Annotated in this window: 53 protein-coding genes, 1 rRNA gene and 1 pseudogene; 33 read left to right on the top strand and 22 right to left on the bottom strand. The window is 45.0% G+C overall.

The annotated features are described in order from the left end of the window. From VME0621_RS24655 to VME0621_RS24640, 4 genes are all read right to left on the bottom strand, one after another. Positions 1–117: ribosomal RNA gene (locus VME0621_RS24655) — 16S ribosomal RNA — on the bottom strand; the annotation flags it as partial. Positions 118–598: 481 nt separating this feature from the next. Continuing rightward, a complete protein-coding gene (gene hemG, locus VME0621_RS24650) occupies positions 599–1,126 on the bottom strand; it encodes a menaquinone-dependent protoporphyrinogen IX dehydrogenase (protein WP_038224193.1) in 528 nt (175 codons plus the stop codon). Positions 1,127–1,157: 31 nt separating this feature from the next. After that, a complete protein-coding gene (locus tag VME0621_RS24645) occupies positions 1,158–2,615 on the bottom strand; it encodes a TrkH family potassium uptake protein (protein ID WP_062463395.1) in 1,458 nt (485 codons plus the stop codon). Positions 2,616–2,647: 32 nt separating this feature from the next. Continuing rightward, the gene (locus VME0621_RS24640; protein WP_006075111.1) at positions 2,648–3,271 is read right to left on the bottom strand and encodes a YigZ family protein; all 624 of its coding nucleotides are present in this window, start codon (positions 3,269–3,271) and stop codon (positions 2,648–2,650) included. A gap of 220 nt (positions 3,272–3,491) precedes the next feature. On the opposite strand from VME0621_RS24640, the gene fadB reads away from it, so the two are divergent. From fadB to acuI, 3 genes are all read left to right on the top strand, one after another. Next, positions 3,492–5,660, top strand: coding sequence for a fatty acid oxidation complex subunit alpha FadB (gene fadB / locus VME0621_RS24635; protein WP_062463392.1), 2,169 nt, complete (start codon positions 3,492–3,494; stop codon positions 5,658–5,660). A 26-nt stretch (positions 5,661–5,686) separates the two neighbouring features. Then, positions 5,687–6,850, top strand: coding sequence for an acetyl-CoA C-acyltransferase FadA (gene fadA, locus VME0621_RS24630; protein WP_038224190.1), 1,164 nt, complete (start codon positions 5,687–5,689; stop codon positions 6,848–6,850). 151 nt (positions 6,851–7,001) lie between these two features. Beyond that, positions 7,002–7,982 (top strand): acrylyl-CoA reductase (NADPH), encoded by a 981-nt coding sequence (gene acuI, locus VME0621_RS24625; RefSeq protein ID WP_062463388.1) that lies wholly within the window; start codon positions 7,002–7,004, stop codon positions 7,980–7,982. 53 nt (positions 7,983–8,035) lie between these two features. Here the strand turns inward: acuI and VME0621_RS24620 are convergent, their stop codons facing one another. The 4 genes from VME0621_RS24620 to VME0621_RS24605 form a co-directional block, all read right to left on the bottom strand. Beyond that, positions 8,036–8,962, bottom strand: a complete 927-nt coding sequence (locus VME0621_RS24620; RefSeq protein WP_062463386.1) for a c-type cytochrome — start codon at positions 8,960–8,962, stop codon at positions 8,036–8,038. Further along, positions 8,959–9,570 (bottom strand): c-type cytochrome, encoded by a 612-nt coding sequence (locus VME0621_RS24615; protein WP_062463383.1) that lies wholly within the window; start codon positions 9,568–9,570, stop codon positions 8,959–8,961. Before VME0621_RS24615 ends, VME0621_RS24620 begins: the two co-directional genes overlap by 4 nt. A gap of 84 nt (positions 9,571–9,654) precedes the next feature. Continuing rightward, positions 9,655–10,596: a LysR family transcriptional regulator gene (locus VME0621_RS24610; protein WP_062463380.1), complete on the bottom strand. Its 942-nt coding sequence runs from the start codon at positions 10,594–10,596 to the stop codon at positions 9,655–9,657. 171 nt (positions 10,597–10,767) lie between these two features. Next, entirely contained in the window at positions 10,768–10,953 is a 186-nt protein-coding gene (locus VME0621_RS24605; RefSeq protein WP_006075104.1) for a hypothetical protein, read from the bottom strand. A 133-nt stretch (positions 10,954–11,086) separates the two neighbouring features. Between VME0621_RS24605 and tusA the strand changes: the two genes are divergently transcribed. Then, positions 11,087–11,335, top strand: a complete 249-nt coding sequence (gene tusA, locus VME0621_RS24600; RefSeq protein WP_006075103.1) for a sulfurtransferase TusA — start codon at positions 11,087–11,089, stop codon at positions 11,333–11,335. Positions 11,336–11,369: 34 nt separating this feature from the next. Here the strand turns inward: tusA and VME0621_RS24595 are convergent, their stop codons facing one another. Both VME0621_RS24595 and VME0621_RS24590 read right to left on the bottom strand, forming a co-directional pair. Beyond that, complete coding sequence (locus VME0621_RS24595) at positions 11,370–11,630, bottom strand: hypothetical protein (protein WP_006075102.1); 261 nt, start codon at positions 11,628–11,630, stop codon at positions 11,370–11,372. 141 nt (positions 11,631–11,771) lie between these two features. Continuing rightward, complete coding sequence (locus tag VME0621_RS24590; protein WP_038224185.1) at positions 11,772–12,326, bottom strand: TMEM165/GDT1 family protein; 555 nt, start codon at positions 12,324–12,326, stop codon at positions 11,772–11,774. 403 nt (positions 12,327–12,729) lie between these two features. Between VME0621_RS24590 and glyQ the strand changes: the two genes are divergently transcribed. The 3 genes from glyQ to VME0621_RS24575 all read left to right on the top strand — a co-directional run bounded on the left by glyQ (position 12,730) and on the right by VME0621_RS24575 (position 17,149). After that, the gene (gene glyQ / locus VME0621_RS24585) at positions 12,730–13,638 is read left to right on the top strand and encodes a glycine--tRNA ligase subunit alpha (RefSeq protein WP_038224182.1); all 909 of its coding nucleotides are present in this window, start codon (positions 12,730–12,732) and stop codon (positions 13,636–13,638) included. Between the two features lie 18 nt (positions 13,639–13,656). After that, positions 13,657–15,723, top strand: coding sequence for a glycine--tRNA ligase subunit beta (gene glyS, locus VME0621_RS24580; RefSeq protein WP_062463377.1), 2,067 nt, complete (start codon positions 13,657–13,659; stop codon positions 15,721–15,723). A gap of 175 nt (positions 15,724–15,898) precedes the next feature. Beyond that, a complete protein-coding gene (locus VME0621_RS24575) occupies positions 15,899–17,149 on the top strand; it encodes a valine--pyruvate transaminase (RefSeq protein ID WP_038224180.1) in 1,251 nt (416 codons plus the stop codon). 66 nt (positions 17,150–17,215) lie between these two features. On the opposite strand, the gene VME0621_RS24570 is transcribed toward VME0621_RS24575, so the two are convergent. The 5 genes from VME0621_RS24570 to dnaA form a co-directional block, all read right to left on the bottom strand. Continuing rightward, the gene (locus VME0621_RS24570; RefSeq protein ID WP_006075097.1) at positions 17,216–17,650 is read right to left on the bottom strand and encodes an Hsp20 family protein; all 435 of its coding nucleotides are present in this window, start codon (positions 17,648–17,650) and stop codon (positions 17,216–17,218) included. A gap of 345 nt (positions 17,651–17,995) precedes the next feature. Beyond that, positions 17,996–20,413 carry a DNA topoisomerase (ATP-hydrolyzing) subunit B gene (gene gyrB, locus VME0621_RS24565; RefSeq protein ID WP_062463375.1) on the bottom strand — a complete coding sequence of 806 codons (2,418 nt, stop codon included), beginning with the start codon at positions 20,411–20,413 and terminating at the stop codon, positions 17,996–17,998. A 12-nt stretch (positions 20,414–20,425) separates the two neighbouring features. After that, the gene (gene recF, locus VME0621_RS24560) at positions 20,426–21,508 is read right to left on the bottom strand and encodes a DNA replication/repair protein RecF (protein ID WP_006075095.1); all 1,083 of its coding nucleotides are present in this window, start codon (positions 21,506–21,508) and stop codon (positions 20,426–20,428) included. Positions 21,509–21,523: 15 nt separating this feature from the next. Beyond that, positions 21,524–22,624: a DNA polymerase III subunit beta gene (gene dnaN / locus VME0621_RS24555; RefSeq protein WP_031493149.1), complete on the bottom strand. Its 1,101-nt coding sequence runs from the start codon at positions 22,622–22,624 to the stop codon at positions 21,524–21,526. An 87-nt stretch (positions 22,625–22,711) separates the two neighbouring features. Further along, on the bottom strand, positions 22,712–24,118 hold the full coding sequence (gene dnaA, locus VME0621_RS24550) for a chromosomal replication initiator protein DnaA (protein WP_038224178.1): 1,407 nt from the start codon (positions 24,116–24,118) through the stop codon (positions 22,712–22,714). A gap of 391 nt (positions 24,119–24,509) precedes the next feature. Between dnaA and VME0621_RS24545 the strand changes: the two genes are divergently transcribed. The 23 genes from VME0621_RS24545 to glmU all read left to right on the top strand — a co-directional run bounded on the left by VME0621_RS24545 (position 24,510) and on the right by glmU (position 44,590). Continuing rightward, positions 24,510–25,274 carry an amino acid ABC transporter substrate-binding protein gene (locus tag VME0621_RS24545; protein WP_062463372.1) on the top strand — a complete coding sequence of 255 codons (765 nt, stop codon included), beginning with the start codon at positions 24,510–24,512 and terminating at the stop codon, positions 25,272–25,274. A gap of 69 nt (positions 25,275–25,343) precedes the next feature. Continuing rightward, the gene (locus tag VME0621_RS24540; protein WP_038224176.1) at positions 25,344–26,015 is read left to right on the top strand and encodes an amino acid ABC transporter permease; all 672 of its coding nucleotides are present in this window, start codon (positions 25,344–25,346) and stop codon (positions 26,013–26,015) included. Then, positions 26,012–26,749 (top strand): amino acid ABC transporter ATP-binding protein, encoded by a 738-nt coding sequence (locus VME0621_RS24535; protein ID WP_062463369.1) that lies wholly within the window; start codon positions 26,012–26,014, stop codon positions 26,747–26,749. The genes VME0621_RS24540 and VME0621_RS24535 overlap by 4 nt, the downstream gene beginning before the upstream one ends. Before the next feature lie 207 nt (positions 26,750–26,956). After that, a complete protein-coding gene (gene rpmH, locus VME0621_RS24530) occupies positions 26,957–27,094 on the top strand; it encodes a 50S ribosomal protein L34 (protein WP_004400210.1) in 138 nt (45 codons plus the stop codon). A gap of 9 nt (positions 27,095–27,103) precedes the next feature. Continuing rightward, on the top strand, positions 27,104–27,460 hold the full coding sequence (gene rnpA / locus VME0621_RS24525) for a ribonuclease P protein component (protein WP_081836356.1): 357 nt from the start codon (positions 27,104–27,106) through the stop codon (positions 27,458–27,460). Next, complete coding sequence (yidD, locus tag VME0621_RS26455; protein ID WP_081836355.1) at positions 27,427–27,684, top strand: membrane protein insertion efficiency factor YidD; 258 nt, start codon at positions 27,427–27,429, stop codon at positions 27,682–27,684. The genes rnpA and yidD overlap by 34 nt, the downstream gene beginning before the upstream one ends. Positions 27,685–27,686: 2 nt before the next feature. Beyond that, entirely contained in the window at positions 27,687–29,309 is a 1,623-nt protein-coding gene (yidC, locus tag VME0621_RS24520) for a membrane protein insertase YidC (RefSeq protein ID WP_006073083.1), read from the top strand. 111 nt (positions 29,310–29,420) lie between these two features. After that, positions 29,421–30,782, top strand: a complete 1,362-nt coding sequence (gene mnmE, locus VME0621_RS24515) for a tRNA uridine-5-carboxymethylaminomethyl(34) synthesis GTPase MnmE (RefSeq protein ID WP_038224196.1) — start codon at positions 29,421–29,423, stop codon at positions 30,780–30,782. 9 nt (positions 30,783–30,791) lie between these two features. Next, entirely contained in the window at positions 30,792–31,229 is a 438-nt protein-coding gene (gene mioC, locus VME0621_RS24510) for an FMN-binding protein MioC (RefSeq protein WP_062463366.1), read from the top strand. Positions 31,230–31,700: 471 nt separating this feature from the next. After that, on the top strand, positions 31,701–33,596 hold the full coding sequence (gene mnmG / locus VME0621_RS24505; RefSeq protein ID WP_062463363.1) for a tRNA uridine-5-carboxymethylaminomethyl(34) synthesis enzyme MnmG: 1,896 nt from the start codon (positions 31,701–31,703) through the stop codon (positions 33,594–33,596). Beyond that, the gene (gene rsmG / locus VME0621_RS24500; protein WP_038224167.1) at positions 33,593–34,228 is read left to right on the top strand and encodes a 16S rRNA (guanine(527)-N(7))-methyltransferase RsmG; all 636 of its coding nucleotides are present in this window, start codon (positions 33,593–33,595) and stop codon (positions 34,226–34,228) included. The genes mnmG and rsmG overlap by 4 nt, the downstream gene beginning before the upstream one ends. 13 nt (positions 34,229–34,241) lie before the next feature. Then, positions 34,242–35,015, top strand: coding sequence for a ParA family protein (locus tag VME0621_RS24495; RefSeq protein WP_038224165.1), 774 nt, complete (start codon positions 34,242–34,244; stop codon positions 35,013–35,015). Positions 35,016–35,038: 23 nt separating this feature from the next. Further along, positions 35,039–35,920 (top strand): ParB/RepB/Spo0J family partition protein, encoded by an 882-nt coding sequence (locus tag VME0621_RS24490; RefSeq protein WP_006073071.1) that lies wholly within the window; start codon positions 35,039–35,041, stop codon positions 35,918–35,920. Between the two features lie 191 nt (positions 35,921–36,111). Beyond that, a complete protein-coding gene (locus VME0621_RS24485) occupies positions 36,112–36,501 on the top strand; it encodes a F0F1 ATP synthase subunit I (RefSeq protein WP_006073069.1) in 390 nt (129 codons plus the stop codon). Positions 36,502–36,509: 8 nt separating this feature from the next. Further along, on the top strand, positions 36,510–37,316 hold the full coding sequence (atpB, locus tag VME0621_RS24480) for a F0F1 ATP synthase subunit A (RefSeq protein WP_006073067.1): 807 nt from the start codon (positions 36,510–36,512) through the stop codon (positions 37,314–37,316). A gap of 60 nt (positions 37,317–37,376) precedes the next feature. Next, on the top strand, positions 37,377–37,631 hold the full coding sequence (gene atpE / locus VME0621_RS24475) for a F0F1 ATP synthase subunit C (protein ID WP_006073065.1): 255 nt from the start codon (positions 37,377–37,379) through the stop codon (positions 37,629–37,631). 82 nt (positions 37,632–37,713) lie between these two features. Continuing rightward, positions 37,714–38,184 (top strand): F0F1 ATP synthase subunit B, encoded by a 471-nt coding sequence (atpF, locus tag VME0621_RS24470; protein WP_006073063.1) that lies wholly within the window; start codon positions 37,714–37,716, stop codon positions 38,182–38,184. A gap of 14 nt (positions 38,185–38,198) precedes the next feature. Beyond that, a complete protein-coding gene (atpH, locus tag VME0621_RS24465) occupies positions 38,199–38,732 on the top strand; it encodes a F0F1 ATP synthase subunit delta (protein WP_006073061.1) in 534 nt (177 codons plus the stop codon). Between the two features lie 13 nt (positions 38,733–38,745). Next, positions 38,746–40,287, top strand: coding sequence for a F0F1 ATP synthase subunit alpha (atpA, locus tag VME0621_RS24460; protein WP_006073059.1), 1,542 nt, complete (start codon positions 38,746–38,748; stop codon positions 40,285–40,287). A gap of 41 nt (positions 40,288–40,328) precedes the next feature. Beyond that, positions 40,329–41,195, top strand: a complete 867-nt coding sequence (atpG, locus tag VME0621_RS24455) for a F0F1 ATP synthase subunit gamma (RefSeq protein ID WP_006073057.1) — start codon at positions 40,329–40,331, stop codon at positions 41,193–41,195. Between the two features lie 35 nt (positions 41,196–41,230). Next, entirely contained in the window at positions 41,231–42,634 is a 1,404-nt protein-coding gene (gene atpD, locus VME0621_RS24450) for a F0F1 ATP synthase subunit beta (RefSeq protein WP_006073055.1), read from the top strand. A gap of 18 nt (positions 42,635–42,652) precedes the next feature. After that, positions 42,653–43,075, top strand: a complete 423-nt coding sequence (locus VME0621_RS24445; protein ID WP_062463360.1) for a F0F1 ATP synthase subunit epsilon — start codon at positions 42,653–42,655, stop codon at positions 43,073–43,075. A 153-nt stretch (positions 43,076–43,228) separates the two neighbouring features. Then, positions 43,229–44,590: a bifunctional UDP-N-acetylglucosamine diphosphorylase/glucosamine-1-phosphate N-acetyltransferase GlmU gene (glmU, locus tag VME0621_RS24440; RefSeq protein WP_062463357.1), complete on the top strand. Its 1,362-nt coding sequence runs from the start codon at positions 43,229–43,231 to the stop codon at positions 44,588–44,590. A gap of 57 nt (positions 44,591–44,647) precedes the next feature. Here the strand turns inward: glmU and VME0621_RS24435 are convergent, their stop codons facing one another. Continuing rightward, positions 44,648–45,391, bottom strand: coding sequence for an amino acid ABC transporter permease (locus VME0621_RS24435; RefSeq protein ID WP_062463354.1), 744 nt, complete (start codon positions 45,389–45,391; stop codon positions 44,648–44,650). A gap of 92 nt (positions 45,392–45,483) precedes the next feature. On the opposite strand from VME0621_RS24435, the gene VME0621_RS24430 reads away from it, so the two are divergent. After that, on the top strand, positions 45,484–46,260 hold the full coding sequence (locus VME0621_RS24430; protein WP_038224159.1) for a transporter substrate-binding domain-containing protein: 777 nt from the start codon (positions 45,484–45,486) through the stop codon (positions 46,258–46,260). A 37-nt stretch (positions 46,261–46,297) separates the two neighbouring features. Here VME0621_RS24430 and punC read toward each other — a convergent pair whose 3' ends face one another. Further along, a complete protein-coding gene (punC, locus tag VME0621_RS24425) occupies positions 46,298–47,551 on the bottom strand; it encodes a purine nucleoside transporter PunC (protein WP_219906997.1) in 1,254 nt (417 codons plus the stop codon). A 91-nt stretch (positions 47,552–47,642) separates the two neighbouring features. Here punC and punR point away from each other — a divergent pair, with 91 nt between their 5' ends. Next, positions 47,643–48,542 carry a DNA-binding transcriptional activator PunR gene (gene punR / locus VME0621_RS24420; RefSeq protein WP_062463350.1) on the top strand — a complete coding sequence of 300 codons (900 nt, stop codon included), beginning with the start codon at positions 47,643–47,645 and terminating at the stop codon, positions 48,540–48,542. A gap of 31 nt (positions 48,543–48,573) precedes the next feature. Here punR and ilvA read toward each other — a convergent pair whose 3' ends face one another. The 5 genes from ilvA to ilvG are packed head-to-tail and all read right to left on the bottom strand — an operon-like array spanning position 48,574 to position 54,867. Next, positions 48,574–50,112 (bottom strand): threonine ammonia-lyase, biosynthetic, encoded by a 1,539-nt coding sequence (gene ilvA, locus VME0621_RS24415; RefSeq protein ID WP_038224153.1) that lies wholly within the window; start codon positions 50,110–50,112, stop codon positions 48,574–48,576. Between the two features lie 5 nt (positions 50,113–50,117). Next, a complete protein-coding gene (ilvD, locus tag VME0621_RS24410; protein ID WP_062463347.1) occupies positions 50,118–51,959 on the bottom strand; it encodes a dihydroxy-acid dehydratase in 1,842 nt (613 codons plus the stop codon). Positions 51,960–51,971: 12 nt separating this feature from the next. Further along, a complete protein-coding gene (locus tag VME0621_RS24405) occupies positions 51,972–52,925 on the bottom strand; it encodes a branched-chain amino acid transaminase (protein WP_062463343.1) in 954 nt (317 codons plus the stop codon). Positions 52,926–52,939: 14 nt separating this feature from the next. Next, on the bottom strand, positions 52,940–53,221 hold the full coding sequence (ilvM, locus tag VME0621_RS24400) for an acetolactate synthase 2 small subunit (RefSeq protein WP_006073039.1): 282 nt from the start codon (positions 53,219–53,221) through the stop codon (positions 52,940–52,942). After that, the gene (gene ilvG, locus VME0621_RS24395) at positions 53,221–54,867 is read right to left on the bottom strand and encodes an acetolactate synthase 2 catalytic subunit (RefSeq protein WP_038224147.1); all 1,647 of its coding nucleotides are present in this window, start codon (positions 54,865–54,867) and stop codon (positions 53,221–53,223) included. Before ilvG ends, ilvM begins: the two co-directional genes overlap by 1 nt. A gap of 483 nt (positions 54,868–55,350) precedes the next feature. Between ilvG and VME0621_RS24390 the strand changes: the two are divergent. After that, positions 55,351–56,259, top strand: a pseudogene (locus VME0621_RS24390) (YifB family Mg chelatase-like AAA ATPase); the annotation flags it as partial. Positions 56,260–56,392 lie beyond the last annotated feature (133 nt).

Genomic DNA, 56,392 nt, shown 5'->3' with positions numbered 1-56,392 from the left:
CGCCGCTCGACGCCGTTAACGTCACCCGAAGGGTCAGTTAACTCGTTTCCGCTCGACTTGCATGTGTTAGGCCTGCCGCCAGCGTTCAATCTGAGCCATGATCAAACTCTTCAATTTAAGATTTTGTCGGCTCAATGAATACTGACTTTAAACTACCTTAGTAATCTAAAGCTATTATCGTTCCAACAGAACGATAATGAATTGACTGTGCCAAGTCTTTCGACTTGATTGGTCACTCAGTTCATTGAAAACCTAATTTGATACCTAAGTATCTAATTTGATTATCATCAACGAGTGCCCACACAGATTGATAGGTTTATATTGTTAAAGAGCTTGTTTTGAGCTTTGCTCAAAACGGACGGCCATTTTAGCGAGATAAGTTGTCGTGTCAACCACTTTTTTTAACTTATTTTGCTAAGCTTCTTAGAAGCTTGAGACCTTCTGACTGGATGCGAACTTTCGTCTGCGTTCCCGTGTCAGCGAGGGGGCATTATAGAGATCGAAATCTTCTTGGCAACCCTTTTTTTGAAGTTTTTCGCATTTTTTTATCGTTCGATTAAAAACAGCTCAAAACGACGCAAAAATCGACATTTTCTTATTATAGCTGAGCAAATTTATCCGCAAACAAGCTGACTTTATCCCAGTTAGTGTATTCCACTTCCTTTGAAGTATCTGTTTCTCCGCCAGTCATCGTCATAATCAGTTTAATCATAAAGCGGTCAAAAGGATTATAACGTGGGTAATACAATGCGCCGGCAAACACACCTATTAACTCCGGTTGCCAAGGTGACTTTTTCAAGAACGTCTTTATATAAGCACTACCTTCCGGCGTGTCTTTTCCTTGTTCTTCTTTTCTTGCGGTCAGATTGACGCAGAAGAATGCGGCTTTCATTGATGCTAACTTTGTACTGTTGGCATTTAAAAACTGATAGAGTTTTTTATTTAAATGACCATATCGGATTGATGCCCCAATAAGCACTTTATCGAACTCATCAAGATTAATGTTCATGTCTTGGTGTAGATTGACGATAGTGGCGGCATCATCACCTAATTGCTCAGCAATACGCGTAATGATTTTTGTCGTTTGTCCTTCACGAGAAGAATAGAGATAGAGAACTTTTTCCACGATGTTTCCTTTACCTTAATAAGCAGGCTGGTTAACTACGCCAAAATGCAGGAGTTAATAGAATAAGAAGGGTAAACACTTCAAGTCGGCCAAATAGCATCGAAACGATGAGCACCCACTTAGCGCTATCATTGACTTCACCAAAGTGGACAGCTACTTCTCCAAGACCCGGGCCGAGGTTGTTCAACGTAGCCGCAACTGCGGAGAACGCACTAAGCTCATCCATACCAGTAGCAATTAACGCTAACATACAGACCACAAACACCAATGCGTAAGCCGAGAAAAATCCCCATACGGCGTCTACTACACGCTGAGACAGTGCTGTCCCACCCACTTTGATGGTATATACCGCTCTTGGGTGTACAAGGCGTTTCATCTCACGAGCGCCTTGCAGAGTAAGTAATAAAATACGAATTACCTTCATACCACCGCCCGTTGAGCCTGCACATCCACCAATAAAAGAAGAGAACAGTAGCAACACGGGTAAAAACAATGGCCATTCCGAGAATCCAGTAGTGGTAAAGCCCGCCGTCGTCGAAATAGATACTGACTGGAACAGTGCCTGATCAAACGCATCGTATACCGAGTTATAGGAGTGATGCTTCAATAAAATAAGGAAGCAGATCAGGAATAACACCGCCTGTATAAAAATGAAGGCTCTAAACTCGGGATCCTTCCAATAATACTTCGGATGTACGCCACCTGAAGCAAATGCAGCAAAGTGCAAAGAGTAGTTACAGGCCGATATAAGCAGGAATACCACGGTAATCATATTAATAGCATGGCTATCAAAGTAACCCATGCTCGCATCATGAGTGGAAAAACCACCAATCGCAATGGTTGAGAAACTATGGGCTATCGCATCAAACGGTGTCATACCTGCTACCCAAAATGCCGCTGCACAAGCGATAGTCAAGCTTAAGTAGATGTACCAAAGCGCCTTTGCTGTCTCAGCAATTCGAGGCGTCATTTTGCTGTCTTTCACCGGACCAGGGATTTCAGCCCGATATAACTGCATACCACCGATGCCTAGCACCGGTAAAATAGCGACGGCGAGTACAATGATCCCCATACCCCCAAACCACTGTAGTAATTGACGGTAAAACAATATCGCTTTAGGTAGCTCATCTAAACCAACAATAACCGTCGCACCGGTAGTGGTTAAGGCGGAGAATGATTCAAAGAATGCATCGGTTATCGACACATTAGGGAAATCGGATATAAGGAACGGTAAGGCGCCGGCGCTGCCGATTACTGTCCAAAACAAAACCACAATAAGGAAACCATCACGAGCTTTGAGCTCGTGTTTGTGACGTCGGTTGGGAAACCAGAAAAAGCCACCACAAACTAATAAGACAAAAAAGGTCGTAACAAAAGGTACACCCGCACCATCACGATAGATGAGCGCGACAAGAGCTGGCGCAAGCATTGACACACTGAACAGTGCTAAAAGAAGCCCGACAATGCGGATTATGGATCGAAATTGCATATATGTTGAATGAAGCTACGCTTCGTTACGTCCTAGTTGTGTTCTACTGGAGAAACCATTGCCTTGGCTCCACTTTTATTAATTATGCTTTGCGTGAGTGCATCAACCTTATTCACCTCAACTTCTACAATAAGAATAACCTTATCGCTATAGTGAGATTCCACTTCTACTGCAGAACACTTACTAAGTTCAGACTGAGCCGTGGCTACAAATGCATAGTCTAACTCTAGTCGTAATTGTGTGGTGATTTTTTTTTCTATTGTTTGAATTAGCTTAAGTGCTTGTTGAACTCCTCCACCATAAGCTTTCACTAATCCGCCTGTTCCTAGCTTGATTCCACCAGAATAACGGGTAACAACGGCCGCCAATTCTCCAATCCCGGAACCGCTTAACTGTGCCAAAATAGGCTTTCCTGCAGTGCCAGATGGTTCACCATCATCACTAAAGCCCCACATCATCGAATTCTCTGGACGACCAGCTACAAAGCCCCAACAGTTATGTCTGGCACTACTGTGTTCTTTCTTCACATCATCGATAAACGCCTTGGCACTTTCGATACTTGGTGTATGGGCAATTTGTGTGATGAAGACACTCTTTTTGATTTCTTCTTCAAAAATCACAGAGTGCTCTGGTATCAAGTATGCAGTTGAGTTCATTAGGATTTATGAGATCTGTAGCCTAAAAAGGGTATTCTATCACGGGTGAATAGGATTGACTCCAAGATTGGACCACGGTCATAATGTTAAACAGTTGTTTAAAAAATGTATTGAAATTAAATTCAATGCGGTTCAATATTAGACAACTGGTCTAACCAGAAGCAAAAACAATAACTACCGCTTTCGCACAATCACGGATTGTCTGTCACGGAGAATGACAATGATTTACCAATCTGACACCCTACAGGTAAAGGAAGTACACAACGGCATCGCCGAACTGTGTTTTAGCTCTCCCCAGTCGGTCAATAAACTTGATCTGGCTACTCTTGAAGCCCTAGACAAAGCACTTGATGCTCTTGCAGCATGGAATGATTTAAAGGGTCTAATCCTCACTACAGATAAAAGCGCATTTATCGTTGGCGCTGATATCACGGAATTCTTGGGATTGTTTGCCAAACCAAAAGCAGAACTCAAAGAGTGGCTTGGTTTTGCAAATAGCATCTTCAACAAGTTAGAAGATCTACCCGTTCCGACACTTTCAGCCCTAAAAGGTCACACGCTTGGTGGCGGTTGTGAGTGTGTATTAGCAACAGATTTTAGAATTGGTGACAAAACCACCAGCATCGGTCTTCCAGAGACAAAACTTGGCATTATGCCTGGCTTTGGCGGCACTGTGCGTCTACCACGCCTCATTGGTGCCGATAGCGCAATGGAAATCATCACACAAGGTAAAGCTTGTCGCTCAGGTGAAGCGCTAAAGCTTGGTTTACTCGACGCAATCGTCGAAACCGATGCCCTGTATGAATCTGCACTTAACACGATTCAATTAGCCATCAATGAGAAAATCGATTGGAAAGCACGCCGCCAAGCGAAAGTGTCTCCACTGACACTGAGCAAGCTTGAAGCAATGATGAGCTTCACTATGGCTAAAGGTCTTGTTGCTCAAAAAGCAGGCCCACATTATCCAGCACCAATGGCTGCAGTAAAAGCCATTGAAGAAGCAGCTCGCTCTGGCCGAGATCAGGCTCTTGATATTGAAGCAAATTACTTTATTCAATTAGCTGGCTCTGATGTGGCCAACGCACTAGTTGGTATCTTCCTTAACGACCAATACATTAAAGGTCTTGCTAAGAAAGCCGCGAAGTCAGGTAAAGATACCGAACGTGCTGCCGTGCTAGGTGCTGGCATCATGGGTGGCGGAATTGCTTATCAGTCTGCGCTTAAAGGCGTACCTGTAGTCATGAAAGATATTGCTCAGGCTTCTTTAGAGCTTGGCATGACTGAAGCATCCAAACTGCTGAACAAACGCTTGCAACGTGGTCGTATTGATGGCTTTAAGATGGCTGGCGTATTGGCATCTATCACTCCAAGCCTTCATTACGCTGGCATCGAACAGAGCGATGTGATTGTCGAGGCTGTCGTAGAGAATCCAAAGATCAAGGCGTCGGTATTGAGCGAAGTCGAAGGATTGGTCGGTGAGAATACTGTCATTGCATCGAATACGTCGACGATTCCTATTAATGTACTTGCGAAGTCACTCAAGCGCCCAGAAAACTTCTGTGGTATGCACTTCTTTAATCCAGTGCACCGTATGCCACTGGTCGAAATCATCCGTGGTGAGCACACGTCAGAAGAAACCATTAATCGTGTTGTGGCTTACGCAGCAAAAATGGGTAAATCGCCAATCGTCGTTAATGATTGCCCAGGGTTCTTTGTTAACCGCGTACTCTTCCCTTACTTTGGTGGCTTTAGTCAGCTATTAAGTGATGGTGCTGACTTTATTCAGATTGATAAAGTCATGGAGCGCAAGTTTGGTTGGCCTATGGGTCCTGCTTATCTTCTCGATGTTGTTGGTATCGATACCGCTCACCACGCTCAAGCTGTCATGGCGGAAGGTTTCCCTGAGCGTATGGCGAAAGAAGAGCGCGATGCAATCGATGTTCTCTTTAGTAACACTCGCTACGGTCAGAAGAATGGCTCAGGCTTCTACGCGTACACTACAGACAAGCGTGGTCGACCAAAGAAAGCACCAAGTGAAGATATCACTAGCTTGCTGGAACCGGTTTGCAAACCAAGCCAAGCGTTCGACGACGATACCATCATTCAACGTATGATGATTCCAATGATCAACGAAGTAGCACTGTGTCTTGAAGAGGGCATCATTGCAACACCACAAGAAGCCGACATGGCTCTAGTATATGGATTGGGCTTCCCTCCATTCCGCGGTGGTGTATTCCGTTACCTAGATAGCATTGGTATCGATAACTACGTAGCAATGGCGAAGCAATACGAGTCATTGGGTGCAATGTACAAAGTCCCTCAGTCGCTAGTAGACATGGCAAGCTCTGGTAAGCGCTTCTATGAACTGCAGCAAACTGGCTCACTGTAATTACCCATTGGAAGAGGAATATCAAAATGAAAAATGTTGTCGTTGTTGATTGTCTTCGCACACCGATGGGTCGTTCCAAAGGTGGTGCATTTAGACATCAACGTGCTGAAGATCTATCAGCGCATCTTATGAAAGGAATTTTGGCTCGCAACCCACAAGTCAAACCTGAAGAAATTGAAGATATCTATTGGGGCTGTGTACAGCAAACATTAGAGCAAGGCTTTAACGTAGCACGTAATGCAGCACTGCTCGCGGGTTTACCTATTGAAATTGGCGCGGTTACCGTTAACCGTTTGTGTGGTTCATCAATGCAAGCTCTGCATGACGCGGCGCGTTCTATCATGGTAGGCGATGCGGAAATCTGTCTTATCGGTGGTGTAGAACACATGGGTCATGTCCCAATGACTCATGGCGTTGACTTTCATCCGCAGCTGTCAAAAAACGTTGCAAAAGCAGCAGGCATGATGGGTTTAACGGCTGAGATGCTAGGTAAACTCCATGGAATTAGCCGCGAACAACAAGATGAGTTTGCTGCCCGCAGTCACCAACGTGCACAAGCCGCAACCGTAGAAGGACGCTTCAAAAACGAAATTCTACCAACAGAAGGTCACGCAGAAGACGGCTCTCTCTTCACTTTAGATTATGATGAAGTTATTCGTCCGGAAACTAACGTGGAAGGTCTATCTAAGCTACGTCCAGTATTTGACCCTGCCAACGGCACCGTCACCGCCGGTACGTCATCTGCGCTATCTGATGGTGCTTCTGCCATGTTGATAATGAGTGAAGATAAAGCTAACGAGCTAGGTTTACCTATTCGTGCAAAAATCCGCTCAATGGCCATTGCTGGTTGCGATCCTTCTATTATGGGTTATGGTCCAGTACCTGCGACTCAAAAAGCACTGAAGCGTGCAGGTTTGACGATGGATGATATTGATATTGTTGAACTTAATGAAGCATTTGCTGCTCAATCACTGCCATGTGCGAAGGATCTGGGTCTATTAGATGTGGTTGACGAGAAAGTGAACCTTAACGGTGGTGCTATCGCGCTTGGACACCCATTGGGCTGCTCAGGCTCTCGTATTTCCACCACCCTTATCAATATTATGGAAAGCAAAGATGCCAAGATCGGTCTAGCGACCATGTGTATTGGTTTGGGTCAAGGCATTGCAACCATATTCGAACGTCCATAACCTTACCTGAATGTAAAAACAGCTCCGCTTGCGGGGCTGTTTTTATTTATGCATAAAATGCATACATCAAATGTTCAAGTTTCATTTTTTTTTTACCTATTTGTCGCCTACACTTTGCAGCAGATAACACGTCAACTCATTGGAGACAACCATGTTCAAAGCACTGTTACTTAACCAAGAAGATAAAAAAACAATCGCTACTGTTTCTCAAGTAGATGAGTCTCAGCTTCCAGAAGGTAATGTAAAAATAGATGTAAAATATTCATCTTTGAACTACAAAGATGGGTTGGCGATTACGGGTAAAGGCAAAATTATTCGCAATTTCCCAATGGTACCGGGTATCGATCTTTCTGGCGTAGTGTCTCAATCTGATGACCCTCGTTATAAGGAAGGCGACGAAGTGGTTCTCACTGGCTGGGGGGTCGGTGAGAATCACTGGGGTGGCATGGCAGAGAAAGCAAGTCTAAACGGTGATTGGTTGGTGCCAATGCCTGCTGGCCTAGATGCAGAAAAGGTCATGGCTATCGGTACTGCTGGCTTCACGGCTATGCTTTGCGTACAAGCGATTGTTGATGCTGGCATCAAACCAGAAGATGGTGAAGTACTGGTAACCGGCGCAAGTGGTGGTGTAGGTAGTGTTTCAGTAACGCTACTAAACCAACTCGGCTACAAAGTCGCAGCAGTCACAGGTCGTGCTTCAGAAAATGGTGAATTACTCACTTCTCTTGGCGCTTCTCGTATTGTTGAACGTAGTGAACTTGAAGAACCAGCTAAGCCACTTGAGCGTCAAGTTTGGGCTGCAGCGGTTGACACTGTGGGTAGCAAACTTCTCGCGAAAGTATTGGCTCAAATGAACTATAACGGTGTGGTCGCAGCATGTGGTCTGGCAGGTGGTTTTGATTTGCCAACAACCGTTATGCCATTCATTCTACGTAATGTCCGCCTACAGGGTATTGACTCAGTAATGTGCCCTCGCGAGAAACGTATCAAAGCATGGGAACAATTGGCAACTTTACTTCCAGAATCATACTACGCACAAGCGAGTAAAACAGTGGCGCTGGAAGAAGCGATTCAAGCAGCAGAAGATATCACTAATGGCGCTATCACTGGTCGTGTGACAATTAAGATCTAATCTTAGCTAACATCTATTATTGAAAAGGCTCTCATGATGAGAGCCTTTTGTATTTAATACGCATTAGTACCGAGTATTTGCTTATCATTAGCAGGGCTTGGTTTACCGTACTCTCCATTATGATTATGAAAAGCTTCTTTCGTCGACTTAATGTCACCATCAAAGCGTGGATCCTGTGGTCGTTCATGGCTATCCATAAACAACGCGATATCCCAAGCTTGCTGATCTGTTAATGTTCCACCTTGCCCCAAAGGCATATTGTGTTTTATGAACGTAGCAGCCGTATTTACTCGATGCATTCCTGCTCCCCAGTTAAAACTATCCGGCCCCCAAAGTGCAGGAAAGACATAACGTCCATCCACCTGTCGTCCTTGTCCTTTTTCACCATGGCATACAGAACATTCTTTTTGATAAGCCTTTTCGCCACGCTCGTAATTAGGTGCCTTCACAGGTTTATCCAGTTTTCCAAATCCTCTTCCAGGCAACTTGTTATCAACAGAGACCCCAAACGACAACCAATAAGAGTAAGCATTAAGGTCCAATATTTCCTGACTTAATACCTCTGGAGGTTGGCCATCTTTTGCGTTCATAGAATAAAGAAAACAACCTTGCAATCGATCCTCAAACGTATTTACTCGTTTATTTTTAGAACGATAGGCAGGGTAAGATACAAAAGCAGCCCACATAGGTGCCGCATTGGCTACACTCCCCGCTCCAAGATGGCAATTGGTGCAGTTCATACCATTATTCACTCTTCCCGTCGGTTTCAATTGCTGGGTATTCATAAACAATGAATACCCACGCTTTATCGACTCCCCCAATTCACCCTTTGGTAAGTTATCCCAATGAGATACTTGATGAAGGGTTTCACCTTCGTTCAACGCCCTACCAGGCTCTATGGGGTGAAGCTCTTTATATTGGTCAGCAAAGGCAACGAAAGTAAAACCAGCGAGCAAAGCGATTAGATAATGAGTTTTCATAAAGAACCTCCTTGCGATGAGAAGTATTCCGCAACAGCTTCGATCTCTTCTTCACTGAGTGCTTTAGAAATAGTGACCATCGTCCCTAACACACCCGGAGGACGTTGGTCATTTTTCCAAGCGTTGAGTTGATTGATTAAGTAGTCTTTATTTTGCCCCATAAGCATAGGAAAACTTGGTGCAACCCCCACCCCATTAGGCCCGTGGCAACTAACACAAGCTGGTACATTGCTATTCCATTTACCACTGTATGCTATTCGTTCACCCAATGGCATATCAGAAGGCCACTTATCACCTCGCCATTGCAAGGTTTCAGGAGTATCAACGGAAATGGAGGCATAGAAATCAGCAGCGAGTACCAGCTGATCATCTGCAACGTCGTGAACGATAGGCTCCATAAAGCTGCTAGTTCGATGACCCGATTTAAACGCAAGGACTTGAGCCTCTAAGTAGGCTTTAGGCTGCCCTCGAAGGTTAGGGATAGTGTTTTCTCTACCAACACCATCAGAACCATGGCAGTCGATACACGCCTCCATGATGTTATTGGCGAGAGCAGTATGAGTAAGGCTTATAGCAGCTAGCCCGACGATAATCCTTTTGATATTCATTGCTCATTCCTTTGTTGTTTTTAAGTAAAACTAGGATAAAGATTAGTGAATACAAGGAAATGAAGGTATCAATTCAACCGACTGCTAGCCTAACCCTACATCTTCAATTCTTTTAGTAATCAATTTGCCACATTCTTGTTTCAACACTTTGCGCAACCATTGCTGGGACTCAGAAGTATCGCAGCGTGAATGCCAAATCAACGAATAATCAAATGGTGTGAACGCAAATGGCAATGGCTTAATCACTAAGTCATATCGCTCAGCAACCAAATATGCTAAATCGGCAGGAACGGTAATAATAAGAGGCATGGTGTCAACAATCGCCAATGCCGCTTCAAGGTGATAAGCCCGTAACACCATTCTTCTTGAATTCTGATTAACCAATGCAGCATCAAGTAATGATTTCACCCCATCGCTTATCGCAATCATGGCATGCGGCGCATTAATATAGTCTTCAAGTGATAGCGGCTTTTCCGCAAGTGGGTGTTGTTTAGACACTAAACATGAAACCCCTACAGGCCCTAATATATCTTGATGCAAAGGTGAGACAGAACCTGATGGTCGACAGATAGCCATATCTACCTTATCGGTACTCAGTTGTTTAAAGAGGCTTTCGTGTTGCAGTGGAGCAAACTCTAGCGAAATGTTAGGCGCCTGCTGATACACCATAGGTAAGGCATAAGGAAGTATGGTCTGCATCGCGTAGTCAGTGGTAGCGATAAGAAAACGCTCATTGCAGTAATATGGATTGAACTCACTCGGTGTTAGCAGTTGGCGGAATGATTCTAACGGCGCATCAATTTGTTTGCAGATCTCCAATGCTTTACTGGTAGGAATGATTCGCTGCCCTTGACGGGTAAACAGAGGATCGCCCAATAAATCTCTGAGCCGACCTAAAACACGACTGGTCGCTGACTGGCTGAGGTTCAAGCGCACAGCTGCTTGACTAACACTGCCTTCTTCGACCAACACTTTTAACGCAACCAACAGATTCAAGTCACGACGATAGATTTCTTCGAGTTCCATAAACACTTCCTAACGGGTTCTTTTATAGTGTACACCGAGCCCGAATATCTTTACCTAGCGCCAGATAAAAAAAATCCCGCCTTTGACAGCGGGGAAGCCCAAGAAAATGGGGATAGTGTCGGAATGTCGTATAGTGTTAGAAATCTAAACTAGCCAGATGTTTATAAAATGTTAACTTTCTTGTTCTTCTGAAACATCTTGCCAGCGTCTCATCTCAATCCAAATCCCTAGGATTGAGGCGCTTAATCCAATTAAAGGAACAAAGCTTGGCTCTGCTGAAGTCTTTAATACCAAGGCACAGAACGCAATAAAGCAAAGCACTGAATAAATCGTCAATCTATCTAAAGCGGTTAACATAGCTACTCCTTCGCTTCTTTGTTACCAACTTGTTAAATAAAGTTAAAACAAAAAAATCCATTTGCCAAGAGTTATTGCATATTTTTTCTTCATAAGTAGAATTTGAGCTGTTTTTTATAGATCAGAGCACACCATGACAATCAATACAGACCTAGCAACGCAAACATTAGAAGCAGAAGGCTTGCGCTGTCCAGAGCCAGTGATGATGGTCAGGAAGACAATTCGTAAAATGGAACAAGGAGAAGTGTTGTTAGTGAAAGCAGACGATCCTTCTACTACGAGAGACATCCCAAGCTTTTGTCGTTTTATGGATCACCAATTACTTGGCTCGCAAACAGAATCTATACCTTACCTTTACTTAATCAAGAAAGGTCTCGCGTAAAGAATCAAAAAGGCTGCATCATGCAGCCTTTTTACTATTCATCATATTCAAGCGTTCGGACTTCCGATTGCAACTGCTTAATCTGCTTTTGCATCGCACGTATTTCATTGTGCATGGGAATGAGGTGTTGCACCCTAATCCACGACTCTACAGAGAGTCCAGCCATCACAATGGCACCGACAACCATAGGTGTCCACATGTCGGTGAGCACCATTCCAAGAACCGTTAAAACAAAACCGAACGTAAATAAAGAACTCTGACTTTTCGCGGTCATTCCTGTGTAACGTGTAAGCATAGTATTGCCCTCTCGCTAGGATCCACATGATTAAAGTAGCATGACAATTGTGACACTAATATGTCATCCATCACGAAATTTACTAGATTCGAGCCAGAGTTTGATCTTGAATAAATTACATTTAGCTAGTTGATATTGTTATTAAAAAACAGCCGCACCAATTGCTAATAATACAAACAGAATGGCGGTAACCCGGCGAATCCAATCTAATGGCAATTTATCCGCTGACAACTTTCCTATCAGTACTACCGGAACATTCGCCAACAACATACCAATAGTGGTTCCTAGAACCACCAGCATTAAGGCATCGGCATACTGCGCCCCTAATATTGATGTCGCAATTTGAGTTTTGTCACCAATCTCTGCGATAAAAAACGCAATGAAACTGGCCACAAATGGTCCTTTGTTGGAGATACTTTCCTCTTCATCCAGTTTATCGGGAATCAGTACCCATCCGGCCATGGCTACAAAACTTACGACAACAACCCACTTCAAAACTTGAGGCGAAAGGTAATCGGCGACGACAACTCCTAACCAAGCAGCAAGTGCATGGTTGGCTATCGTTGCCAGAAAAATGGCTGCAATAATGGGAATAGGTTTACGGTAACGACTGGCTAACAGCAATGAGAGAAGTTGGGTTTTATCCCCAATCTCAGCTAAGGCGACAGTAGTAATTGAAATAGCTAAAACGCTCACGACATGCTCTAAGGGGCAGGGATTATAGTTTTTAACCTATAGATAAACCTCGCACCCCACCCCGGTTCACGATGTTTATCTAAGGTCTTGCTAAACTTGTTGGCACAAGTCTCGAACGCCATGGTGATTTTGCACCAATTATGTTGACGAACGAATTCTGACTCTTGCTAGAGTCCGAATAAGCTACTCCCCGAAGATGGCGGTATTGTAATCACACTAACCATCAAATTCAACAATAACACTGTCCCTTAAGCCGCAGTTGAGCGAGAAATGCAAAAAACTGACCTTTTTTCGCATAATGACGATTAATTAACCACTTTTACCCCTACTCCCCCAAGGAATTACTGGGTATACTTGATCGTTATTTTTACCTTTTTCAGATAAAGAATCGCGCGAATTGACTATGCAAAAATACGATATCAAAACCTTCCAGGGAATGATCCTCGCGCTGCAGGATTATTGGGCACAAAATGGCTGTACCATTGTACAACCTCTAGATATGGAAGTAGGTGCGGGCACCTCTCACCCAATGACATGTTTGCGCGCACTTGGCCCTGAGCCAATGTCGACAGCTTATGTCCAGCCATCTCGTCGTCCGACTGACGGCCGCTATGGTGAAAACCCGAACCGACTACAGCACTACTATCAATTTCAGGTAGCGCTAAAGCCATCTCCAGACAACATTCAGGAGTTATATCTAGGCTCACTAGAAGTACTTGGTATCGACCCACTAGTGCATGACATTCGCTTCGTAGAAGACAACTGGGAAAACCCGACACTCGGTGCTTGGGGTCTTGGTTGGGAAGTATGGCTAAACGGTATGGAAGTCACTCAGTTTACTTACTTCCAGCAAGTGGGTGGTCTAGAGTGTAAGCCAGTAACCGGCGAGATCACTTATGGTATCGAGCGCCTTGCTATGTATATCCAAGAAGTAGACTCTGTTTACGACCTAGTTTGGAACATTGCACCAAACGGAAGTAAAGTGACTTATGGTGATATCTTCCACCAAAACGAAGTTGAGCAATCTACATACAACTTCGAGCACGCTGACGTAGACTTCCTATTCTCATATTTCGATCAATGTGAGAAAGAAACTAAAGAGCTACTGGAACTAGAGAAACCTCTTCCTCTTCCAGCTTACGAGCGCATTTTAAAAGCCGCTCACGCGTTCAACTTGCTTGATGCTCGCAAAGCTATCTCTGTAACAGAGCGCCAACGTTACATTCTTCGCATCCGCAACCTGACTAAGTCAGTAGCAGAAGCATACTACGCATCACGTGAAGCACTTGGCTTCCCAATGTGTAAGAAATAAGGCGAGGAGACTGTAATCATGGCAAAAGAATTTCTAATTGAACTAGGTACTGAAGAGCTACCACCAACACAACTTCGCACTCTTGCTGAAGCATTTGCAGCAAACTTTGAGTCTGAACTTAAAGATGCGGACCTAGCACACGAAGGTGTGAAGTGGTATGCCGCACCTCGTCGCTTAGCACTTAAGGTTTCAGCGCTGGCTGAAGGTCAATCTGACAAAGTGGTTGAAAAGCGCGGCCCAGCAGTATCGGTAGCATTTGATGCTGATGGCAATGCAACTAAAGCAGCACAAGGCTGGGCTCGTGGTAACGGTATTACTGTTGACCAAGCAGAACGTCTAGTGACTGACAAAGGTGAATGGCTGCTATTCAAACAAGAGGTGAAAGGTCAGGCAACGTCTGAGATCATCGTTGAACTTGCAGCCAAAGCACTCGCTAATCTACCTATCGCTAAGCCAATGCGTTGGGGTGATAAAACCACTCAATTTATCCGCCCAGTTAAAACGCTGACGATGCTAATGGGTTCTGACCTTATAGAAGGCGAAATCCTAGGCGTAGCGTCTGATCGAACTATCCGTGGTCACCGCTTTATGGGTGAGCAAGAGTTCACTATCGAATCAGCAGAGCAATACCCAGCGATCCTCGAAGAACGCGGTAAAGTGATGGCTGATTATGACGCACGTAAAGCCATCATCCTAGCGGACTCTCAAAAAGCAGCGGCAGCGGTTGGCGGAGTAGCTGATCTCGAAGATGACTTAGTAGAAGAAGTGACGTCCCTGGTTGAATGGCCAGTAGTACTCACTGCGAAGTTTGAAGAAGAATTCCTAAAGGTACCTTCTGAAGCGTTGGTTTACACCATGAAGGGTGACCAAAAATACTTCCCAGTTTATGACGAGAACAAGAAGCTACTACCAAACTTCATCTTCGTTTCTAATATCGAATCGAAAGAGCCTCGCTACGTTATCGAAGGTAACGAGAAGGTTGTGCGTCCTCGCCTAGCCGATGCCGAGTTCTTCTTTAATACAGACCGCAAACGCCCGCTTATCGACCGTCTACCTGAACTAGAGCAAGCTATCTTCCAGAAGCAGCTTGGTACTATCAAAGACAAGACGGATCGCATCACTGAGCTTGCTGGCTACATCGCTGAGCAAATCGATGCTGATGTTGAAAAGTCTAAGCGTGCAGGCCTATTGGCTAAATGTGACCTAATGACATCTATGGTATTTGAATTTACTGATACTCAAGGTGTGATGGGGATGCATTATGCCACGCACGACGGTGAAGATGAGCAAGTAGCGCTAGCACTATACGAACAATACATGCCTCGTTTTGCAGGCGATGACCTACCAAGCACTGGTATCTCATCCGCTGTCGCGATGGCAGATAAGCTAGATACTATTGTTGGTATCTTCGGTATTGGTCAAGCACCTAAGGGCTCTGACCCATTTGCACTTCGTCGTGCATCGCTAGGTGTGTTGCGTATCATCGTAGAAAACGGCTACAGCTTAGACCTTACAGACCTTATCGCAAAAGCGAAGTCACTATTTGGCGACAAGCTAACCAATGCAAATGTTGAAGAAGACGTACTTGAGTTTATGCTTGGTCGTTTCAATGCATGGTACAAAGACGAAGGCTTCAGCGTAGACATCATCCAGGCGGTGTTAGCACGTCGTCCGACTAAACCTGCAGACTTTGACCAGCGTGTGAAAGCAGTATCTCACTTCCGCGAACTGGAAGCGGCAGAATCACTTGCTGCAGCAAACAAGCGTGTGGGTAATATCCTAGCGAAGTTTGATGGTGAACTCGCCGCCGATATCGACCTTGCACTTCTACAAGAAGATGCAGAAAAAGTACTGGCAGAAAACGTAGAAGTCATGACAGAGGCACTGGAGCCTGCTTTCGCTACAGGTAACTACCAAGAAGCGCTAAGCAAGCTAGCAGATCTTCGTGAACCGGTTGATGCTTTCTTCGACAACGTAATGGTAATGGCAGACGATGAGGCGCTGAAGAAAAACCGCCTAACACTGCTGAACAACCTACGTAACCTATTCTTGCAAATTGCTGATATATCACTGATTCAAAAGTAATTTTCTAGAAAAACAGCAAAAGCCCAGTTACCTAACTGGGCTTTTTTTTATTCCCACCACAAATAGTGCTTTGCCTCACAGTTTCATTAATGTATGTTCAAACATTAATCTTGCCACCAGCAGGATAAAAAACCGAAAAAATATAACAAGTGAACACAATGAACTAGGTACAGCAATGCAATTTTCTAAGTTTGGTGAAAAATTTAATCGTTACTCAGGTATTACCCAATTAATGGATGATCTCAATGATGGCCTCCGCACTCCAGGTGCCATTATGCTCGGAGGTGGCAACCCAGCCGCTATTCCAGCAATGCTCGAGTACTTTCACCAAGCCAGTGCAGATATGCTTGCCAACGGCGATCTCGTCGCAGCTATGGCTAACTACGACGGCCCACAAGGTAAAGATGCCTTTGTTAAAGCGCTTGCTAAGCTGCTGCGTGAAACCTATGGCTGGGCAATCACAGAAAAGAACATCAGCCTAACCAATGGTAGTCAAAGCGGCTTTTTCTATTTGTTCAATTTGCTTGCAGGTAAGCAATCCGATGGCTCGCACAAGAAGATTCTATTGCCTATTGCTCCCGAGTACATTGGCTATGGCGACGCGGGCATTGACGAAGATATCTTTGTCTCTTATCACCCAGAAATTGAATTACTCGACGGTGGCTTATTCAAATATCATGTGGATTTTGAACACCTGAAAATCGATGACTCGGTTGCCGCTATCTGTGCGTCGCGTCCAACCAACCCAACGGGTAACGTGCTAACTGACGAAGAGATCCACAAGCTCGATAAACTGGCTCGTGCTAACAATATCCCACTGATTATTGATAATGCTTATGGTCTGCCATTCCCAAACATCATTTTTGAAGATGTAGAGCCATTTTGGAATGAAAACACCATCCTATGTATGAGTTTATCCAAACTAGGGTTACCTGGCTTACGCTGCGGCATTGTCATTGCGAGTGAAGAAGTCACGCAAGCGATGACCAATATGAATGGCATCATTAGTCTTGCTCCTGGGAGCTTTGGCCCTGCGCTTGCCAATCATATGATTGAAAAAGGTGATCTGCTGGATTTAAGCTCGAATGTCATTAAGCCTTTCTATCAACAGAAATCATTGCGTGCGGTAGAACTACTGCAATCAGCCATAACCGACCCACGTTTTAGAATTCACAAACCAGAGGGTGCAATTTTCTTATGGCTTTGGTTTGATGAATTACCGATTACTACCATGGAGCTGTACCAACGACTGAAAGACCGTGGTGTATTAATTGTTCCTGGTGAATACTTCTTTATTGGTCAAGAAGACGAATGGGATCATGCTCATCAGTGTTTACGCATGAACTACGTGCAAGACGATGACAAGATGCAGCAAGGCATCGCTATAATAGCGGAAGAGGTAGCAAGAGCCTACGCAGAAGCCTAACACTAAAAAGAGCGCCTTATGGCGCTCTTTCACTCTTTATTTCCGAGTATTGTTTCAAGGCAAATATTAGCCTTCGATCAGTTTATTACCACCGATCTCAATTTTACGCGGTTTCATCGCTTCTGGTATTTCACGTTCTAGGTCAACGTGAAGCAAACCATTCTCCATGCTTGCACCGACCACTTTCACATAGTCTGCTAGTTGGAACTTACGCTCAAAATCGCGTTCTGCGATGCCTTGGTAAACATAGTTTTTACCTTCTTCAGCTTTACGCTCGCCCTTAACAATCAATAGGTTCTCTTTTTGAGTAAGATCGAGCTGCTCTTCAGCAAAGCCAGCCACAGCCATAGTGATACGGAAGTGGTTCTCGTCTTGTTGTTCGATGTTATAAGGAGGGTAACCACCTGAAGCATTTTTCGCGGTGTTCGCTTCCATCATATTAAATAGACGATCGAAGCCGATTGCGTTGCGGTATAAAGGAGTGAAATCTACAGTTCTCATAGTACTATCCTCAGTTAAGCAATAGTCTTAGCTCTTTATTCATAAGAACTAAGGGATTCATGGCTTATTCCCTGATGTTTGTCGATAAACGGGACATAAGTTGGAATCAATCTAAATAGTGTGCTGCTACCGTTATCCTCTCTTGAGCAATAAGGGATCAGCTATTTCCGAGGCCCATAAGTTGGCATCCTCTTCATTACCTTATATAGGGATAATGTACTCCATATTCAAGAGAGCCCTACTCTTTTTTCTATAAACGGACACTCACTAGCAACAATAAGAATACGCGAGTAATAAAAAACGCCACCCTAAGGCAGCGTTTTTTTGTTTAGCAGAACAACCCGTCTATACGTCTAGGTTGGCCACTTTCAGTGCGTTTTCTTCGATGAAGTTACGACGAGGTTCTACTTGGTCACCCATCAACGTGGTAAACAGTTGATCAGCGCCAACCGCGTCTTCAATTGTCACTTGCATCATACGACGAGTCTCTGGATCCATGGTTGTTTCCCACAGCTGATCAGGGTTCATCTCTCCAAGACCTTTATAGCGTTGTAGGCTTAAACCACGACGTGACTCTTTGATTAACCACTCAAGAGCATCAACGAAGTTTGTAACTTCTTGAGTACGCTCACCACGTTTGATGTAAGCACCCTCTTCAATCAGACCGTCTAACGCTTCTGACGTATCTGCCAATTGGCGATACTCTTTCGAGTTGAGTAGATCAACACTGATAACGTGCTCATGAGTCACACCATGGGTACGAACCACAACTTTAGGTAGGTTTACACCCAGTTCAGCGTGCTGTTCTACTTCAAAGCTGTATTGGCTTGCGCCCACTTCTTTGTTGTTTAGCTGCTCAACAAGCTGTTTAGACCATGCTTCCACCGCCGCAGCGTCATGACATTGCTCAGCCGTTAGACGTGGTACATACATGAACTCGCCAACCATAGCATGTGGATAACGACGACTCATGCGATCAACCGTTTTAACTGCAGCATTGTATTGCTGAACTAGCTTCTCAAGTGCTTCACCAGCCAGTGCAGGTGCTTCAGAATTAACATGCAGTGCCGCGTTATCTAAAGCCAGAGATACTTGATACTGGTTCATGGCATCTTCATCTTTAATATACTGCTCTTGCTTGCCTTTCTTCACTTTGTAAAGTGGTGGCTGAGCAATATATACGTAGCCACGCTCAATAAGCTCTGGCATTTGACGGTAGAAGAACGTTAATAGCAGCGTACGAATGTGAGAACCATCCACGTCCGCATCGGTCATGATAATGATGTTGTGATAACGCAGTTTGTCTGGGTTATATTCATCACGACCAATACCACAGCCAAGTGCCGTGATAAGCGTTGCCACTTCTTGTGAAGAAAGCATCTTATCGAAGCGCGCTTTTTCTACGTTAAGGATTTTACCTTTAAGTGGAAGAATCGCTTGATTCTTACGGTTACGACCCTGCTTAGCACTACCGCCCGCAGAGTCACCCTCCACTATGTATAGTTCAGAAAGCGCTGGGTCTTTCTCTTGGCAGTCAGCCAGTTTGCCTGGTAGACCGGCTAAATCTAGTGCACCTTTACGACGCGTCATCTCACGAGCTTTACGTGCTGCGTCACGAGCACGAGCAGCGTCGATGATCTTGGTACAAACAATCTTCGCTTCACCTGGGTTCTCAACAAGGAACTCAGACAGTTTCTCACCCATCGCAGACTCAACCGCTGATTTCACTTCCGATGAAACCAACTTGTCTTTGGTTTGGCTTGAGAACTTAGGATCAGGCACTTTCACCGAAACGATAGCGGTTAGACCTTCACGCGCATCATCACCTGATGTCGCGGTTTTCGCTTTCTTAGAAAAGCCTTCTTTATCCATAAACGTGTTCAGCGTACGCGTTAACGCCGCACGGAAGCCAGCAAGGTGAGTACCACCATCACGTTGAGGGATGTTGTTGGTAAAGCAATAGATGTTTTCTTGGTAACCATCGTTCCACTGCATCGCCACTTCGACAGTAATGCCATCATCACGTTCGTTATCGAAGTGGAAGATTTTTTGGATGATTGGTGTTTTATTGGTGTTTAGGTGCTCAACAAACGCTTGGATACCGCCTTCAAACATGAAGTGATCCATTTTGTCTTCTTCGCGCTTATCAATCAGCTTGATAGACACACCAGAGTTTAGGAACGATAGCTCACGAAGACGTTTTGCTAAGATATCGTAATGGAATTCAATGTTAGTGAAGGTTTCTTCACTTGGCCAGAAACGGATTTCCGTACCCGTTTTATCCGTATCACCAATGACTTTAAGTGGCGCTTCTGGCTCACCATGGTGATAGGTTTGCGTATGAATTTGACCGCCACGATGAATGGTTAGCGTCACTTTTTTCGACAATGCGTTTACTACCGAAACACCTACACCGTGCAGACCACCCGATACTTTGTACGAGTTGTCATCAAACTTACCACCCGCGTGAAGTACCGTCATGATAACTTCTGCAGCAGAAACCTGCTCTTCTGGGTGCATTTCAGTCGGGATACCACGACCATCATCGCTAACAGAAACAGAGTTGTCCTCATGGATTGTCACAATAATGTCGTTACAGTGACCAGCCAACGCTTCATCAATTGAGTTATCAACCACCTCAAAAACCATGTGGTGCAGACCGGTTCCATCGTCCGTGTCACCAATGTACATTCCCGGACGCTTACGTACCGCATCCAGACCCTTTAGTACCTTAATACTCGATGAATCGTAATTTTCTGACATGAGTTTCTCTCACTATTTACCTGGTTCTATTGTGCCATGTTCCACATGAAACATCTTGCCATTTTCGTCAATCATATCGGCGACTTGGCTTTGGGTAATAGAACTTACAAAAACTTGAGCGTTCGTCTGTTTAAGGTAATCCGCTAAGCGTTTACGACGAAGGCTATCTAATTCGGAAGCAAAATCATCTATTAAATAAATGCACTGCTTACCGGTCAACTCGGCGAGATGCTGTCCCTGCGCTAAACGCAATGCACACATCATCAGTTTTAGCTGACCTCGAGACAACACATCCTCAACTGGTGTGTTGTTCACTTTAATTCTTAAGTCGGCTTTATTAGGTCCACTAAAGGTGTACCCTAAGCTCTGGTCTCGTTCAAAGTTGCGCTCTAATAGTTCAGCATAGGGCGTATCTTTTTCCCAACCACGGTAGTAGCCAAGTTTGATTTCAAACTCGGGCAAAAACGACTGACACATTTCCTCAGCAAGAGGTTGCATCTGTTCGACATAACACCGACGCCAATCATCAATTTGTTCCGCCAGTTGGGCCAAATCACGATCCCAATAGCTCAGTTCTCGATAACTGGTTGCAGTCTTAAGCAGAGCATTACGCTGCTTACTTAAACGCTTAAATCGTCCCCAAGCTTCATGAAAGCCTGGTTCAGAGTGAAACACACCCCAATCGATAAAAGCGCGACGAAACTTAGGTCCATCCGTCAGTAATTCAAATCCTTCAGGGTGAATTAGTTGCAGCGGTAATACCTTGGCAAGCTGAGCCAATTTTTGCCCAGATTGACCGCCTATTTTAACCTCAGTTGAGCCATCACGCTGCTTATTAATGCCAACGGGTATCTCAAATTGATCCGAGTTCAAAAAACGGCCATGAACGAACAGTTCTTGGCAGTCATTTTGAATGACTCGTCCTGTCAAAGAACTCTTAAAAGAGCGTCCATGACCGAGCAAATATATGGCTTCCAATACGCTGGTTTTGCCACTGCCATTGGGGCCAATAATAAAGTTAAAGCCTGTAGATAGTTCTATATCACAGGCTTTAATATTACGAAATTGCTGTACGATTAAGCGCGTAAGCGGCATAACATCATGTCTAGCTTAGAGACGAATCGGCATCACCACATACATGGCACTGTCATCTTCGCTATTTTCAATCAACGCACTCGCATTGGCATTCGACATAGAAATACGAACCTGATCGCAACGAAGCGTGTTCAGTACATCCAAAACGTATGACACATTGAAACCAATTTCTAATGCATCGCCTTGGAATTCGACGTCTAACATTTCTTCCGCTTCTTCCTGTTCAGGGTTATTCGCGGTAATGCGCATTTCATTTTGGTCGAGATTAACTCGCACACCACGGAACTTCTCATTGGAAAGAATGGCGGCGCGTGAGAATGCTTGTCGTAGTTCGTCGCAATTGGCTTCCAATGTTTTATCGGTATTTTGCGGCAAAACACGGCGATAATCCGGGAAACGACCATCAACGAGCTTAGAAGTAAAGACAAAGTTATTCACTTCCGCACGGATATTAGAGCTGCCAATTTGCAACGTCACAGGTTGCTCAGGAGCATCTAATAACTTAGACAGTTCCTGCACACCTTTACGCGGTACGATAATTTGTTTGTTATCAAAGCTGCCTTCAAGTGACACCAAAGCAACAGCCATACGGTGGCCATCAGTGGCAACAGAACGAAGCGTGTTTTGGTCTAACTCAAACAGCATACCGTTGAGATAATAACGAACGTCTTGGTTCGCCATTGAAAATTGTGTTTTTTCTATCAGTGATTTAAGTTCAGCTTGAGTAACGGTCACCGCCACTTCTTGTTGCCAATCTTCAATATTTGGGAAATCACTGGCTGGTAAAGTCGATAGCGAGAAACGACTGCGTCCAGAACGTACTTGTACACGATCGCCTTCTAACACGATAGTGATAGTAGAGTCATCCGGCAGTCCACGACAAATATCGAGGAACTTGCGTGAAGGTACCGTCACACTACCCGCTTCAAACTCACTCTCTAGCGTCACTTTACTTACTAGCTCAACTTCTAAGTCGGTTGCAGTAAGAGAAAGCACCCCTTCTTCAACCTTCAACAGCAAATTGCCCAAAATAGGTAATGTTGGTCGTCCACCCAGTGCACCAGAGACTTGTTGTAACGGCTTTAATAAGTGATGACGTTCGATAGTAAATTTCATAGATAACTCTTCGTAAAGCTGGCAATCCATGCCACTTATATGCGAAATACAATAACTTGAATGCTAATTATAGCGATTATGCCATTATTATGAAGAAAGCGTACGAATTAAGTTCGAATAGTCTTCTTTAATATCGTGACTTTCTTCGCGTAGCTGAGCAATCTTACGACAAGCATGAAGCACTGTCGTGTGGTCACGACCACCAAATGCATCGCCAATTTCTGGAAGACTGTGGTTGGTAAGCTCTTTCGCCAAAGCCATCGCCAACTGGCGAGGACGTGCAACCGAACGAGAGCGACGTTTGGACAATAAGTCAGCCACTTTAATCTTGTAGTACTCAGCAACGGTCTTTTGAATGTTGTCTATAGTGACTAGCTTCTCTTGTAGTGCTAATAGATCGCGCAGTGCCTCTCGAACAAAGTCGATAGTGATAGGACGGCCAGTAAAGTTCGCGTTGGCGATAACACGGTTAAGTGCCCCTTCCAACTCACGAACATTAGAACGTAAACGCTTAGCAATAAAGAACGCCACCTCATCAGCAAGGTGAATTTGATGATCTTCTGCTTTCTTCATCAAAATTGCCACGCGGGTTTCAAGCTCTGGTGGCTCGATCGCAACCGTCAACCCCCAACCGAAACGGGATTTTAGACGATCCTCTACCCCATTTATCTCTTTAGGGTAGCGATCAGAGGTAAGGATGATCTGTTGGTTACCTTCTAATAGAGCATTAAAGGTGTGGAAGAATTCTTCTTGAGAACGTTCTTTATTTGCAAAGAACTGAATATCATCGATAAGCAATGCATCAACGCTACGATAGTAACGTTTAAATTCTTCAATCGCATTGTTTTGTAGTGCTTTTACCATGTCTTGGACAAAACGTTCAGAGTGCATGTACACAACTTTCGCGTTCGGCTTGTTATCAACAATCGCATTGCCTACCGCATGCAACAAATGGGTTTTACCCAGACCAGTACCGCCGTACAAAAACAGTGGGTTGTATGCCGCACCAGGGTTATCGGCAACTTGACGTGCAGCAGCTAAGCCAAGTTGGTTCGACTTACCTTCAACGAAATTATTGAATTTATGCTTGATATTAACGTTCGAGCGATGATTGATATCTGAGACTTCTGCTTCATCGTCCCACGTTTTATGCACAGGCTGACGTGCTTGCAGCTGTGCTGGTGCTGAAGATTCTGCCGCTACATCAGCGGCCGTCTTAACAGGCTTAGGCGCTGGTGGCGCAGAAACTGGTTTACTACCCACTTCAAATCGTAAGTTAGGTACGTCATTACCGCAATACTCTTTGAGTAAACGGTTGATGCTGTTTAAGTATCTGTCACGTACCCAATCTAATACAAAGCGATTAGGCGCAAATAGAGTTAGGGTGTTGTCATTAAGTTCAGCTTGTAATGGTCTGACCCACATGCTGAATTCGGTAGCGGGTAGCTCTTCTTGTAGTCGTTGCGAACATTGCAACCAAAGCGAAGATGACACGGTGCTCTCACTCTATTTATTTGAATTGGAAAAGATTGGTAATTTTACCTGTTGATAACCAAGATCGCCAGTAAATGATCAGTGATCCAGTGAATAAGATCTAAGTTATTCACAATTTTTTCGGTTGAATTCGCTTGATCCACACAATTTGCCCTAATTTTACTCACAAATGAATGCACAAAACACAGAACTACCCACAAAAGCAGTATGTTGATCTAACTTGTGTATAGATCAACGTTCAAGCTGTCATTATCTTTTTGTTTGGTATTGATAGAGTGATGAAAAAGCCAGCATTCAACCCCGAGTTTGTTATGGTTAATAACAACTAGTTATTTAACTTATCGACATGTTTACCAGTAACATCCTCTCCATAAATATCAGGAGTAGTAAAATGAAAAACTGGATTAAAGGCCTTCTAACCGCTTTAGCGCTTTCTGCAACCGTATCTCAAGCAGCATATGCTGCGACACAACAAGAAGTGAAAGTCGGCATGTCTGGTCGCTACTTCCCATTTACGTTTGTTAAACAAGACAAGTTACAAGGGTTTGAAGTCGACCTTTGGGACGAAATTGGTCGTCGCAATGACTATAAAGTAGAGTACGTGACGGCAAACTTCTCAGGTTTGTTTGGTTTGCTTGAGACCGGTCGTATCGACACGATTTCTAACCAAATCACTATGACAGATGCTCGTAAAGCGAAGTATCTGTTCGCAGACCCATATGTTGTTGATGGTGCTCAAATTACCGTTCGAAAAGGTAATGACAGCATTCAAGGTATTGATGATTTATCAGGTAAAACAGTCGCAGTGAACCTTGGTTCAAACTTCGAACAACTGCTACGTAGCTACGATAAAGATGGCAAAATCACCATCAAAACTTACGATACAGGTATTGAACATGACGTCGCACTAGGCCGTGCTGATGCTTTTGTTATGGATCGCCTTTCTGCACTTGAACTAATCAAGAAAACAGGCCTGCCACTGCAACTTGCAGGTCAACCTTTTGAAACCATCGAGAATGCTTGGCCATTCGTAAACAACGAAAAAGGTCAAAAGCTGCAACAAGAAGTAAATAGCGCACTGGCAGACATGCGAGCTGATGGTACGCTAGCAAAAATCTCTGAGAAGTGGTTTGGTGCTGATATCACTAAAAAGTAAGTGATTACTATTGATACGCCCACTACTCTTGGTAGTGGGCGTTTGTTTTTCTAAGAGTTTGGTACTGTTATGGGATTTGATTTTCAATACATGCTTGAGTTGATGCCGATACTGTTGAAGTATCTTGGTACAACCATGGAAATGGCGGTATGGGGACTGCTGTTCTCATTGATTCTATCGGTTATTTTAGCCAACATTCGCGTGTTTAAGATCCCGGTATTGGATCAGCTCAGTCAGCTCTATATAAGCTTTTTCCGTGGTACTCCATTATTGGTTCAGCTGTTTCTGCTTTATTATGGCTTACCACAAATTTTTCCTTGGATGGTTGGGCTCAACGCCTTCAGTGCCGCAGTAATAGGCCTGACTCTGCACTTTGCCGCTTATATGGCAGAGAGTATTCGTGCCGCCATTATCGGCATTGACCGCAGTCAGATGGAAGCAAGTCTTTCTGTAGGTATGACAACTAGCCAAGCCATGCGTCGTATCATTTTGCCGCAAGCAACTCGCGTAGCCCTACCATCATTGATGAACTACTTCATTGATATGATTAAGTCGACATCGTTAGCGTTCACACTTGGTGTGGCAGAGATTATGGCGAAAGCCCAAATGGAAGCATCATCCAGCTTCCGATTTTTTGAAGCATTTCTTGCCGTCGCGCTCATATACTGGGGTGTTGTGTTAGTACTTACTCGCGTACAAATTGTCGCAGAGCAAAAACTGAATAAGGCTTATCAACGATGATTACATTAAAAAATATCCACAAGCGATTCGGTGACACCGAAGTGCTCAAAGGCATCGATATTGATATCAAACAAGGCGAAATTATCGTCATTATTGGTTCTAGTGGTACCGGTAAGTCTACCTTATTACGTTGCGTCAATTTCCTGGAACAAGCAGATGAAGGCCAAATCTCTATTGACGATGTCTCGGTCAACTGCCAAAGCCATACTAAAGCAGAAGTATTGGCACTAAGACGCAAGACTGGCTTTGTGTTTCAGAACTACGCTCTATTCGCGCACATGACTGCGCGTCAGAATATTGCGGAAGGTTTGATCACAGTAAAGGGCTGGAAAAAAGAGCAAGCTCTTGAGAAAGCACAACAAATTCTCGATGACATCGGTCTAGGAGACAAAGGGGATCAATACCCAGCTTCCCTTTCCGGTGGTCAACAGCAGCGTGTCGGTATTGGCCGAGCGATGGCATTACAACCTGAGCTACTGTTATTCGATGAACCAACTTCAGCACTCGATCCTGAGTGGGTAGGTGAAGTACTTAACCTTATGAAAAAGCTCGCAACACAGCATCAAACCATGCTTGTTGTGACCCACGAAATGCAGTTTGCCAAAGAAGTCGCCGACAGAGTGATCTTCATGGCTGATGGCCATATAGTGGAACAAGGTACACCAGAGCAAATTTTTAACGATCCACAAGATATCCAACTGAAGAAATTTCTAAATCAAGTTGGGATCGAATAGGATCCTTGCGCTCTGGCTCACAAAAAGTATAATTCGCCAACCGGAATTGAAGTTGAACTGATTATTGACTCTTGACGAGTCAGTGATTACAATTCCGCCTCTTTGTTGAGAGGCGTCGGATTTCCTCTCTATATATAGAGTAGGGAAATATGTCCCACGCCGGGTTCAACGAGAACCTAAAACTACTGATCAGTAAAGGTAATAACCATGTCTAAACGCACTTTTCAACCTTCAGTTCTAAAGCGCAAGCGTACTCACGGTTTCCGTGCTCGCATGGCGACTAAGAACGGTCGTAAAGTAATCAATGCACGTCGTGCTAAAGGCCGTGCACGCCTATCAAAATAATTTTCTATTTTGAATAAGCACGCCTTTATTCGGGAGTTACGTTTGTTAACTCCCGAGCATTATCAAAACGTATTTAAGCAAGCTCATCGAGCTGGCTCCCCTCATTTCACCATCATTGCTCGTAAAAACTCTCTCTCACACCCTCGTCTTGGTCTTGCGGTTCCTAAAAAACAGATAAAAACAGCTGTTGCTAGAAATCACTTCAAGCGTCTGGTACGTGAAAGTTTTCGTAACAAACAACATGAACTTCCAAGCAAAGATTTTGTTGTAATTGCAAAGAAGAGTGCGCAAACTCTAAGCAATGAAGAAATGTTCAAACTTCTAGATAAGTTATGGCATCGCCTGTCTCGCCCTTCGCGTGGTTAGCTATCGGACTCGTCTACCTATATAGGTGGATTATCAGTCCTCTTATCGGACCTCGTTGTCGGTTCACCCCAACCTGTTCTCTTTACGCTATAGAAGCCTTGAAAGCTCACGGTTTTGTAAAAGGATGTTGGTTATCAGGCAAACGTCTATTAAAATGCCATCCTTTGAATGAAGGGGGATTTGACCCCGTTCCACCAGTCCAAAAACAAGACAGAGATAAATAACGATGGATTCTCAACGTAATATTCTGTTAATCGGTTTGGCTTTAGTTTCTTTTTTGCTGTTCCAACAATGGCAATCGTATAAGAATCCAGCGCCAGTTCCGACCCAACAGACGCAAAGCAGTACTCTACCTGCGCCATCTTTCGCTGATGAGCATGATCCTGCACCTGGTCAAAGCCAAACTGCTGCAGAAAAAATCATCACAGTGAAAACTGACGTACTAACGCTAGGTATTAATACCGTTGGCGGTGATGTAGTAACAGCAAAATTAAACGAGTACGCAACTGAGTTAGAATCTAGCGAACCGTTTGAACTTCTAAAAGACGATCAAGGTCACCAGTTTATCGCTCAAAGTGGTCTGGTAGGTCCTCAGGGTATTGACCTAAGCAGCACAAGCCGTCCAGCTTATACCGTGTCAGCTGACAGCTTTACCATTGCTGACGGTCAAGATGAACTGCGTGTTCCAATGACATTCGAAGCGAATGGCATCTCTTACACCAAAACCTTCATTCTAAAACGTGGCAACTACGCAATTGATGTTGAATACGATGTAGACAACAACTCTGGCCAAAATGCAACGTTCGGCATGTACGCTCACCTTCGTCAAAACTTACAAGACAAAGGCGGCAGCATCACGATGCCAACATACAATGGCGGCGCATACTCAACTCAAGACGTTCGCTATAAAAAATACAGCTTCGAAGATATGCAAGATCGCAACCTGTCTCTTAACCTGACTGACGGTCAAGGTTGGGCAGCAATGATCCAACACTACTTCGCAGCAGCATGGATTCCTCGTGAAGCACCAGGTACTAACCTTTACACTCGTGTAATCGGTAACCTGGGTGATATCGGTGTTCGTATGCCAAACGCAACAATTGCAGATGGCCAATCAGCAACACTGAAAGCTACACTTTGGGCTGGTCCTAAACTTCAGAAGCAAATGGCTGAAACTGCACCAAACCTAGATCTAGTAGTAGACTACGGCTGGTTATGGTTCATTGCAAAACCACTTCACACGCTACTATCGTTCATTCAAGGTATCGTTGTTAACTGGGGTCTAGCTATCATCTGTTTGACCTTCATTGTTCGTGGTGCCATGTACCCACTAACAAAAGCGCAATACACCTCGATGGCGAAAATGCGTATGCTTCAGCCTAAGCTGCAAGCAATGCGTGAGCGTATCGGCGATGACCGCCAACGCATGAGCCAAGAAATGATGGAACTGTACAAGAAAGAGAAAGTAAATCCTCTAGGTGGCTGTCTACCAATCTTGCTACAGATGCCAATCTTCATTGCACTTTACTGGGCACTAATGGAGTCGGTTGAGCTGCGTCATTCACCGTTCTTTGGTTGGATTCATGACCTTTCAGCTCAAGACCCATACTACATTCTGCCTCTACTAATGGGTGCAAGTATGTTCTTGATCCAGAAGATGAGCCCGACAACAGTGACCGATCCAATGCAGCAGAAGATCATGACCTTTATGCCGGTTATGTTTACCTTCTTCTTCCTATGGTTCCCATCAGGTCTAGTTCTTTACTGGTTGGTATCGAACATCGTTACTCTGATTCAGCAAACCTTGATTTATCGAGCGCTGGAGAAGAAAGGATTACACTCTAAGTAGTCCTGCTGATTGGTTAACAATACGCGAATAGAATAAAAGGCGGCCTAAATGGTCGCCTTTTTCATTTACCATGATTACAATTTGGCTAAAGTACTGCGATTAGGCAACACAATGACAACAGACACTATTGTGGCACAAGCCACAGCCCCAGGCCGCGGTGGCGTGGGCATTATACGAGTATCAGGCCCTCTCGCTGCTGAGGTTGCCTTACAAGTGACAGGGAAAACGCTTAAACCGCGCTACGCCGACTATCTGCCATTTAAAGCACAAGATGGCAGCGAGCTTGATCAAGGGATCGCTCTATACTTCCCTAACCCACACTCGTTTACTGGTGAGGACGTTCTTGAACTACAAGGACACGGCGGTCCTGTTGTTATGGACATGCTGATTAAGCGTATCTTGCTCATTCCGGGCGTTCGTCCAGCAAGACCTGGCGAATTTAGTGAGCGCGCATTCCTCAACGATAAAATGGACTTAACACAAGCAGAAGCCATTGCCGATTTAATTGATGCCAGTTCAGAAGAGGCCGCGAAATCGGCACTGCAATCTCTTCAAGGGCAATTCTCTAAACGCATTCAGGTGCTGGTGGAATCGCTAATCCATTTACGTATTTATGTCGAAGCGGCTATCGACTTCCCAGAAGAAGAAATAGACTTTCTAGCGGATGGCAAAGTCGCTGGTGACCTGCAACATATCATTGATAACTTAGAGTCCGTTCGTAAGGAAGCCAATCAAGGTGCCATTATGCGCGAAGGGATGAAAGTGGTTATTGCAGGTCGTCCTAATGCAGGTAAATCTAGCCTACTCAATGCCCTATCTGGGAAAGAGTCTGCTATCGTTACCGATATCGCAGGCACGACTCGAGATGTCCTGAGAGAGCATATCCATATAGACGGAATGCCACTGCATATCATTGATACCGCAGGTCTACGTGACGCTTCCGATGAGGTAGAACGTATTGGTATCGAGCGAGCTTGGGAAGAGATTGAGCAGGCCGATCGCGTTCTCTTCATGGTAGATGGCACCACAACAGATGCTACGGATCCAAAAGAAATCTGGCCCGACTTTATCGATCGCCTACCAAGTTCGATCGGCATTACCGTGATCCGCAATAAGGTTGACGAAACAGGCGAAACGCTAGGGATCTGCCATGTTAATGATCCAACCCTAATTCGACTTTCTGCACGCACTGGCGAGGGTGTGCCAGCTTTACGAGAACACCTAAAAGCCATTATGGGCTTCTCTGGTGCCAATGAAGGTGGCTTTATGGCAAGACGTCGACACCTTGATGCGTTAGAGCGAGCTGCTGAGCATCTCGATATCGGACAGCAGCAGCTAGAAGGTTATATGGCGGGCGAAATTCTGGCTGAAGAACTTCGTATTGCCCAGCAACATCTGAATGAGATTACTGGAGAGTTTAGCTCCGACGATCTGCTTGGTCGTATCTTCTCTTCATTCTGTATTGGTAAATAAGGAACATTAATGATTCATATCATAACAGGTAGCACACTTGGCGGTGCGGAATATGTCGGTGACCACTTGAGTGACCTACTTATAGAACAAGGGCTAGAAACCACAATCCACAATCAGCCTGAGTTGAGTGACATTGAGGCCGAAGGGATTTGGCTTTTAATCACCTCAACGCATGGAGCTGGAGATTACCCAGATAATATCCAGCCTTTCATCGCAGCTCTGAAAGATACACCACCTCGCATGTCGAACGTGAAATACGCTGTCGTTGGCATAGGTGACTCTAGCTATGATACGTTTTGTGCAGCCGGTAAACACGCTTACGAGTTACTTGAAGACATCGGCGCGACACCACTGACAGACTGCCTGCAAATCGATGTTCTCAACGATCCCGTACCTGAAGACGCTGCGGAAGTTTGGCTCAATGAACACATGAGCAAGTTTAGCTAGAAGCAAACACTAATAATAAGCGGCTTTGGCCGCTTTTTTTATGCCTGTGAGTAACTCTTCAACTTCAATTCACTCATAACGAGTAATTTCTGACCAATCAATCTGTGGATAAAATATGATCTTTTCGGTGAAAAACCTATATTTATCCAAAGAACAACTTTCATGGTCTCCTTCCCCTGTGCATAACTAGCCTTTTTGATCCCAGCTAATACAGTGCCAGATCAACACTAGATCACAACAAGCGATCACGAAAAGATCCATGGATTTGTTGATCATTTTCGACTTATCCACAGAGATCGAGGATCCTAATAATAGATCTAATAAAAGATCATATATATAGATCTTATCTTTATATTACTTATTTCTTGGATCCAAAAAATGTGAAAACCGTTTTCTCACTTCAAGAAAAGCGGTAGAATACTGCTCCTTTTGGTTTGTCTAAATTTCTCGATTGAATACTGAGGTCGGTTCATGCTTTATCACGAAACATTTGATGTCATCGTAATTGGTGGCGGACATGCAGGAACGGAAGCCGCACTCGCATCTGCTCGTACAGGGCAAAAGACACTACTGCTAACTCATAATATTGATACGTTAGGTCAAATGTCATGTAACCCTGCCATTGGTGGTATTGGTAAAGGACATTTGGTTAAAGAAGTGGATGCTATGGGTGGTTTGATGGCAGAGGCCATTGATCATGCAGGTATTCAATTTCGTACGCTGAATGCGTCAAAGGGTCCAGCAGTTCGTGCCACACGCGCTCAAGCAGATCGTGCGTTATACAAGGCTTATGTGCGTAACGCCCTAGAAAACACACCAAACTTAACACTATTCCAACAGTCGGTGGATGACTTGATCGTGGAACAAGATCAAGTACGTGGTGTAGTAACTGAGATGGGATTGAAATTCCATTCGAGATCCGTTGTATTAACGGTCGGTACTTTCTTAGGTGGTAAGATCCATATTGGTATGGAGAGCTCTTCTGGTGGTCGTATGGGCGATCAACCATCCATTGCACTCGCGGCTCGTTTGCGAGAGTTACCATTCCGCGTGGATCGTTTAAAAACAGGTACACCCCCACGTATTGATGCTCGAAGCGTCGACTTTTCTGCACTAGAAGTGCAGCATGGTGATAACCCTACGCCTGTTTTTTCTTTCATGGGTAACCGCAACCAACATCCAACGCAGATTCCGTGTTTCATTACGCACACCAATGAGTCCACGCATGAGGTGATTCGCAATAACCTCGATCGAAGCCCAATGTATGCCGGCGTGATCGAAGGTATTGGACCGCGCTATTGCCCTTCTATTGAAGATAAGGTCATGCGTTTTGCGGACAAAAATAGCCATCAGATCTTTATCGAACCTGAAGGTTTAACCACGCATGAGCTGTATCCAAACGGTATCTCAACCAGTTTACCGTTTGATGTACAGGTACAAATCGTTCGTTCAATGAAGGGTTTTGAGAACGCGCATATTGTTCGCCCTGGTTATGCTATCGAATACGATTTCTTTGACCCTCGTGATCTAAAACAGACTTACGAAACCAAGTTTATTTCTGGTTTGTTCTTTGCTGGCCAGATTAATGGCACCACCGGTTACGAAGAAGCGGCGGCACAAGGTCTAATGGCAGGTCTAAACGCTAGCCTCTACTCGCAAGGCAAAGAAGGCTGGAGCCCACGTCGTGATCAGGCTTATATGGGTGTACTGATTGACGATTTATCAACCATGGGTACCAAAGAGCCGTATCGCATGTTTACATCTCGTGCGGAATATCGTTTATTGCTGCGTGAAGACAATGCGGATATTCGTTTGACTGAGCATGCGCATAATCTCGGTTTAATTGACGAGAAACGCTGGTCGCGATTCAACGAAAAACTGAATAACATGGCGACTGAGCGTCAACGCCTAAAAGAAACATGGGTTAATCCAAAATCTGAAGGTATCGAAGCACTTAATGTGCTACTGAAGACCCCTATTTCTCGCGAAGCAAGCGGTGAAGATCTACTACGTCGTCCTGAATTGAACTATTCACAATTGACGTCATTAGACGCATTCGCACCCGCGATGGAAGATCAACAAGCCAGTGAGCAAGTTGAGATCCAGGTGAAATATGAAGGTTATATTCAGCGCCAACAAGATGAGATAGCTAAGTCGCTTCGCCATGAAAACACCAAGATCCCAGCCGATCTTGATTACAGCGATGTGAAAGGGCTGTCTAACGAGGTCGTTGCCAAGCTGACAGAAGCAAAACCTGAAACGGTTGGAATTGCTTCCCGTATTTCTGGTATTACACCCGCAGCGATTTCCATCCTGTTGGTTTACTTGAAGAAACAAGGAATGCTTAAAAAAGGTGAAGCCGCGTGAGCAACAACTTAACCGCAAAACTTGAACAATTATTATCAGAGACCTCATTAGAGGTCTCTGAACTTCAAAAGCAACAACTTGTGGGCTATGTCCAATTACTTGATAAATGGAATAAGGCTTACAACTTGACTTCGGTGCGTCGACCTGAAGATATGTTAGTGAAACATATCCTTGATAGCATCATTGTTGGCGAGCACCTCGAAGGTGAGCGTTTTATTGATGTTGGAACGGGACCGGGACTACCAGGGATTCCTTTGGCGATCATGCATCCAAACCGTTCATTCACTTTGCTTGATAGCTTAGGTAAGCGTATTCGTTTTATCAAACAGGTGGTTCACGAGCTTAAACTGTCTAATGTGACTGCGGTTCAATCTCGAGTCGAAGAGTTTGATCCTGAAGGTGGCTTTGATGGTGTTCTGAGCCGAGCCTTTGCCTCTATGACCGATATGGTGAATTGGTGTGAACATTTACCAAAATCACAGAGTGGTCGCTTCTATGCATTAAAAGGTCAACTTCATGAACAGGAAGTCTCAGAGCTACCGGAGTGGTGTTCTGTGATCGATATCAAACCTTTGCAAGTTCCTGAGTTGGAAGGTGACCGTCATCTTGTAATCTTATCCAAGAAGGGATAATGGAGAAGTTGTCGTGGGAAAAATTGTCGCTATTGCGAACCAAAAAGGTGGCGTTGGTAAAACTACCACGTGTGTAAATTTAGCGGCATCAATGGCTGCCACTAAACGTAAGGTATTAGTGATAGATCTTGATCCGCAGGGAAATGCGACGATGGCCAGTGGCGTCGATAAGTATCAAGTTGAAACAACTGCTTACGATTTGCTGGTTGATGAGCTTCCTTTTGAACAGGTAGTTTGTCAGGACACTTCTGGTCAGTTTGACCTCATCGCTGCCAATGGAGACGTTACAGCAGCTGAAATTAAGCTCATGGAAGTGTTTGCTAGAGAAGTGCGCTTAAAACATGCACTTGCGCCAATCCGCGATAACTATGATTTCATCTTTATCGATTGTCCTCCCTCTTTGAACCTACTTACAATAAACGCAATGGCTGCTGCTGACTCTGTGTTAGTGCCAATGCAATGTGAATACTTTGCCTTAGAGGGACTGACGGCATTGATGGATACCATCAGTAAGTTGGCAGCGGTAGTCAATGAAAACCTGAAGATCGAAGGGCTACTTCGTACCATGTACGACCCTCGAAATCGTCTTGCTAATGAAGTGTCTGAACAATTGAAAAAACACTTCGGAGACAAGGTTTATCGAACCGTTATCCCTAGGAATGTACGCCTCGCAGAAGCGCCAAGTCACGGTAAACCAGCGATGTACTACGACAAGTATTCCGCCGGTGCCAAAGCTTATCTTGCCCTTGCTGGTGAGATGCTACGACGCGAAGAAGTATTGGCTTAACGCTCTTAAGGAAAATAGATTCAATGTCTAAACGTGGTTTAGGCAAAGGGCTCGACGCGCTTTTGTCGACGAGCTCTATTGCCAGAGAAAAACAACAAGTCGCAACGCAAAGCCAAAGCCTATCTACCGATGGTGACCTGGCTGAACTTTCAATCAATAGTCTGCGCCCCGGTATTTACCAGCCGCGTAAAGATATGGCTCCTGAAGCACTCGAAGAGCTCGCAGCTTCCATTCAATCGCAAGGTATTATTCAACCTATTGTGGTTAGAAGTGTTGGTCATGAGCAGTTTGAAATTATTGCTGGTGAAAGACGCTGGCGAGCGGCAAGACAAGCTGGCCTGAAAATGGTGCCTTGTCTGGTGAAGAACGTTCAAGATCGTGCTGCGGTTGCGATGGCGCTGATTGAGAACATTCAACGTGAAGACCTAAACGCCATTGAAGAAGCTCAGGCTCTGGAAAGGCTACAAGACGAATTTGAATTGACCCACCAGCAAGTGGCCGATGTGATTGGTAAATCACGTACTGCGGTTAGTAACTTGCTACGTCTGAATCAATTAGAGCCATCTGTGAAGAAGCTAGTTGAAGCGAAACAGATAGATATGGGTCACGCTCGCGCACTATTAGCATTGGAAGGTGAAGTTCAATGTGAGGTTGCAGACACCGTAGCTAAGAAGCAGCTGACGGTTCGTCAAACCGAAGATTTAGTGAAAAAGTGCTTAAAACCGAACTCTTCAGAGAAAAAACAGTCAGAAGACCGTGATGCTAAAGAAATTTCACATCGTTTAAGTGAAATTCTGGGTGCAAAAGTGTCTCTTGTACGAAATGCAAGCGGAAAAGCAAAAGTAACGATAAGTCTTGATGAACCTCACAAATTGGAGCAACTTATTGCCAAGCTTGAGAGCTAAATGAGATAATTGATGTAGGTCAATTATTTATAAATTGAAATTTTGTGCGAAAGTTATGGTTTTGTGAACGAAATAGCACCTTTTTGGTGCTGTTTGATTGCAATAACTTTGTCGGAAAGTATAATTTTCGCGAATCTCCCAGCACAGTAGTAATTTAGGTGCATTGTGGAAAAAACTATAGGTAAGAATACATGGTAGCTGTGCTAGCTAGACCAGGACGAGAGCTTGCAAAGCGATTGTTACTGATTCAAGCCAGCGCGGTTACATTGGTAGCTGTTGGAATGGCAGTAGCTGTAAATGCTGAGTGGGGAATTTCAGCGCTCATTGGTGGTGGCAGTTTTGTTATCGCTAATGCGGTTTTTGCATTGTGTGCATTTTTGTTTAGTGGGGCTCGAGCAGCGAAAAAGGTTGCCGCGTCTTTCTACGCAGGAGTGACTCTGAAAATCCTCATTACGGTTGCTCTATTCTCGATTGCTTACATGTATATTCAGGTGGAAGTGATTCCCTTGAATCTCACTTTTTTACTGGCCGTCTTAATTAACCTTATGGCACCAGTAATATTCGTCAACAACAAAAAATAGGATGAGTTATGGCTGCGCCAGGTGAAGCGCTAACATCGGCCGGATATATCACTCACCACTTGACCAACCTTTCTTTAGGAAGTCTCGGTCTAGTGGAGGAGACGAGTTTCTGGAACGTACATATCGATAGCCTGTTTTTTTCTGTGTTTACTGGTCTGATATTCCTAGGAGTGTTTCGTTCAGTAGCTAAGAAAGCAACAGCTGGTGTGCCGGGCAAGCTGCAGTGTTTTGTTGAAATGATCGTGGAATTCGTTGACGACAACGTCAAAGAAACGTTTCATGGACGCAACGCGCTAATCGCGCCTTTAGCACTAACTATCTTCTGTTGGGTATTTTTAATGAACGTCATGGACCTTGTTCCAATTGACTTCTTACCTTACCCTGCAGAGCAGATGGGCATCCCTTATCTCAAAGTGGTTCCTTCTGCTGATGTCAATATCACCATGGCTATGGCGCTAGGTGTTTTTGCTCTGATGATTTACTACAGCATCAAAGTAAAAGGTCTAGTTGGCTTTACAAAAGAATTGACGCTACACCCATTTAACAATCCAATCATGATTCCTTTCAACATGCTGATCGAAGTCGTGTCTTTGCTTTCAAAGCCACTGTCTCTCGGTATGCGTCTGTTCGGTAACATGTTTGCGGGTGAGGTGGTCTTCATTCTTTGTGCTGCAATGCTACCATGGTATTTACAATGGATGGGCTCACTACCATGGGCGATATTCCATATTCTGGTTATTACGATTCAAGCCTTCGTGTTTATGATGCTAACGATTGTTTATCTATCAATGGCACACGAAGACAGCGATCACTAACTTTATTAACGCTTTTTATTTGGGCAAATTTAAGCCAACAACTATAAATTGGAGATAGTAATGGAAACTTTACTGAGCTTTTCTGCAATCGCCGTAGGTATCATTATCGGTATGGCAGCATTTGGTACGGCGATCGGTTTTGGTCTTCTAGGTGGTAAATTCCTTGAAGGCGCGGCTCGTCAACCTGAAATGGCTCCGATGCTTCAAGTTAAGATGTTCATCATCGCAGGTCTACTTGATGCGGTTCCTATGATCGGTGTTGTTATCGCACTGCTATTCACATTCGCGAACCCATTCGTTGGTCAGCTAGGTTAATCAGCTTTTTCTCAGACAAGTTTCGGACTTGTCACCTGATTAAACTTTAGCTCGTCAATGAACCATTAGAGGGGTAGCTGTTGTGAATATGAACGCAACTCTGCTAGGTCAAGCAATCTCATTCGCACTATTTGTGTGGTTCTGCATGAAGTATGTATGGCCACCAATCATGAATGCGATTGAAGAACGTCAGAAAAAAATTGCTGACGGTCTAGTAGCCGCTGAGCGCGCTGCTAAAGACTTGGATCTAGCACAAGCCAACGCTTCTGACCAAATGAAGGAAGCGAAGCGCACTGCAACAGAGGTCATTGAACAGGCAAACAAGCGTAAAGCACAAATTGTTGATGAAGCTCGTGAAGAAGCTTTGGCAGAACGCCAAAAGATTCTTGCTCAAGCTGAAGCAGAAATTGAAGCTGAACGTAACCGTGCCCGTGATGAGCTGCGCAAACAAGTTGCAACTCTGGCTGTAGCTGGTGCTGAGAAGATTCTTGAGCGTAGTATCGATAAGGATGCGCAAAAAGATATTCTCGACAATATTACTGCGAAACTTTAAGGCGAGGGGCGCATATGTCTGAATTGACTACAATCGCACGCCCCTATGCTAAAGCAGCATTTGACTTTGCGGTAGAAAAGCAAGCATTAGACCAATGGGTTGAAATGTTAACTTTTGCCGCTGAAATTACCAAGAATGAAGAGATTGCAGACCTGTTATCAGGTTCTGTAACGGCGAAAAAAGTCGCTGATATCTTCATTGCCGTTGGTGGTGAACAGTTTGATGAATTCGGTCAAAACTTGATTAAAGTTATGGCTGAAAATGGTCGACTAGCAGCCTTGCCGTATGTGTTAGAAGAGTTTGTAGCTTTCAAAAAAGAGCTAGAAAAACAAATTGATGTTGAAGTGATTTCAGCGTCAGCTCTAAACGACGAGCAACTTGCAGCGATCAGCGACAAACTTGAGAAGCGTCTAGAACGCAAAGTTAAGCTGAATTGCAGTGTAGATGAGACCCTACTTGGTGGGGTTATTATTCGAGCCGGAGATCTTGTAATTGACAACTCAGCACGTGGTCGTTTGAACCGCCTGAGTGAAGCAATGCAGTCTTGATGGGGATTGGAGCATGCAACTTAATTCCACAGAAATTAGCGACCTAATCAAGCAGCGTATCGAATCTTTCGATGTTGTGAGTGAAGCTCGTAATGAAGGTACTATCGTATCGGTAAGCGATGGTATCATTCGCATTCACGGCCTAGCGGACGTGATGCAAGGTGAAATGATTGAATTACCGGGTGGCCGTTATGCACTAGCACTTAACCTTGAGCGTGACTCGGTTGGTGCGGTAGTAATGGGCCCATATGCTGACCTTAAGGAAGGCATGAAAGTAACAGGTACTGGTCGTATTCTTGAAGTACCAGTTGGTCCAGAATTGCTTGGTCGTGTTGTAAACACGCTAGGTGAGCCAATTGATGGTAAAGGTCCAATTGAAGCTAAACTTACGTCACCAGTTGAAGTGATTGCACCGGGTGTAATCGACCGTAAATCGGTTGATCAGCCAGTACAAACTGGTTATAAGTCAGTTGACTCAATGATCCCAATCGGTCGTGGTCAGCGTGAGCTTATCATCGGTGACCGTCAGATCGGTAAAACCGCTATGGCGATCGATGCAATCATCAACCAGAAAGACTCTGGTATCTTCTCTATCTACGTAGCGATTGGCCAGAAGGCATCTACAATCGCAAACGTTGTGCGTAAACTGGAAGAGCACGGTGCACTACAAAACACTATCGTTGTTGTAGCATCTGCATCTGAATCTGCTGCACTGCAATATCTTGCGCCATACTCTGGTTGTGCAATGGGTGAGTACTTCCGTGACCGCGGTGAAGACGCTCTGATTGTTTATGATGATCTATCTAAGCAAGCGGTAGCTTACCGTCAGATCTCTCTACTACTTAAACGTCCACCAGGCCGTGAGGCATTCCCAGGTGACGTATTCTACCTCCACTCACGTCTACTAGAGCGTGCAGCTCGTGTAAACGAAGAGTACGTAGAGCGTTTCACTAACGGTGAAGTGAAAGGTAAGACTGGTTCTTTGACTGCTCTTCCTATCATTGAAACTCAAGCAGGTGACGTTTCTGCATTCGTACCGACAAACGTAATCTCGATTACCGATGGTCAGATCTTCCTACAAACTGAAGCCTTCAACGCGGGTGTTCGCCCAGCGGTTGACCCAGGTATCTCAGTATCTCGTGTAGGTGGTTCAGCACAGACTAAGATCATTAAGAAGCTATCTGGCGGTATCCGTACTGCACTAGCGGCTTATCGTGAACTAGCGGCATTCGCACAGTTCTCATCTGATCTAGATGAAGCAACTAAGCGTCAGCTAAGCCACGGTCAAAAAGTTACAGAACTAATGAAGCAGAAGCAATATGCTCCAATGTCTGTATTTGACCAAGCACTAGTTATCTTTGCTGTTGAGCGCGGCTACCTAGATGATGTTGAAATCAACAAGATTCTAGACTTCGAAGCAGCGCTTCTATCGTATGCTCACAGTCAATATGCTGATCTTGCAAAAGAGATCAACACTACGGGTGCTTACAACGATGATATCGAAGCTCAGCTTAAGAAACTGACTGACGATTTCAAAGCAACTCAGACTTGGTAATTGGTGGGTGACCTTTTGGTCACCACTTATGGAGAGTAACGATGGCCGGCGCAAAAGAGATACGTAATAAAATCGGTAGTGTTAAAAGCACTCAGAAAATTACGAAAGCGATGGAAATGGTAGCAGCTTCAAAAATGCGTCGTTCGCAAGATGCGCGTGAAGCTTCTCGTCCATACGCTGAAACTATGCGTAAAGTGATCGGTCATTTGGCAAACGCAAACCTAGAGTACCAACATCCGTACCTAGAAGAGCGTGAAGCCAAGCGTGTTGGTTATGTCATTATTTCTACTGACCGTGGTCTTTGTGGTGGCTTGAACATTAACTTGTTTAAAAAAGCCATTGTAGAGATGCAAGGTTGGAAAGATAAAGGTGCTGAAATCGAGTTAGCTATTATCGGCTCAAAGGCGACAGCATTCTTTAACAACAGCGGCGCAAAAGTAGCGGCACAGGTATCTGGTCTGGGTGATGAGCCAAGTCTAGAAGACCTAATCGGTACGGTAGGCGTTATGCTGAAGAAGTATGACGAAGGCGAATTGGATCGCCTGTACGTAGTGTATAACCACTTTGTGAACACTATGATTCAGGAACCAACGATCGATCAATTGCTACCTCTGCCTAAATCTGACAGTGAAGAGATGCAGCGCGAACATTCATGGGGCTACATTTATGAGCCTGAGCCAAAACCACTACTAGACGCACTATTGCTTCGTTATATCGAATCTCAAGTGTATCAAGGTGTGGTAGAGAACCTTGCTTGTGAGCAAGCGGCTCGAATGATTGCAATGAAAGCTGCAACGGACAATGCGACCAACTTGATTGATGATCTAGAGCTTGTGTATAACAAGGCGCGTCAAGCGGCTATCACACAAGAACTATCAGAAATCGTTGGCGGCGCAGCTGCGGTTTAAGCTTAGGTAAAACGAAATAGATTAGAGGATTAACGATGGCTACAGGTAAGATCGTACAGATCATCGGTGCGGTAGTCGACGTAGAGTTCCCACAGAGTGACGTACCAAGTGTATACGATGCTCTAAACGTAACGGACTCTAAAGAGCGTCTTGTTCTTGAAGTTCAACAACAGCTAGGCGGTGGCGTAGTTCGTTGTATCGTAATGGGTAGCTCTGATGGTTTACGTCGTGGCGTAACAGTAGAGAACACAGGCGCGCCAATCTCAGTACCAGTAGGTACTAAGACTCTTGGTCGTATCATGAACGTACTTGGTGATGCGATTGACGAGTGTGGTGAGATCGGTGCAGAAGAAAGCTATGCGATTCACCGTGAAGCGCCAAGCTACGAAGAGCAATCTAACGAAGTCGCTCTTCTAGAAACGGGTGTTAAAGTAATCGACTTGGTTTGTCCATTCGCTAAGGGTGGTAAAATCGGTCTATTCGGTGGTGCAGGTGTAGGTAAGACCGTTAACATGATGGAGCTTATCAACAACATCGCACTACAACACTCAGGTCTATCCGTGTTTGCGGGTGTAGGTGAGCGTACTCGTGAAGGTAACGACTTCTACTTTGAGATGCAGGAAGCGGGCGTTGTAAACGTTGAGAAGCCTGAAGAATCAAAAGTAGCAATGGTTTACGGTCAGATGAACGAGCCACCAGGTAACCGTCTACGTGTTGCACTGACTGGTCTAACAATGGCAGAGAAGTTCCGTGACGAAGGTCGTGACGTACTACTGTTCGTTGATAACATCTACCGTTACACACTTGCAGGTACAGAGGTATCGGCACTTCTAGGTCGTATGCCATCTGCGGTAGGTTACCAGCCAACTCTTGCAGAAGAGATGGGTGTACTACAGGAACGTATCACGTCAACAAAAACTGGTTCTATCACGTCTGTACAGGCGGTATACGTACCAGCGGATGACTTGACTGACCCGTCTCCAGCAACAACGTTCGCGCACTTGGATGCAACGGTTGTACTTAACCGTAACATCGCTGCTATGGGTCTATACCCAGCGATTGACCCACTAGATTCAACATCTCGTATGCTTGATCCACTAGTCGTTGGTCAAGAGCACTACGAGGTAGCTCGTGGTGTGCAGCAAACACTGCAGCGTTATAAAGAGCTGAAAGACATCATCGCGATCCTAGGTATGGACGAGCTATCTGAAGAAGATAAGCAAGTTGTATCTCGTGCTCGTAAGATTGAGCGTTTCCTAACTCAGCCTTACCACGTAGCGGAAGTATTTACTGGCGACCCAGGCATCTACGTACCTCTTAAAGAGACTCTACGTGGCTTCAAAGGTCTACTAGCTGGTGACTACGATGACATTCCAGAGCAAGCGTTCATGTACTGCGGTACTATCGACGATGCTATCGAGAATGCTAAGAAGCTATAAGGCTAAATAGGAGGCGATATGGCAGCAATAACCTTTCACCTAGACGTAGTAAGCGCTGAGAAAAAGCTTTTCTCTGGCCGCGTAGAAACGTTCCAGGTGTCCGGTAGCGAAGGTGAACTTGGTATTTTCCATGGTCACACACCGCTGCTGACCGCTATCAAGCCTGGTATGGTGCGTATCGTTAAACAGCACGGCCATGAAGAGTTCATTTATGTCTCTGGTGGTATTGTTGAAGTTCAGCCAGGCACAGCGACTGTGTTGGCTGATACAGCAATTCGTGGTGAAGAACTAGACGCAGCGAAGGCGGAAGAAGCCAAGCGCAAAGCTGAAGAATCTATTTCTAATCAGCATGGCGACATGGACTTCGCGCAAGCGGCCAGTGAACTGGCTAAAGCCATTGCTCAGCTTCGAGTAATCGAGCTGACAAAAAAACGTCGTTAATTCAGTTAAACTGAACTAACCGCGATGAAAAAGGCGACCTAAGGGTCGCCTTTTTGCTTAATTTTTATCAGAAATTTATTCAATCCATTTAACACTGCTGTGATTCATCGTTAGAATGACGTTAGCTTAATTAACGTCAATGGTTTGATAATAATGAAATTCAGTGCAGTTGTTCTTGCTGCGGGGAAAGGAACCCGCATGTATTCCAATAAGCCAAAAGTGTTGCATACACTTGCCGGCAAGCCGATGGTAAAACATGTCATCGATACTTGTGAAAGCCTAGGTTCTCAGAATATCCACCTTGTTTATGGCCATGGTGGTGAAATGATGCAATCAGCTTTGCAGCAAGAAAAGGTGAACTGGGTGCTACAAGCTGATCAGTTAGGCACCGGTCATGCAGTTGATCAGGCGTCTCCTCATTTTGCAGATGATGAAAAAGTGCTGGTCCTCTACGGTGATGTGCCTCTTATTTCCGAAGAGACTATTGAAAACCTATTAGATGCTCAGCCTACAGGTGGTATCGCTTTGCTCACCGTCGTCCTTAATAACCCGATGGGTTATGGTCGTATCGTGCGTAAGAATGGTCCTGTCGTTGCGATCGTTGAGCAAAAAGACGCCACAGAAGAGCAAAAGCTGATTAAAGAGATCAACACAGGTGTGATGGTGGCAACTGGTGGCGATCTTAAGCGTTGGTTATCCGGTCTAAGCAATGATAACGCACAAGGTGAGTACTACCTGACAGATGTGATTGCTGCCGCTCATAATGAAGGTCGTGCGGTAGAAGCCGTTCACCCGGCAAACCCGATTGAGGTGGAAGGTGTAAATGACCGTGCTCAGCTGGCTCGTTTAGAACGTGCGTTTCAATCCATGCAAGCGCAGAAACTACTAGAGCAGGGGGTTATGCTACGCGACCCTGCACGTTTTGATCTTCGTGGTCAGCTACAGTGTGGTATGGATGTAGAAATCGATACCAATGTCATCATCGAAGGCAGTGTTACTCTTGGCGATAACGTAGTTATTGGTGCGGGTTGCGTACTGAAAGACTGTGAAATCGACGATAACACCCTTGTACGCCCCTACAGCGTAATCGAGGGCGCGACAGTTGGTGAGGAGTGTACTGTTGGTCCATTTACACGTTTACGCCCTGGAGCGGATTTACGTAATGATTCGCACGTTGGCAATTTCGTAGAAGTGAAAAATGCGCGTCTAGGTGAAGGTTCGAAAGCTAATCACTTAACTTACCTAGGTGATGCCGACATTGGCCAGCGTACTAACGTTGGTGCAGGTGTTATTACTTGCAACTACGACGGTGCAAATAAGTTTAAGACGATTATCGGTAATGACGTGTTTGTCGGTTCTGACAGTCAACTAATTGCTCCTGTGACTATCGCTGATGGGGCGACGATTGGTGCGGGCACCACGTTAACCAAAGACGTAGCAGAAGGTGAGTTAGTGATTACTCGCGCAAAAGAGCGCAAAATCACAGGATGGCAGCGTCCAACCAAACAGAAGTAAACTCTTCCATTAGAAAGGGCCTCATTGAGGCCCTTTTTTGTCTCTTCATACTTATGGTTAGTGGCTTGGAATAGCAATACGCTTTTCTAGCCAGCGTACAGCTTGTGATACCAATAGTATTAACACTAAGTACTCGAGCACCAAAAACGTATAGATTTCTAAAGGTAAGTACTCATTTACAACCAGCTCATTGGCGCGTCTAGTTAGGTCACTTAGTCCAATAACGCTAACTAATGATGACATTTTGAGGATATAGACAAACTGGTTACCCAGCGGTGGTAGTATCTGACGAAAGGCTTGTGGCAAGATAACCAGTCGCATCTTCTGCCAATAATTGAGACCGAGTGATTCAGCAGCTTCATGCTGACCACGAGTCACCGCCTGAATACCGCCACGGAACACTTCTGCCATAAAGGCACTTTCCGCGATAGTAAGTGCTATCACTCCTGCCCAAAAATGGTTGAGAGAAATGTCTAATAACGTGGGCATGCCGTAGTACACCCAAAGTAACAAAACTAGAACCGGGATGGAGCGAATCACTTCGACATAAACTCGATTAATAGCGCGCAGCCAAGGCTTCTCTGACAAGGCTGGAAAGGCAACAAGCAGGCCTATAAGCATGGCAAACACCATACTTAGCAAGGAGACATAGATAGTGTCCTTGAAGCCCGCTAGTAGGAAAGCGAGGTTAGTTTTTCCTTGTTCAGTAGAGGGATCAAGCACATACCAACCCCATTCATACTCAGAACAGCCACTTAATAGTGGTAGGCACAAAACAACAGCAAGTAATCGATAGCTCACAATCGTCCCTAATTATTCCTGAAAAATCCATCTGTTACTGCTATGTTATCAAGGATGTACCACTAATGTTTAATAATTTTAGGGACTATTCAATGAAGAAGTGGATTCTGGGTTTTATTATTACTTTTCTTTCTATCGGTCAGGTAGCAGCTGAAACCAGTCGTCTGCAGAAGATCTTAGATTCAGGTGTATTGCGTGTGGGTACAACGGGTGACTGGAACCCGATGACCATGAAAGATCCTGCGACCAATTCGTATCGTGGTTTCGATATTGATGTGACGACAGAACTTGCAAAAGATCTTGGTGTTAAAGTGGAGTATGTGGCAACGGATTGGAAAACGTTAGTAAACGGTATTACTGCCAACAAATACGATATGACGGGTAGTGCGTCGCTTAACATGTCTCGTGCTAAAGTGGCGGGATACAGCCAGCCTTATTTCTATCTGGCATTTGTCCCCGTAGTTCAAAAGAAAGATTTAGAGAAATTCTCTGATTGGGCTGATTTTAACAAACCTGATGTCAAAGTGGCTGCCACACTTGGTACTGTACAAGAGAAAATGGTGAAAGACTTTTTTCCTGATGCTGAGCACATCGTGATTGAAGCTCCTGCTCGTGACTTCCAAGAATTACTCGCGCGTCGTGCCGATGTGTCAGTGACGTCAAATGTGGAAGCGGCAACGTTAGTAACCAAGTTCAAGCAACTTGCCATTGTACCTGTTGAGGAACCTCGCAAGCCGACACCGATTTCGATGCTGTTACCACAAAGTGACCAAGTTTGGATTAACTATGTGAATCATTGGGTAGAGCTGAAAAAAACGCAGGGTTTCTTTGAAGAAACTGCGAAAAAGTGGGGGCTGAAAAGTCTTTAATGTTAGAAAAATGGGTGACTTGGTCACCCATTTTTGATTACTCGTCGCTCACTACTCGTGAGTTATCCGGTATTGTCAGTTCTTCGGTTAGTGCTGGTGTTGCGATCAGGTAACCGACCCACATTAATGCTAAACAACCAAGAATCACATAGCCTACCGCTGATTGAGCGACAACGGCAAATGCTGCAACTAGCGCACTGGCTAAACTACTAATACCAATCTGTAAGCTATTTTGTAGACCTGCCGCAGTTGCTGAACAATGTGGTGCGCTTGATAGTGCACGGTTAACAACAATTGGATACAGTGCCCCATTAGCGACTGCAAGTAAGCAGAATGGCGCTAGAATTGGCCATACGCTGGTTAGCTCCCACTGACACGCAGCAAATACTAACAGTATAGCGACCGTCTCCAGTCCTAGTAGCTGTTTCAGTACCGCGTCATCACCTAATTTAGCCACCAATTTCTTGCCCATATAGCCACCGAGCATAAATGCGATGGTTTGTGGAATGAAGCTCAAACCAATGTCTTTTGCCGAATAGCCCAGCTGGCTCATAATCTCTGGCATACCGGTTAGGTAGGCGAAAAACGCAGCAGAAGCGACAGAGAACAACATCACGTTGCCCACATACTCACGTGACCCTAATAAACTCTTAAGATCAGCACCAACAGATGATTGTTTACGCTCTGCTTTTTTATGATCTTTCATCGATAAGGTGATCATGGCTAGTAGAGCGCCAGTGATCGCCAGTACGACAAAGATGCTATGCCATCCCCATAATTCAGTTAATAACACGCCAAGTTGAGGAGCTAGTGCCGGAGACAGGGCGACGAGAGGCATAATAGTGGCAAATATCTGCTGGCTTGTTTTTTTATCGAATTTGTCGATCACCATAGACTGCCAAATCACAGCTGGCGCACAGACACCAATAGCTTGTAGCATGCGCAGTGCCAGCAGGTGCCATACTTCTTGGCTCCAAGCTAAGCCTACCGAGGCAATCGTAAAGATAACGAGTCCTGCAAATAGGGTTTTACGGTGTCCGAAACGGTCACTGGCTAGTCCCCATAGGAACTGACCCAGCCCCATACCGACTAAAAAGACCGTCAATGACAGAGCAATCTGTTCTGGTCCAGTCGCAAAATCTTGCTCAATGAGTTTAAACGCAGGCAAATACATGTCGGTAGCTATGAAGCCCAACATGGATAAGGTCGCAAGATAGATGAGTTGTAGTTTAGTTATTTTCATTGTTATTCCTTGAAATATTTTCACAGGAATGAATTGGCGCCAGCCCATACTGCTGATGGTGTGTATTCTATTTTTGGATCTTAGAAAAATAAAACGCTATATTTTGTAGTTATCTATCAAAAAATTTGAAAGCTAAAGTATGTATTCTCGCTCATCATTAGAAATGCTAGATGTGGTTGCTCGATTAGGAAGCTTTAGCGCTGCCGCTGAGGTATTGCATAAAGTGCCTTCTGCGATTAGCTACAGTGTGCGACAGATTGAACAAGAACTCGGGGTAAAACTGTTTACTCGGCTACCAAGAAAGGTTGAGTTAACCTCGGCCGGTGAAGTCTTCATAGTGGAAGCTCGGCAAATGCTGCGCAAAATGGATGAACTTACTCACCAGACACGACGTACAGCTCTGGGGTGGCAAAATAGCTTAAAGCTGACCTTAGATAATGTGGTTAGAGTAGATAAGCTGTCTGATCTGATTGAAGATTTCTATCAGGAGTTTGAGTTTGCTGAGCTGCAGATCAATATGGAGGTCTATAACGGCTCTTGGGAGGCTATTTCTCAGCAACGAGCAGACATTGTGATTGGCGCGACGAGTGCGATTCCTGTCAGTGGTGAATATGGCGTTAAGAAAATAGGCAGCCTAGACTGGGCTCTGGTTATGTCGCCCTCGCATCCATGTGCCAATCAGGCGCAACTGGATGAAGATTTCGTCAGTCAATTTACCGCCATTTGCATTGATGATACGTCGCGAGTATTACCTAAGCGTCACAATGAGCACTACCCGCAACAGCGGCGGTTATTGTTACCCAATTGGTTTACTGCCATCGAGTGTTTGAAAAAGAACGTAGGCATTGGTTACATGCCTAGGCACATTGCTCAGCCACTTATCGACTACGGCATGCTGGTGGAGCGAACTCTCGAAGATGCTCAAGCGCCAAGTGAGTGTTGCTTGGTGTGGAGAAAGCACGATAATCATAATCTATTGGATTGGATGGTAGAGTACCTAGGGGATGAAGCTCAGCTGTATCGCGATTGGTTGAAATAAAAATGGGAAGCAGCCACTTCCCATTTTCTGATTAAGATAAAAAGAACTTATAAGATGGATTATCGGTCTCGTCTTTGCATTGGTAGCCCAGTTCTCTCAGATGAGCCGAGAACTCATTCAAATCACTATCTTCCAATTCAAAACCACATAAAACTCGACCGTAATCTGCGCCTTGGTTACGATAATTGAATAAGCTGATATTCCAATGTGTCCCTAACGTGCTTAAGAACTTAAGTAGCGCTCCTGGATACTCTGGGAACTCAAAACTATATAGGCGTTCTTTAAGCTGTTTTGACGGTCTGCCACCAATCATATAGCGAATGTGCAGTTTTGCCATTTCATCGTCAGAGAGGTCAACCACAGGGTAGCCACTCGCTCTGAGATCACTAATGATGCCATCCAATTCTTCTTGACCACCTACGAGACGCACACCGACGAAAATGTTGGCCAATTTGTCATCGTTGTATCGGTAGTTAAACTCAGTAACTGCTCGGCCACCAATAATATTGCAGAACTCGAAGAAGGCGCCTTGGCGCTCTGGAATGGTCACCGCTAGTATACCTTCACGTTTTTCACCGAGTTCACAACGTTCAGAGACATAACGCAAGCCGTGGAAATTGGTATTAGCACCCGAAAGCACTGTGCCTAGCTGTTTACCTTGCAGTTGATTTTGCTCAGCAAACTTTTTCAGACCAGCAAGTGCCAGTGCACCGGATGGCTCGGCAATAGCGCGAGTATCTTCAAAGATGTCTTTCACTGCGGCACAGATTTCATCGCTAGAAACCGTAATGTGGCCATCAATATATTTCTGGCACAGTCGGAAGGTTTCATTACCAATGATTTTAACCGCAACACCGTCTGCAAACATACTGACCTGATCGAGTACTACAGGTTCTCCAGCATCCATCGCAGCTTTAAGACAGGCAGAATCTTCCGGTTCAACAGCAATGACTTTTATCTCAGGCATCAGTTGTTTGACCAAGACCGCAACACCCGCAGCTAGACCACCACCGCCAACAGGAACGAAAATATAGTCGAGGTGACCATTTTGCTGCAGCATTTCCATACCAATGGTGCCTTGCCCCGCAATCACCAATGGATGATCGAAAGGCGGCACAAAGGTGTAGCCATGTTCTTCTGACAGACGCTGTGCTTCGGCTTTGGCTTCATCAAAATTACTGCCATGCAGAACGACGTTACCACCAAAGCCACGAACCGCTTCAACCTTGATATCAGGGGTGGTTTTAGGCATCACAATGGTGGTATTGATGCCCAGTTTCGTGCCAGATAGTGCCATGCCTTGAGCATGGTTACCCGCTGAGGCGGCAATCACACCTGCACGTTTTTGCTCATCAGTTAGATTAGCCACCATGTTGTAGGCGCCGCGCAACTTGAACGAGTGCACAGGCTGGCGATCTTCACGCTTGATTTGAACCTGGTTGCCGATGCGTGCTGCCAATCTTGGCATTTCTTGAAGTGGCGTTACGGTCGCCACTTCATAAACTGGTGCTCTGAGTATCTGGCGCAGATAATCTGCGCCAGACTCAGGATGATTATCTGCTGCACTCATTGTTGTTAGCCCTCGAGTTTCGACTTATCGCGCACCGCACCTTTGTCTGCACTGGTTGCAAGGTTAGCGTAAGCTTTAAGTGCTAAAGAGACCGTACGTTCGCGATCAGCAGGTTTCCAGCCCAACTTGTCTTGCTCTGCGCGTCGAGTAGCAAGCTCAGATTCAGCGACATCCAATGTGATGCTGCGTGACGGGATATCAATGCTAATAGTGTCGCCGTCTTTGACAAGGCCAATAGTACCGCCATTTGCCGCTTCCGGAGAGGCGTGACCGATAGATAGGCCAGAAGTACCGCCAGAGAATCGACCATCAGTAAGAAGTGCACACTCTTTACCAAGGCCCATCGATTTTAGGTATGTGGTTGGGTACAACATTTCTTGCATACCCGGACCGCCTTTTGGTCCTTCATAGCGAATAACCACAACATCGCCTGCTTTTACTTTACCACCCAAAATGCCATCAACCGCATCTTCTTGGCTTTCAAAAACAACAGCAGGGCCTTGGAATACCAGGCTGCCTTCATCTACACCTGCCGTTTTAACAATACAGCCATCTAGAGCAATATTACCTTTCAGCACTGCGAGACCACCATCTTGGCTATAGGCGTTGTCTTTTGTGCGAATACAGCCATTCTCACGATCATCATCTAAAGTATCCCAGCGACAATCTTGAGAGAATGCTTGAGTGGTGCGAATACCAGCAGGACCTGCGCGGTAGAACGACTTAATTTCCTCGGAATCCGTCAACATGATGTCGTATTGATTGAGTTGTTCTTCCATCGTAAGGCCAAGAACAGTATTAGTTTGGCTATTAAGCAAGCCTGCACGATTTAGTTCACCCAGAATACCGATAACCCCACCAGCACGGTGTACATCTTCCATGTGATACTTAGGTGTGGAAGGTGCCACTTTACAGAGGTTAGGGACGCGGCGAGACATTTGGTCGATATCTTCCATATCGAAATCCACTTCACCTTCTTGAGCAGCTGCTAATAGGTGAAGCACCGTATTGGTTGAGCCCCCCATAGCGATATCAAGCGCCATTGCGTTCTCAAAAGCATCTTTGGTGGCGATGTTGCGTGGAAGGGCAGTCGCGTCATCTTGCTCGTAGTAGCGCTTAGTTAGGTCAACGATACGTTTACCAGCATTTTTGAACAGCACCTCACGGTCTGCGTGAGTTGCAAGTAGTGAGCCATTACCTGGTTGAGAGAGACCTAAAGCCTCTGTTAGACAGTTCATCGAGTTGGCAGTGAACATGCCTGAGCAAGAACCACAAGTTGGACATGCTGAACGTTCAACTTGCTCGCTTTGTTCATCAGAAACCGTAGGATCGGCACCTTGGATCATGGCATCAACCAGATCGAGTTTGATGATCTGATCAGAAAGCTTTGTTTTACCAGCCTCCATTGGGCCGCCAGAAACGAAGATCACTGGAATGTTCAGGCGCATTGAAGCCATCAGCATTCCCGGAGTGATCTTATCGCAGTTGGAGATACATACCATGGCGTCTGCACAGTGAGCATTGACCATATACTCTACAGAGTCGGCAATGAGCTCACGTGAAGGCAGTGAGTACAACATTCCGCCGTGACCCATTGCGATGCCATCATCAACAGCAATGGTATTGAATTCTTTGGCAATACCGCCCGCTTCTTCAATTTCTTTGGCGACTAGTTGGCCAAGGTCTTTAAGGTGAACGTGTCCCGGTACAAATTGGGTAAACGAGTTTACAACAGCAATAATTGGCTTACCGAAATCTTCTTCTTTGACACCAGTTGCACGCCAAAGTGCACGAGCACCAGCCATGTTGCGACCATGAGTTGTGGTGGCTGATCTGTATTTAGGCATTGTACTTCTTCCTTATTTTGCTGATGCTGGTTTCTGTTCTGGGTATACGTAATCTAGCCAGCCCCACTTATCTTCAGTGGTGCCATTGAATAGGCCAAAATACGCATCTTGCATAACTTTGGTAATTGGACCGCGTTTACCTGTACCAACATCGATTTTATCAATGCTGCGTACCGGAACGATTTCAGCAGCGGTACCGGTCATAAATACTTCGTCTGCTAGGTAAAGTGCTTCACGAGCAATGTTGGCTTCACGAACGTCGTAGCCTATATCTTTGGCAATCGTCATGATTGAGTCGCGAGTGATACCTGGTAGGATCGCGCTGGTTGCTGGTGGTGTTGTGATGACGCCATCTTTGACTACGAAAATGTTCTCACCAGCGCCTTCTGATAGATAACCATCGACACTGAGAGCAATACCTTCGTCATAACCGTGACGACGTGCTTCACCGCCAACAAGCAATGAAGAAAGATAGTTACCACCAGCTTTTGCTGCAGTTGGAATGGTATTTGGCGCGGCGCGGTTCCAGCTTGAGATCATTGCGTCTACACCGTTTGCCAGTGCTTCTTCACCTAGGTAAGAACCCCAAGGGAAAGCAGCAATGATGAGCTCCATTTGCGTGCCTTCTGGAGGGCAAACACCTAGACCAACGTTACCGACAAAACCTAATGGACGAATATAAGCGGATTCAAGCTTATTTTGGCGTAGTGTCTCACGGGTTGCTTCCATGATTTCTTCCTCAGTATAAGGAATTGGGAAGCGATAAATCTTAGCGGAATCTTTAAGACGCTTGGCGTGCTCAGGGTGACGGAAAACCACAGGACCGTTAGGTGTGTTATAACAACGAACCCCTTCAAAAACAGAAGTACCATAATGCATTGCGTGAGTTAAGACGTGAACGTTCGCCTCAGCCCATGGAACCATCTCACCATTAAACCAAATAAAATCTGCTGTACTTTTAGCCATTTAGCATTCCTTCCTTATGCACTTTGTTCTTGTAGGTTGTGATTGGTCAGTTCGTTGTGTTTAAGCTCTGTCACCTCGATGGTACGAATATCCCAAAGCTTCTCAATCTGATTGATCAAGGTCGTGATAGGGCGATCGCTATCAACAATGATCTCAACACTGGCAATCTTACTTTCATGGTTTTGTGTTGCAGCCACTTGTTTAATGATAAAGCCACGGTGGCGAATAACGCGTAATACGCGCTCTAGCAAGACAGGTTTATCATCGGCTTTGATGTCTAATAAGTATCTGTCCATTAGGTATTCTCCAACATGTCACTATTTGAGGCGCCTGGCGGAACCAAAGGCCATACATTTTCTTCTTCATCTATCAACACGTGAAGCATGTACGAGGTCTTGCTCTCTAGCATTTCTTTGAGAGCAGGCTCAACTTCTTCTTTACGAGTAATGGTTTTACCTGGGATATCGAATGCTTTAGCAAGCATGACAAAGTCAGGGTTATCATCCAAAATCGTTTCGCTGTGTCGACCATCAAAAAACAGTGATTGCCACTGTCTAACCATACCAAGACGTTGGTTATTTAACAGCACAATTTTGACGGGTATTTGACGGCGCTTCAGTGTGCCTAGTTCTTGAACATTCATCATGAATGAACCGTCACCAGTAATTAGAATTGATTGGTCGTCAGGGCGACCAACTGCTGCTCCCATTGCTGCTGGAAGACCAAAGCCCATAGTGCCGAGACCAGCCGAAGTAATAAAATTCTCAGGCAATCTAGGCTGGATATGTTGTGCTGCCCACATCTGGTGTTGGCCAACGTCCGTTGAGATAATCGAAGACTCAGGCATCATGTCTGATAGCTGTTTAAGGAGCAGTGGAGCAAAAATTAAATCTCCTGGATGGTCATAGCGCCATTTAAAACCACTGCGTAAGCTCTCGCTGTGATGTACCCAAGGAGCAATATCTTTTGACAGTTCAAGCTGTGGCAAGATGACGTTTATGTCACCACGTAATGCAGCATGAGCTTGTCTGAGCTTGTTAAATTCCGCAGCATCAATATCGATATGAATCACTTTTGCATGAGGAGCAAAGGTATCCAGTTTTCCGGTCACGCGGTCATCAAAACGAGCACCAACCACGATTAAAAGGTCACATTCTTGAACGACTAAGTTTGCGGCCTTGGTACCGTGCATGCCCAACATTCCCAAGTAGTGTGGGTCATGTCTCTCAATAGTACCTAAGCCTTTTAGTGTGCTGACACTTGGCATAGGGTTGAGGCGTAAAAACTCACGTACAGACTCTGTGGCATCGGCAAGTTGCACACCACCACCTACATACAAAACTGGGCGAGAGCTTTGATCAAGCAGTTGCTGTGCTAACTGGACTTGCTCTGACGAAGCAACAGGGATCGCTGGTGGCGTAAACGGGGGAAGGACATCAACCGGAGCATTAGCAAGTTGGACATCTTTAGCAATATCGACAATAACAGGGCCAGGTCTGCCTGTTTTAGCAACTTCAAATGCCTCGGCAAGAGTTGGAGCTAACTCTTCAATATCCGTGACCAGATAGCTATGTTTCGTGCATGAGAGAGACATACCAATCACATCCATTTCTTGGAATGCATCAGTACCGATATGGGAGCTGGCAACTTGACCAGTGATAGCTACGAGAGGGATCGAATCGAGAAAAGCGTCGGCGAGGCCGGTTACGAGATTGGTGGCGCCGGGGCCGGAGGTGGCCATACAAACAGCAACGTCTTTGGTGGCTCTTGCCAGTCCGATGGCTGCCATTGCAGCGCCTTGTTCGTGTCGGCAGAGGATATGTTCTACACCACCATCATACAGAGCATCGTAGATTGGCATGATGGCTCCACCAGGATAGCCAAATACCGTTTCAATGCCTTGCTGTCTCAATGCGGCTACAACTAATTCAGCACCTGTCATTATAGCCTCCTTGGGTGTCACGCTTGCTGTCGTGACTGTTTGTCGTTCGATTGCACATTGTGTGCTCCATTTCTTCCTGTCATATCCACCGAGAGGGTTTCTATGAGTGATCACTATCAAATTTATATTTTGAGTTTGTAAAAAAACCCCCGGACTTTTCAGTGCGGGGGTTTTTTGAATCTCGTGGTTATTTTCCGCCCACATGCCCCCGTGCGGTACCAATCAGGACCACAATAATCAGGCTAATCAGAGTGTGAGAGTGAGCGTTAAAAGTCATTATCTTGTTTCTAAATCGTTGTGTTGTTTCTAACGAAAATGTTTGCGTCACTAGTGGTATCACAAATTTCTGTTACCTGACAAGCAAAAAATCATACTTTTTTCACATTTACTCAGCATTAAATATGGCTGTATAACATGGGGTATATATAAAACTCTGACTTTTAACCATCTAAGTGAGAGAAATTGGAAGGAAAAAGGGATTTCATGGGATTATCGATTATTTATAGTCGAGCGAGCGTTGGTGTTGAAGCACCTTTGGTTACGGTTGAAGTCCACATCAGTAATGGTATGCCCGGTTTTACACTGGTAGGACTTCCAGAGACGACAGTTAAGGAATCTAAAGACCGAGTACGTAGTGCCATCATCAATTCACGATTTGAGTTTCCGGCGAAGAGAATCACGGTGAATCTCGCTCCAGCGGATCTGCCTAAAGAGGGAGGGCGATTTGATCTTCCTATTGCGTTAGGTATTTTGGCGGCATCTGATCAGTTACCTCACGATAAGCTACTCGCACATGAATTTGTTGGCGAGCTAGCGCTTTCTGGAGAGCTAAGAGTCGTCAAAGGTGTTTTACCTGCTGCACTCGCCGCTAACAAAAGCCGTCGATGCTTAGTGGTGCCAGAAGGCAATGGTAATCAGGCGGCGTTGGTTGGCCGAGAGCACCATAAATCAGCATCAGGTCTACTCGATGTCTGTGCGTATTTGATGGGCCAACAAGCTCTATCCCTATATACCGACACTAAACAGATAAAGATGGTGCCGAAAACACGCGATCTACAGGATATCATCGGCCAACAACAGGGAAAGAGAGCTTTAGAGATTGCCGCAGCCGGAAATCACAACCTACTCTTTCTCGGTCCTCCTGGAACCGGAAAAACCATGTTGGCCTCACGGCTTTGCGACCTATTACCTGAAATGAGCGAACAAGAAGCGATGGAAACTGCCTCGGTCGCGTCGTTGACGCAGCAAGAAATCAATGAAGACAATTGGAAAACGCGGCCTTTTCGTGCCCCTCATCATTCGAGTTCTATGGCTGCATTAGTTGGTGGAGGTTCGATACCAAGACCAGGAGAAATTTCTCTGGCACATAATGGGTTACTATTCCTCGACGAAAACGTTGTAATCCTAATGACTAAAAATAATCAAAATCATATTAAGTTTTTAAATATGAATACCTTGGATGCTTTTTAGTGCACTTTATTTACTTTGACAACAATCACTCTGACAACTAGTGTATCTATTAGTT

It is taken from the genome of Vibrio mediterranei (assembly GCF_900088415.1).
GTDB lineage: Bacteria > Pseudomonadota > Gammaproteobacteria > Enterobacterales > Vibrionaceae > Vibrio > Vibrio mediterranei.
The sequence above is the reverse complement of the archived record's forward strand: the minus strand, read 5'-3'. Positions and strand labels throughout refer to the sequence as shown.

Excerpts from the sequence above, each read along its gene's own strand:
- VME0621_RS24645 (WP_062463395.1), bottom strand. The coding sequence starts at position 2,615 with ATGCAATTTCGATCCATAATCCGCATTGTCGGGCTTCTTTTAGCACTG.
- VME0621_RS24640 (WP_006075111.1), bottom strand. The coding sequence starts at position 3,271 with ATGAACTCAACTGCATACTTGATACCAGAGCACTCTGTGATTTTTGAA.
- fadB (WP_062463392.1), top strand. The coding sequence starts at position 3,492 with ATGATTTACCAATCTGACACCCTACAGGTAAAGGAAGTACACAACGGC.
- fadA (WP_038224190.1), top strand. The coding sequence starts at position 5,687 with ATGAAAAATGTTGTCGTTGTTGATTGTCTTCGCACACCGATGGGTCGT.
- acuI (WP_062463388.1), top strand. The coding sequence starts at position 7,002 with ATGTTCAAAGCACTGTTACTTAACCAAGAAGATAAAAAAACAATCGCT.
- VME0621_RS24620 (WP_062463386.1), bottom strand. The coding sequence starts at position 8,962 with ATGAAAACTCATTATCTAATCGCTTTGCTCGCTGGTTTTACTTTCGTT.
- VME0621_RS24615 (WP_062463383.1), bottom strand. The coding sequence starts at position 9,570 with ATGAATATCAAAAGGATTATCGTCGGGCTAGCTGCTATAAGCCTTACT.
- VME0621_RS24610 (WP_062463380.1), bottom strand. The coding sequence starts at position 10,596 with ATGGAACTCGAAGAAATCTATCGTCGTGACTTGAATCTGTTGGTTGCG.
- VME0621_RS24605 (WP_006075104.1), bottom strand. The coding sequence starts at position 10,953 with ATGTTAACCGCTTTAGATAGATTGACGATTTATTCAGTGCTTTGCTTT.
- tusA (WP_006075103.1), top strand. The coding sequence starts at position 11,087 with ATGACAATCAATACAGACCTAGCAACGCAAACATTAGAAGCAGAAGGC.
- VME0621_RS24595 (WP_006075102.1), bottom strand. The coding sequence starts at position 11,630 with ATGCTTACACGTTACACAGGAATGACCGCGAAAAGTCAGAGTTCTTTA.
- glyQ (WP_038224182.1), top strand. The coding sequence starts at position 12,730 with ATGCAAAAATACGATATCAAAACCTTCCAGGGAATGATCCTCGCGCTG.
- glyS (WP_062463377.1), top strand. The coding sequence starts at position 13,657 with ATGGCAAAAGAATTTCTAATTGAACTAGGTACTGAAGAGCTACCACCA.
- VME0621_RS24575 (WP_038224180.1), top strand. The coding sequence starts at position 15,899 with ATGCAATTTTCTAAGTTTGGTGAAAAATTTAATCGTTACTCAGGTATT.
- VME0621_RS24570 (WP_006075097.1), bottom strand. The coding sequence starts at position 17,650 with ATGAGAACTGTAGATTTCACTCCTTTATACCGCAACGCAATCGGCTTC.
- gyrB (WP_062463375.1), bottom strand. The coding sequence starts at position 20,413 with ATGTCAGAAAATTACGATTCATCGAGTATTAAGGTACTAAAGGGTCTG.
- recF (WP_006075095.1), bottom strand. The coding sequence starts at position 21,508 with ATGCCGCTTACGCGCTTAATCGTACAGCAATTTCGTAATATTAAAGCC.
- dnaN (WP_031493149.1), bottom strand. The coding sequence starts at position 22,624 with ATGAAATTTACTATCGAACGTCATCACTTATTAAAGCCGTTACAACAA.
- VME0621_RS24545 (WP_062463372.1), top strand. The coding sequence starts at position 24,510 with ATGAAAAACTGGATTAAAGGCCTTCTAACCGCTTTAGCGCTTTCTGCA.
- VME0621_RS24540 (WP_038224176.1), top strand. The coding sequence starts at position 25,344 with ATGGGATTTGATTTTCAATACATGCTTGAGTTGATGCCGATACTGTTG.
- VME0621_RS24535 (WP_062463369.1), top strand. The coding sequence starts at position 26,012 with ATGATTACATTAAAAAATATCCACAAGCGATTCGGTGACACCGAAGTG.
- rpmH (WP_004400210.1), top strand. The coding sequence starts at position 26,957 with ATGTCTAAACGCACTTTTCAACCTTCAGTTCTAAAGCGCAAGCGTACT.
- yidD (WP_081836355.1), top strand. The coding sequence starts at position 27,427 with ATGGCATCGCCTGTCTCGCCCTTCGCGTGGTTAGCTATCGGACTCGTC.
- yidC (WP_006073083.1), top strand. The coding sequence starts at position 27,687 with ATGGATTCTCAACGTAATATTCTGTTAATCGGTTTGGCTTTAGTTTCT.
- mnmE (WP_038224196.1), top strand. The coding sequence starts at position 29,421 with ATGACAACAGACACTATTGTGGCACAAGCCACAGCCCCAGGCCGCGGT.
- mioC (WP_062463366.1), top strand. The coding sequence starts at position 30,792 with ATGATTCATATCATAACAGGTAGCACACTTGGCGGTGCGGAATATGTC.
- mnmG (WP_062463363.1), top strand. The coding sequence starts at position 31,701 with ATGCTTTATCACGAAACATTTGATGTCATCGTAATTGGTGGCGGACAT.
- VME0621_RS24490 (WP_006073071.1), top strand. The coding sequence starts at position 35,039 with ATGTCTAAACGTGGTTTAGGCAAAGGGCTCGACGCGCTTTTGTCGACG.
- VME0621_RS24485 (WP_006073069.1), top strand. The coding sequence starts at position 36,112 with ATGGTAGCTGTGCTAGCTAGACCAGGACGAGAGCTTGCAAAGCGATTG.
- atpB (WP_006073067.1), top strand. The coding sequence starts at position 36,510 with ATGGCTGCGCCAGGTGAAGCGCTAACATCGGCCGGATATATCACTCAC.
- atpE (WP_006073065.1), top strand. The coding sequence starts at position 37,377 with ATGGAAACTTTACTGAGCTTTTCTGCAATCGCCGTAGGTATCATTATC.
- atpH (WP_006073061.1), top strand. The coding sequence starts at position 38,199 with ATGTCTGAATTGACTACAATCGCACGCCCCTATGCTAAAGCAGCATTT.
- atpA (WP_006073059.1), top strand. The coding sequence starts at position 38,746 with ATGCAACTTAATTCCACAGAAATTAGCGACCTAATCAAGCAGCGTATC.
- atpG (WP_006073057.1), top strand. The coding sequence starts at position 40,329 with ATGGCCGGCGCAAAAGAGATACGTAATAAAATCGGTAGTGTTAAAAGC.
- atpD (WP_006073055.1), top strand. The coding sequence starts at position 41,231 with ATGGCTACAGGTAAGATCGTACAGATCATCGGTGCGGTAGTCGACGTA.
- VME0621_RS24445 (WP_062463360.1), top strand. The coding sequence starts at position 42,653 with ATGGCAGCAATAACCTTTCACCTAGACGTAGTAAGCGCTGAGAAAAAG.
- glmU (WP_062463357.1), top strand. The coding sequence starts at position 43,229 with ATGAAATTCAGTGCAGTTGTTCTTGCTGCGGGGAAAGGAACCCGCATG.
- VME0621_RS24430 (WP_038224159.1), top strand. The coding sequence starts at position 45,484 with ATGAAGAAGTGGATTCTGGGTTTTATTATTACTTTTCTTTCTATCGGT.
- punC (WP_219906997.1), bottom strand. The coding sequence starts at position 47,551 with ATGGGCTGGCGCCAATTCATTCCTGTGAAAATATTTCAAGGAATAACA.
- punR (WP_062463350.1), top strand. The coding sequence starts at position 47,643 with ATGTATTCTCGCTCATCATTAGAAATGCTAGATGTGGTTGCTCGATTA.
- ilvA (WP_038224153.1), bottom strand. The coding sequence starts at position 50,112 with ATGAGTGCAGCAGATAATCATCCTGAGTCTGGCGCAGATTATCTGCGC.
- ilvD (WP_062463347.1), bottom strand. The coding sequence starts at position 51,959 with ATGCCTAAATACAGATCAGCCACCACAACTCATGGTCGCAACATGGCT.
- VME0621_RS24405 (WP_062463343.1), bottom strand. The coding sequence starts at position 52,925 with ATGGCTAAAAGTACAGCAGATTTTATTTGGTTTAATGGTGAGATGGTT.
- ilvM (WP_006073039.1), bottom strand. The coding sequence starts at position 53,221 with ATGGACAGATACTTATTAGACATCAAAGCCGATGATAAACCTGTCTTG.
- ilvG (WP_038224147.1), bottom strand. The coding sequence starts at position 54,867 with ATGACAGGTGCTGAATTAGTTGTAGCCGCATTGAGACAGCAAGGCATT.